The organism is Breznakia sp. PF5-3 (assembly GCF_029504745.1).
In the GTDB taxonomy this organism is placed as follows: Bacteria; Bacillota_I; Bacilli_A; order Erysipelotrichales; family Erysipelotrichaceae; genus Breznakia.
In genome coordinates this window covers 1-57,671 of the sequence record NZ_JAQFIQ010000002.1, presented here as the reverse complement: position 1 = coordinate 57,671, position 57,671 = coordinate 1, and the positions used below count along the sequence as shown (strand labels likewise).

Annotated in this window: 58 protein-coding genes (1 of these 58 running past the window's edge); 6 read left to right on the top strand and 52 right to left on the bottom strand. The window is 32.9% G+C overall.

Annotated features, from left to right (window positions below; all coding sequences use genetic code 11):
• On the top strand, positions 1 to 384 hold the 3' portion of the coding sequence (locus M2475_RS00885; protein ID WP_277489002.1) for a ribulose-phosphate 3-epimerase. Its footprint begins 303 nt before the window's first position; only the last 384 of its 687 coding nucleotides appear in the window; its start codon lies off the left edge, out of view; it ends in the stop codon at positions 382 to 384.
• Position 385: 1 nt separating this feature from the next.
• Positions 386 to 949: a 6-phospho-3-hexuloisomerase gene (gene hxlB / locus M2475_RS00880; RefSeq protein WP_277489000.1), complete on the top strand. Its 564-nt coding sequence runs from the start codon at positions 386 to 388 to the stop codon at positions 947 to 949.
• Positions 950 to 958: 9 nt separating this feature from the next.
• Here the strand turns inward: hxlB (M2475_RS00880) and M2475_RS00875 are convergent, their stop codons facing one another.
• The 34 genes from M2475_RS00875 to M2475_RS00710 form a co-directional block, all read right to left on the bottom strand.
• Positions 959 to 1,897 carry a hypothetical protein gene (locus M2475_RS00875; RefSeq protein WP_277488996.1) on the bottom strand — a complete coding sequence of 313 codons (939 nt, stop codon included), beginning with the start codon at positions 1,895 to 1,897 and terminating at the stop codon, positions 959 to 961.
• 72 nt (positions 1,898 to 1,969) lie between these two features.
• Positions 1,970 to 3,031 carry a transaldolase family protein gene (locus tag M2475_RS00870; RefSeq protein ID WP_277488989.1) on the bottom strand — a complete coding sequence of 354 codons (1,062 nt, stop codon included), beginning with the start codon at positions 3,029 to 3,031 and terminating at the stop codon, positions 1,970 to 1,972.
• 207 nt (positions 3,032 to 3,238) lie between these two features.
• Entirely contained in the window at positions 3,239 to 3,547 is a 309-nt protein-coding gene (locus M2475_RS00865) for a hypothetical protein (protein WP_277488987.1), read from the bottom strand.
• A gap of 69 nt (positions 3,548 to 3,616) precedes the next feature.
• A complete protein-coding gene (locus tag M2475_RS00860; protein ID WP_277488985.1) occupies positions 3,617 to 4,447 on the bottom strand; it encodes a PTS system mannose/fructose/sorbose family transporter subunit IID in 831 nt (276 codons plus the stop codon).
• A 2-nt stretch (positions 4,448 to 4,449) separates the two neighbouring features.
• Entirely contained in the window at positions 4,450 to 5,280 is an 831-nt protein-coding gene (locus M2475_RS00855) for a PTS sugar transporter subunit IIC (RefSeq protein WP_277488983.1), read from the bottom strand.
• 107 nt (positions 5,281 to 5,387) lie between these two features.
• On the bottom strand, positions 5,388 to 5,879 hold the full coding sequence (locus M2475_RS00850) for a PTS sugar transporter subunit IIB (RefSeq protein ID WP_277488981.1): 492 nt from the start codon (positions 5,877 to 5,879) through the stop codon (positions 5,388 to 5,390).
• A 23-nt stretch (positions 5,880 to 5,902) separates the two neighbouring features.
• On the bottom strand, positions 5,903 to 6,328 hold the full coding sequence (locus M2475_RS00845; protein ID WP_277488979.1) for a PTS fructose transporter subunit IIA: 426 nt from the start codon (positions 6,326 to 6,328) through the stop codon (positions 5,903 to 5,905).
• A 359-nt stretch (positions 6,329 to 6,687) separates the two neighbouring features.
• Positions 6,688 to 7,629, bottom strand: a complete 942-nt coding sequence (locus tag M2475_RS00840; RefSeq protein WP_277488976.1) for a type I phosphomannose isomerase catalytic subunit — start codon at positions 7,627 to 7,629, stop codon at positions 6,688 to 6,690.
• A gap of 80 nt (positions 7,630 to 7,709) precedes the next feature.
• Positions 7,710 to 8,036: a hypothetical protein gene (locus tag M2475_RS00835; protein WP_277488974.1), complete on the bottom strand. Its 327-nt coding sequence runs from the start codon at positions 8,034 to 8,036 to the stop codon at positions 7,710 to 7,712.
• Positions 8,037 to 8,051: 15 nt separating this feature from the next.
• Positions 8,052 to 8,786 carry an SIS domain-containing protein gene (locus tag M2475_RS00830; RefSeq protein ID WP_277488971.1) on the bottom strand — a complete coding sequence of 245 codons (735 nt, stop codon included), beginning with the start codon at positions 8,784 to 8,786 and terminating at the stop codon, positions 8,052 to 8,054.
• A gap of 14 nt (positions 8,787 to 8,800) precedes the next feature.
• Positions 8,801 to 9,592 (bottom strand): HAD family hydrolase, encoded by a 792-nt coding sequence (locus tag M2475_RS00825; RefSeq protein WP_277488969.1) that lies wholly within the window; start codon positions 9,590 to 9,592, stop codon positions 8,801 to 8,803.
• Entirely contained in the window at positions 9,589 to 10,407 is an 819-nt protein-coding gene (locus tag M2475_RS00820) for a Cof-type HAD-IIB family hydrolase (protein ID WP_277488967.1), read from the bottom strand. The genes M2475_RS00825 and M2475_RS00820 overlap by 4 nt, the downstream gene beginning before the upstream one ends.
• Entirely contained in the window at positions 10,404 to 10,931 is a 528-nt protein-coding gene (locus tag M2475_RS00815; protein ID WP_277488965.1) for a DUF986 family protein, read from the bottom strand. Before M2475_RS00815 ends, M2475_RS00820 begins: the two co-directional genes overlap by 4 nt.
• Before the next feature lie 60 nt (positions 10,932 to 10,991).
• Entirely contained in the window at positions 10,992 to 12,140 is a 1,149-nt protein-coding gene (locus tag M2475_RS00810) for an MFS transporter (protein WP_277488963.1), read from the bottom strand.
• Positions 12,141 to 12,238: 98 nt separating this feature from the next.
• Positions 12,239 to 13,120, bottom strand: a complete 882-nt coding sequence (locus M2475_RS00805) for a class I mannose-6-phosphate isomerase (protein ID WP_277488961.1) — start codon at positions 13,118 to 13,120, stop codon at positions 12,239 to 12,241.
• A 67-nt stretch (positions 13,121 to 13,187) separates the two neighbouring features.
• Positions 13,188 to 13,748: a 6-phospho-3-hexuloisomerase gene (gene hxlB, locus M2475_RS00800; RefSeq protein WP_277488959.1), complete on the bottom strand. Its 561-nt coding sequence runs from the start codon at positions 13,746 to 13,748 to the stop codon at positions 13,188 to 13,190.
• 11 nt (positions 13,749 to 13,759) lie between these two features.
• Positions 13,760 to 14,386, bottom strand: a complete 627-nt coding sequence (gene hxlA / locus M2475_RS00795) for a 3-hexulose-6-phosphate synthase (RefSeq protein ID WP_277488957.1) — start codon at positions 14,384 to 14,386, stop codon at positions 13,760 to 13,762.
• A gap of 1 nt (position 14,387) precedes the next feature.
• Positions 14,388 to 15,152: a DeoR/GlpR family DNA-binding transcription regulator gene (locus M2475_RS00790; RefSeq protein ID WP_277488953.1), complete on the bottom strand. Its 765-nt coding sequence runs from the start codon at positions 15,150 to 15,152 to the stop codon at positions 14,388 to 14,390.
• A 151-nt stretch (positions 15,153 to 15,303) separates the two neighbouring features.
• Complete coding sequence (locus tag M2475_RS00785) at positions 15,304 to 17,721, bottom strand: formate C-acetyltransferase/glycerol dehydratase family glycyl radical enzyme (protein ID WP_277488951.1); 2,418 nt, start codon at positions 17,719 to 17,721, stop codon at positions 15,304 to 15,306.
• A 95-nt stretch (positions 17,722 to 17,816) separates the two neighbouring features.
• Positions 17,817 to 18,557, bottom strand: coding sequence for a deoxyribose-phosphate aldolase (gene deoC / locus M2475_RS00780; protein WP_277488949.1), 741 nt, complete (start codon positions 18,555 to 18,557; stop codon positions 17,817 to 17,819).
• Between the two features lie 96 nt (positions 18,558 to 18,653).
• The gene (locus M2475_RS00775) at positions 18,654 to 19,409 is read right to left on the bottom strand and encodes a DeoR/GlpR family DNA-binding transcription regulator (RefSeq protein WP_277488947.1); all 756 of its coding nucleotides are present in this window, start codon (positions 19,407 to 19,409) and stop codon (positions 18,654 to 18,656) included.
• 118 nt (positions 19,410 to 19,527) lie between these two features.
• Entirely contained in the window at positions 19,528 to 22,410 is a 2,883-nt protein-coding gene (locus M2475_RS00770) for a DUF6138 family protein (RefSeq protein ID WP_277488944.1), read from the bottom strand.
• 16 nt (positions 22,411 to 22,426) lie between these two features.
• Positions 22,427 to 25,840, bottom strand: a complete 3,414-nt coding sequence (locus M2475_RS00765) for a DUF6138 family protein (RefSeq protein ID WP_277488942.1) — start codon at positions 25,838 to 25,840, stop codon at positions 22,427 to 22,429.
• A gap of 213 nt (positions 25,841 to 26,053) precedes the next feature.
• Positions 26,054 to 27,007 carry a transketolase C-terminal domain-containing protein gene (locus tag M2475_RS00760; RefSeq protein ID WP_277488940.1) on the bottom strand — a complete coding sequence of 318 codons (954 nt, stop codon included), beginning with the start codon at positions 27,005 to 27,007 and terminating at the stop codon, positions 26,054 to 26,056.
• A gap of 2 nt (positions 27,008 to 27,009) precedes the next feature.
• A complete protein-coding gene (locus M2475_RS00755) occupies positions 27,010 to 27,861 on the bottom strand; it encodes a transketolase (RefSeq protein ID WP_277488939.1) in 852 nt (283 codons plus the stop codon).
• 17 nt (positions 27,862 to 27,878) lie between these two features.
• The gene (locus M2475_RS00750) at positions 27,879 to 28,154 is read right to left on the bottom strand and encodes a PTS sugar transporter subunit IIB (protein WP_277488937.1); all 276 of its coding nucleotides are present in this window, start codon (positions 28,152 to 28,154) and stop codon (positions 27,879 to 27,881) included.
• Positions 28,155 to 28,417: 263 nt separating this feature from the next.
• Positions 28,418 to 29,818, bottom strand: coding sequence for a PTS ascorbate transporter subunit IIC (locus tag M2475_RS00745; protein ID WP_277488935.1), 1,401 nt, complete (start codon positions 29,816 to 29,818; stop codon positions 28,418 to 28,420).
• Between the two features lie 25 nt (positions 29,819 to 29,843).
• A complete protein-coding gene (locus M2475_RS00740) occupies positions 29,844 to 30,290 on the bottom strand; it encodes a PTS sugar transporter subunit IIA (protein ID WP_277488933.1) in 447 nt (148 codons plus the stop codon).
• Positions 30,291 to 30,537: 247 nt separating this feature from the next.
• A complete protein-coding gene (locus tag M2475_RS00735) occupies positions 30,538 to 31,014 on the bottom strand; it encodes an MGMT family protein (protein WP_277488931.1) in 477 nt (158 codons plus the stop codon).
• Positions 31,015 to 31,098: 84 nt separating this feature from the next.
• Entirely contained in the window at positions 31,099 to 32,415 is a 1,317-nt protein-coding gene (locus M2475_RS00730) for a deoxyguanosinetriphosphate triphosphohydrolase (protein WP_277488929.1), read from the bottom strand.
• A 70-nt stretch (positions 32,416 to 32,485) separates the two neighbouring features.
• A complete protein-coding gene (locus tag M2475_RS00725) occupies positions 32,486 to 32,902 on the bottom strand; it encodes a DUF3788 domain-containing protein (protein ID WP_277488928.1) in 417 nt (138 codons plus the stop codon).
• 4 nt (positions 32,903 to 32,906) lie between these two features.
• Positions 32,907 to 33,818, bottom strand: a complete 912-nt coding sequence (locus tag M2475_RS00720) for a helix-turn-helix domain-containing protein (protein WP_277488926.1) — start codon at positions 33,816 to 33,818, stop codon at positions 32,907 to 32,909.
• Positions 33,819 to 33,903: 85 nt separating this feature from the next.
• Positions 33,904 to 34,449 carry a chromate transporter gene (locus tag M2475_RS00715; protein ID WP_277488924.1) on the bottom strand — a complete coding sequence of 182 codons (546 nt, stop codon included), beginning with the start codon at positions 34,447 to 34,449 and terminating at the stop codon, positions 33,904 to 33,906.
• Positions 34,446 to 34,994: a chromate transporter gene (locus tag M2475_RS00710; RefSeq protein WP_277488922.1), complete on the bottom strand. Its 549-nt coding sequence runs from the start codon at positions 34,992 to 34,994 to the stop codon at positions 34,446 to 34,448. The genes M2475_RS00715 and M2475_RS00710 overlap by 4 nt, the downstream gene beginning before the upstream one ends.
• A gap of 97 nt (positions 34,995 to 35,091) precedes the next feature.
• On the opposite strand from M2475_RS00710, the gene M2475_RS00705 reads away from it, so the two are divergent.
• Both M2475_RS00705 and M2475_RS00700 read left to right on the top strand, forming a co-directional pair.
• A complete protein-coding gene (locus M2475_RS00705) occupies positions 35,092 to 35,454 on the top strand; it encodes a LysR family transcriptional regulator (protein WP_277488920.1) in 363 nt (120 codons plus the stop codon).
• A complete protein-coding gene (locus M2475_RS00700; protein WP_346780379.1) occupies positions 35,343 to 35,951 on the top strand; it encodes a LysR substrate-binding domain-containing protein in 609 nt (202 codons plus the stop codon). The genes M2475_RS00705 and M2475_RS00700 overlap by 112 nt, the downstream gene beginning before the upstream one ends.
• Before the next feature lie 22 nt (positions 35,952 to 35,973).
• Here M2475_RS00700 and deoC (M2475_RS00695) read toward each other — a convergent pair whose 3' ends face one another.
• From deoC (M2475_RS00695) to M2475_RS00625, 15 genes are all read right to left on the bottom strand, one after another.
• Complete coding sequence (deoC, locus tag M2475_RS00695) at positions 35,974 to 36,636, bottom strand: deoxyribose-phosphate aldolase (RefSeq protein WP_277489043.1); 663 nt, start codon at positions 36,634 to 36,636, stop codon at positions 35,974 to 35,976.
• 93 nt (positions 36,637 to 36,729) lie between these two features.
• Positions 36,730 to 38,751: a BglG family transcription antiterminator gene (locus M2475_RS00690; protein WP_277488918.1), complete on the bottom strand. Its 2,022-nt coding sequence runs from the start codon at positions 38,749 to 38,751 to the stop codon at positions 36,730 to 36,732.
• Between the two features lie 392 nt (positions 38,752 to 39,143).
• Positions 39,144 to 40,067, bottom strand: coding sequence for an IS3 family transposase (locus M2475_RS00685; protein WP_277489042.1), 924 nt, complete (start codon positions 40,065 to 40,067; stop codon positions 39,144 to 39,146).
• On the bottom strand, positions 40,022 to 40,315 hold the full coding sequence (locus M2475_RS00680) for a transposase (protein WP_277488916.1): 294 nt from the start codon (positions 40,313 to 40,315) through the stop codon (positions 40,022 to 40,024). Before M2475_RS00680 ends, M2475_RS00685 begins: the two co-directional genes overlap by 46 nt.
• A 30-nt stretch (positions 40,316 to 40,345) precedes the next feature.
• Positions 40,346 to 40,876 (bottom strand): helix-turn-helix domain-containing protein, encoded by a 531-nt coding sequence (locus M2475_RS00675; protein ID WP_277488914.1) that lies wholly within the window; start codon positions 40,874 to 40,876, stop codon positions 40,346 to 40,348.
• 59 nt (positions 40,877 to 40,935) lie between these two features.
• A complete protein-coding gene (locus M2475_RS00670) occupies positions 40,936 to 41,373 on the bottom strand; it encodes a DUF3284 domain-containing protein (protein WP_277488912.1) in 438 nt (145 codons plus the stop codon).
• 2 nt (positions 41,374 to 41,375) lie between these two features.
• On the bottom strand, positions 41,376 to 42,272 hold the full coding sequence (locus M2475_RS00665) for an ROK family protein (RefSeq protein WP_277488910.1): 897 nt from the start codon (positions 42,270 to 42,272) through the stop codon (positions 41,376 to 41,378).
• A 47-nt stretch (positions 42,273 to 42,319) separates the two neighbouring features.
• Positions 42,320 to 43,339 carry an SGNH/GDSL hydrolase family protein gene (locus M2475_RS00660; RefSeq protein WP_277488908.1) on the bottom strand — a complete coding sequence of 340 codons (1,020 nt, stop codon included), beginning with the start codon at positions 43,337 to 43,339 and terminating at the stop codon, positions 42,320 to 42,322.
• An 8-nt stretch (positions 43,340 to 43,347) separates the two neighbouring features.
• Positions 43,348 to 44,082: a DeoR/GlpR family DNA-binding transcription regulator gene (locus tag M2475_RS00655; RefSeq protein ID WP_277488906.1), complete on the bottom strand. Its 735-nt coding sequence runs from the start codon at positions 44,080 to 44,082 to the stop codon at positions 43,348 to 43,350.
• A gap of 14 nt (positions 44,083 to 44,096) precedes the next feature.
• Positions 44,097 to 45,497, bottom strand: coding sequence for a glycoside hydrolase family 1 protein (locus M2475_RS00650; RefSeq protein ID WP_277488905.1), 1,401 nt, complete (start codon positions 45,495 to 45,497; stop codon positions 44,097 to 44,099).
• A gap of 9 nt (positions 45,498 to 45,506) precedes the next feature.
• Entirely contained in the window at positions 45,507 to 46,934 is a 1,428-nt protein-coding gene (locus tag M2475_RS00645) for a glycoside hydrolase family 1 protein (RefSeq protein WP_277488902.1), read from the bottom strand.
• Complete coding sequence (locus tag M2475_RS00640) at positions 46,906 to 47,451, bottom strand: RDD family protein (RefSeq protein ID WP_277488900.1); 546 nt, start codon at positions 47,449 to 47,451, stop codon at positions 46,906 to 46,908. Before M2475_RS00640 ends, M2475_RS00645 begins: the two co-directional genes overlap by 29 nt.
• Positions 47,451 to 47,765, bottom strand: coding sequence for a PTS lactose/cellobiose transporter subunit IIA (locus M2475_RS00635; RefSeq protein ID WP_277488897.1), 315 nt, complete (start codon positions 47,763 to 47,765; stop codon positions 47,451 to 47,453). Before M2475_RS00635 ends, M2475_RS00640 begins: the two co-directional genes overlap by 1 nt.
• A 72-nt stretch (positions 47,766 to 47,837) precedes the next feature.
• Positions 47,838 to 49,187: a PTS transporter subunit EIIC gene (locus M2475_RS00630; protein ID WP_277488895.1), complete on the bottom strand. Its 1,350-nt coding sequence runs from the start codon at positions 49,185 to 49,187 to the stop codon at positions 47,838 to 47,840.
• 34 nt (positions 49,188 to 49,221) lie between these two features.
• Entirely contained in the window at positions 49,222 to 49,530 is a 309-nt protein-coding gene (locus M2475_RS00625) for a PTS sugar transporter subunit IIB (RefSeq protein WP_277488893.1), read from the bottom strand.
• A gap of 299 nt (positions 49,531 to 49,829) precedes the next feature.
• Between M2475_RS00625 and M2475_RS00620 the strand changes: the two genes are divergently transcribed.
• The gene (locus M2475_RS00620; protein WP_277488891.1) at positions 49,830 to 51,275 is read left to right on the top strand and encodes a glycoside hydrolase family 1 protein; all 1,446 of its coding nucleotides are present in this window, start codon (positions 49,830 to 49,832) and stop codon (positions 51,273 to 51,275) included.
• A gap of 18 nt (positions 51,276 to 51,293) precedes the next feature.
• Here M2475_RS00620 and M2475_RS00615 read toward each other — a convergent pair whose 3' ends face one another.
• Complete coding sequence (locus tag M2475_RS00615) at positions 51,294 to 52,232, bottom strand: type I phosphomannose isomerase catalytic subunit (protein ID WP_277488888.1); 939 nt, start codon at positions 52,230 to 52,232, stop codon at positions 51,294 to 51,296.
• Between the two features lies 1 nt (position 52,233).
• Positions 52,234 to 52,884, bottom strand: a complete 651-nt coding sequence (gene rpe, locus M2475_RS00610; protein WP_277488886.1) for a ribulose-phosphate 3-epimerase — start codon at positions 52,882 to 52,884, stop codon at positions 52,234 to 52,236.
• Between the two features lie 149 nt (positions 52,885 to 53,033).
• Between rpe and M2475_RS00605 the strand changes: the two genes are divergently transcribed.
• Positions 53,034 to 53,747: a GntR family transcriptional regulator gene (locus M2475_RS00605; RefSeq protein ID WP_277488884.1), complete on the top strand. Its 714-nt coding sequence runs from the start codon at positions 53,034 to 53,036 to the stop codon at positions 53,745 to 53,747.
• 32 nt (positions 53,748 to 53,779) lie between these two features.
• Here M2475_RS00605 and M2475_RS00600 read toward each other — a convergent pair.
• On the bottom strand, positions 53,780 to 57,671 hold a 3,892-nt coding region (locus M2475_RS00600; protein ID WP_277488882.1), incomplete at its 5' end, for an immunoglobulin-like domain-containing protein.

Genomic DNA, 57,671 nt, shown 5'->3' with positions numbered 1-57,671 from the left:
ATTAACTTAATTAAACAACGTGGAACAACCGTTGGTGTAGCACTAAATCCTGCTACATCATTATCAACACTTGATTATATTCTTCCACAGGTTGACCTTATCATGCTGATGTTAATCAATCCAGGGTTTGCGACAAATGCAAATGAGAAACAAGTACCATACGCAAAACAAAAAGTAGAAGATTTACATAACTTAATCAAACAAAGAGAACTAACTACCAAAATACAAGTTGATGGTCGTGTTTCTTTAGATACGGTTCCCATGCTCGTAAAAGCAGGAGCTGATAATCTAGTATTAGGGAGCACAAGTTTATTCATGAAAAATAATACATTATCAGAAAATAAAAAAATTCTAGATGAAGCTATTATGAAAGGATTAAAATAAAATGAAAGAATCTTATAAAGAGACACAAAAAATTATTATTGAAGAATTAAACAATACAATGAATTCTATTGATGAACAACAAGTACAAGAATTGATTAACTTAATTTGTTCTGCGGAGAAGGTATTCTTTGTTGGAGTAGGTAGAGTCTTATTATCTTTACAAGCAATTGCTAAGCGTTTGGCTCATCTAGGAATCCAAACCGTAGTTGTCGGACAAATTACCGAACCAGCAATTACTGATAAAGACTTATTAATTGTAGGGTCAGGAAGTGGTCAAACAGCATTTCCTCTAGCAATGGCAAAAAAAGCTAAACAATTTGAAGCCAATGTTGCACATATTGGGGCAAACCCAGATAGTCCAATGAAAGAATACTCAAACTTATTTGTCCGTATTCCAGTAAGAACAAAATTGTACTTACCTGATGAAATACCTTCAAAACAACCAATGACAAGCCTTTTCGAACAATCACTTCTATTATTAGGTGATACCATTGCGTTGATGTTGATTGAAGATCAAAACATTGATATGAAATCATTGTGGCAATACCATGCCAATTTAGAGTAATTAAAAAGCCTATTTAATAGGCTTTTTTTTGAAAAGTGTCAGAGCTAAAATACAATTCAAAAAAGCTCTTAATGAAAACATGCAATAAATTAAAACAGAAATTTCATATAATAGTAGTAGCGTTTGATTTTGTGGATACAAAGTAGATTCGCGAAAATAAGCAATATAAAGATATACTAAACTATATAGCAAGCCATGTGGTATGATAACATACATTATCATTTCTTTTTTCTTCATGGATATCACTTTATGAAATAAAAATTTCATCCCTTGATAGATACCAAAAGTTGGAACTGCCAATACACCTAATGCCATCACTATAACGAGTATCCATGAATCTGTATTTTGATTTCGCAAATAATCAATAATATTGGCAAATATTAAAAACCATAAAAAAATAGATAAAAAGAGTATTCCAAAAGCTGTTTTTTTAGAAAACGATTGAAAGACTTTCCAAAAAATTAATTTCACAACCCAAAATACAAATGCTAAACCAAAGAATGCGAATGGCAAAATCAAAGTAACGATTTTTAATTCTTGGGGAATTGAATCACCAAAGATAAAACCTAAAAGTAATACAATTGAATAAAAGACTAGAAGAAGTTTAATATCATTTTTTCCTTGCTTCCCTTTAAATTCCATAAATCCTAAAAAGCTCATATCTTCTTTTAATACTTTTGTATATTTTTGTTTTGGCTTTTCTTCCAATAATATAAGTTGTATTTTATATTTCAAAATATCTTTCCTTGTGAAATGATGAGGTATATCATAAAACACCAATTCTCCATAATACATATTATCTTTATAAAAACCACACATTAAAGTTTTTGAGTCTTGATGATATTCTACTTCTTTCATCGTAAAAGAATAGCCCTTATTTATCAATTCTTGGACTGTTGTTTGATTATAATAAACAGTAATATTCGCTAATTTTATATTTTCTTCCATTGCTCTTATTATAATATATATGATAATAAAAAAACAGTTGTTTATTTTAAATAGCGTCAACTGTTTTTGGGATTATTTTAATGGATCTGGCAACATGATATTCTTTACTTCTGTAAGTGCATCCTCATAGCATTGAGTAAAGTAACGAATTGTTAGAATCACTGGTGGAATGGAATCAAATAAATCCATAACAAAGCTATTCTCACTATAAGCTTTCACAAATGGTTCCAATTTAAATAATTCTTCCATAATCTTTGAATCTACTTTCTTCGACATTGTTTCTTCCACAACTACATCACTATTATCAAAACGTTTTTGCCATTTATACGGTATCGTCATAATGATATCTCCACCAAAGAATTCTGAATAGTGTAAATGATGACGATAATATGCAGTAAGGATACGTGTTTTAAATCCACGTTCTTTGTATACCTCAGCAACTTTCTTACAGATTGCAACCCCTGCCCAAGGAAGCGCACTTGGATGAACAACGATATTGTTTTTCTCTGCGTAGTCTTTTAACCAATCTTCCTGCATTCCTAATAACACAGCACACACAGGATTCAACATCGTATTGTCTTTGCCTTCTGCTTCTCTACGCTTCATCCCTCGCTCAATTGCTTCTGCAACAGCAACTGCTTGATCTACACTAAAGCAGATTGTTGCCATGACACTGATTCCTTTATACGTTGCTTCTTCCATTGCTTTGATACCGGCAGTTGTAGCTGGTATTTTCACTTGCATATTTGCACCTAAAGCATCAACTTCTTCAGCCATTTCAATCATACGTTCTGCATTACGATATTCTAAAATGGATGTTTGAATAGAGAAACGTCCTTTTTGAGGTTGTCCTGCTTCCCAAATTGGCAACATTACCTTACTACGTTCTTTTCCCATTGCCAATGTCCATTTCCACATAATTTCAAATTCATTATCATTAGGGTTATCAGCAATTATCTTTTCAACATTTGCTTGTTGATCTTCATTAAGCATCATCCTTGATACCCATGTTGGACTTGTAGTAACCCCTACACTGCCTAAAGCAATTGCTGCTTTATGGTCTTCTACATGAAATGAATCCACCCATATATCTGTCTTAGGAAACGTTTCAATCACTTGTTTTATTTTATTCATAAATAGCCTCCATGTCTCTTACAGTTCCAATATACAAAAATCCAAAATAATTGTCTACACATAATTATTTTTCCCAATATTTATTACTTTTTACAAGAAATAAACTATGATATCCAATTTATTATAGATATATCCCAACTTTATAAGAAATTGATTTCACCAAAATATATTAAATATTTTTATAAGATAAAAAAAAAGAGCTCACGCTCATTTACTATTTAATTTATCAATTAAACCAAGGACATGTTTTTTCGAATTTCGAAAACTCATAAAACTTAGAATTGCGAAAATACCCGATACAATCGCTAGAATTAAAGCAATCCATTTCACAATATCACGAACTATATCAGGGACTGATAGAAAACTATCCTCCATACCGCTAAAACCCCAATATGTAAGCATCGCCATAATAATGCATAGACCAAAACTTTTTCTTGACCATCCGCCAATTTTTTTCGTCATAACATTTTTCATTTGGATTTCATTCCTTAATATTTCTCGTTCTTTCTTATTCATAAAATAACCTCCTTGATGAAATAAAAATCATCCCCATTTGGGAGATAGGGATGATACATTCAGTTTTTATTAATAACTTAATTTTGGATCGAAGAATCCAAAGAATACTCCAATAAATGCCAAGATTACCATTAGCAACATTACTTTAATTGGACTAACTGCTTTCTTCGCCATTAGCCACCATGCTCCTAATACGAATAACATAGTTAAGATTCCTGGGAATGCTCCATCTAACTTATCTTGCAATAAGATTGGGTTTCCGTCTCCATCTTTTGTCAATTCGATTGCTGTTGTAATGTTTACCCATGATGCAGCCATTGCCCCTACAATTACTTGTCCTAGTACAATTACTGACTCACGGAATGCTGTCGCTTGTTCTCCTACGATTACTTCTACTGCTGATCCACCTAATTCATATCCTTTGAAGTAGATAAATCTCATGAACCATAAGATTGTTACGTTCCATACTACGATATAGAATAATGGTCCTAATACTGAACCACCTTCTGCAAATCCTAATGCGATCCCTAACAATACTGGAATGTATGTTCCTACGATCAGTGAATCCCCAATCCCTGCTAATGGTCCCATTAGTCCGGCACGAATACCATTGATCATTTCGTCATCAATTTCTTCTGCTCCGTTTGCTCTCGCTTCTTCTAACCCTGCTGTAATCCCTACTACGATTGCCCCAATTTGAGGTTCTGTATTAAAGAATGGGTAGTAAGTTTGTAATTTTTGTTGTTGTTCTTCTTTTGTTTCATATAATTCTTGGATGATTGGTAACATTGACCACATGTATCCAAATGTTTGCATATGCTCATGTGAGAAACATGTTAAGTTTCCATAATACCAGCGCCAGAAAGAACTATTTAATGATTTTTTACTTATCTTTTTCATAATTAAATGTCCTCCTCGTCATCGACTGCTACAGTACCAGCCTTTGCTTTTACCATTGTAATTTGGTAGTTGATAAGTGCGAACACTCCACCAACAGCTGTTGCTGCCAATAGTGTTAATCCCATTGACTTAGCAAGTGCAAATCCTGCTGCAAAGTATACTAAATCTGAAGTTTTTGTTACTACTGATTTCAATAGGATTGCAATTCCCACCGCTGGTAATAATGATCCCACTGTAAATAGTGATTTCATATACCAACTATCCATTGGCAATGCTTCCTTGAAATCTGCAATTGCATCTGCTCCATAATATACGATAAACATAACTGGTAAGAATGAAATAACGAAGTGAGAAATCAAAGGTAACACAACTTCTACTTTACCTAAAATTTTGAAATCTCCTTTATCCAATCTAGCCCATCCAATGTGTTGCCAAATAAGATTCATCATCGCTGTTCCATAGAATTGAACTGTACCGACAGTACCTACGGCAGCCCCAATTGCTCCCGCAAATGCTGATGCCTCTGATCCTCCCATGTCCCATCCTTGAGACTTAGCCATTGCCCAGGCTAACGGGATACCAATATACGATACGGCACGTAAGTCCGCTGCAACTGTTCCACCAGGTGTAACAAGTGCGATGTAGATAATTTGCATTGGAACTGCAATTTGAATACATCCTTCAACGTCTCCTAAGATTAATCCTACGAACAGTGATGCAATTAATGGTCTATTCAATGTATAGTTACCAATTGATGTACCTAATGCTGCAATAGTAGAAGCAGCTAGCACACCCATTAATGCTAATAGACCAGCTTGTACCCAACTAATCATAAACTCATCTCCTTTTCTTAAATTTTTAAATTTAATATATCCTTATTTGAACCTGATTTCCCAAATACCAGCAGTTCAAATATAGACCAATGTTGGTTTGATACTTTTTAGTATCCGAATTTAGATCTAAATTTTGGCCAAGATCCAATTGCCGTTTCTTCTAACAATGCGAAGTATACATCATACCCTGCATTTGTCATCTTTTCACATGCTTCTGCTTCTTCTTTTGTAATCGATTGGTTTTGTCCCAACTTAACCGCTCCTGGGCGATCGTTACATGGTCCAATTACCACTCTTTTCACATCACTTGGTTTGAATCCATCATCTACTAAGATTCTTGCCATATCTACTGGATTTTTCGTGATTAAGAAATATTTCTTATCACTATCCAACACTTTTTGATTTTTTTGCTTCCATTCTTCATATGTCCAAATAAATACTTTTTTATCTGTTGATGCTTGGAACGATTGTTTTAAAATTGGTGTACTAGCAGCTTTATCATTCACTGCAACAATTCCATCACAAGGAAATTCCTTTGACCAACGGGTTACGATTTGACCGTGGATGATACGGTCATCTACTCTCACAAAACTAATCATCTTTAAAGTCCTCCTATTGATAATTAAATATCATCATCTGAATCTTCAACAGGAGCTTCAAAAATACACAATCCTGTTTTACCTTCAGATAATAAACTTTCTTTAAGAATATCGCCATCCATGTTGTCTTTCATCAAAACTGCTGAAACTGCAAGTGGCATATTCATTCCTGCAAATACAGTTGTTTTCTCCATCATTCCTTTTTCATCAAGTACTCCTAAAGCACTAGTAAATGGAGATCCGCTCAAAATATCTGCAAGTAAAATAATTTCATCTTCTGCTTTGATTGGTTCTATCAAAGCTTTAAAATTTTCAATAAACTCTGGCGTACCCATACCATCTTTCAGGCTTGTACTCAATACATCTTCTCTCTCACCTGTCATCATGTTCACTGCCGTATGCAACCCTGGTGCAAACTCACCATGGCTTACCATTACTACATATTTCATCACTAAATAGCCTCATCTTTCTTCATTATATTTGTTCTTTTTTGTACCATCTATTTGTGGTCTCGATTATTAACTTAAGCCTACTATATTTACACATTTTTTTCAACCGGTTTACGACAATTATTCGTATTTATCACACAATCATCACATAATTAAGACATGAAAATATTCTTATAAATTGCATAATAACCCCATTAATAAAGGATTATTTCAATATCCTATAAAAACAATAGCATATTTCACTCAAAAAAACTTGTTACAAATGTAACCAAAAAAATTACATTTGTCATGGGTGAAATCGTACATAATGTAATCGCTTACATTGCGACTGTAAATATAAGGCTTTATAAAGCCCTATATCAATCTTTTACGTAGCTCCTTAAAACTCTACAATTTCCTTTCACTTTATAAGTATCACAAGCTGCTGGAATAAATAAACTATCTGTATAATCATTCTTTATACTTTGCTTATTATATTCAATTTCTCCACCACCATGTACAAAAGTAAGTGTGTTGAAGCTACCATTAGTTTGTAAATCTATCTCTCCAACAACATCAATTACTTCAACTATATAATCATCACAATCAATAAGCGTTTTCGTTTTAGTAGTTTCATTATTTTCAAGTGGTGTATGAATAACTGATGATTGAAGTTTTAAATCTACAACATCAAAACTTTTATCTAAATGCAATTCTCTTCCATTACCAGAAGCATCTTTACGACCATAATCATAAAAACGATATGTTGTATTTGAATTCGTCCCAACTTCAATCGCTAAAATTCCACCACCAAGTGCATGTAACATACCAGCATTGATATGAATAAAATCACCAGCTTTAATATCATGATACACTAAATACTCTTCTAAATTTTCATCATTGATCGCTTTCTTAATTACGTCTACATCCGTTGTTTTTGTACCTGCAACCAATGTTGCACCAGGTTGTGCATCTAAAACATACCAACTCTCTGTTTTACCATAATCGTTATCATGCTTTTTAGCATACTCTGTATAAGGGTGTACTTGAATTGATAAATCTCCTTGAGCATCTAAAAATGCACATCTTAAGATTTTTTCTTTGGATACATTACCAAGCATCGCTTTTGGATAATCCACTAGTAGGTCTTGTAATGTTTTTCCTTTATACTCTCCATTTAAAATTTCATTTTGACAATATGGATGAGCACTCACTTCCCAACTTGTTCCATAAGTTGTAGCATCAACACCACGAATTTTGGTAAGTTTATCACCAGCCCAAATCGTTTCATCATAAATAGGTTTTAATTTTAAAGGATACATAGAACTACCTCACTTTAATTTTATTATACTGAAAAACCTACCAAAGTCAATATAATGTTATAACATTATATTTATTTTTACTAAAGATTGAAAAAATAACGTAAACCTAACATCACTATAATGAATACAACGGGCACAGCTATTAAAATTAAATACCCACGATTTACTTTTTTTTCTAGCTTTTTCCATCCTGCTTCATTAAAATAATAACGATCATCACCAGTCTTGTTGACAACCCCATCATTTATTAAATTTCCAATTGTATATCCAATTACAGCTGTTGTTAATTTTAAATTTTTAAAATAGTCTATAGTGATTGCTGATTCTGGATCTAAAGCATCGTGTCTTTTTAACACATCCATGACCATCTTTGCTGCTGTTTTACGATTACTGTTCTTATTTGCCATATTAAGCACCTCTTCTTATTTATACATTCTACCGTATTTTTCCATAAATGCACTATTTTTTTCAAATCCACCATCTACATTGGCACTTACAAACACTTCTACTTCATCTCCATAAGTTGCCAAAGCATTTGCACAAATAACGCTAATGGCGCCACAAATAAATGCGTTTGCAATAGAAGAAGTAGGATACATAGGAAGATTAATTCCATCAAAATAAGTTGCTGAATCACCAATTTCACCACAATTATCAATAACAATATCTGCTACTTCCATTAATCTTTTATCATGTATATTTCTTGGCTTACTATTCAACGAATGTTTCGTATTTGTAATCGCAATTACTTTCGCTCCTAATTGTTTTGCTTCTACTGCTAATTCAACTGGATATGCATTACGACCCGAATTTGATGCAATTAACACTACATCACCTTTTCCAATTTTATATAACTCCACTAAGATATGAGCATACCCACTAAGATTTTCAATATATGTACTCTTAGTTGGATGTTCATTTAAAGTTAATTCTGTTGTCATAATTGGAACAACAAAAGCCAATCCTCCAGCACGTCCATAAAATTCTTCTGCAACACTATGTGAATGTCCACTACCAGTTACATAAAAAGTATTTCCATTATGATGTGCTTCTGCAATCATCTTTCCTGCTGCCTCTAATTGCTCTGCTTGTGTATTGTGAATTTCATTCACTACCCCTAAGCCAATATCAAAGGTTTGATCTACTAATTTACTCATCTTTTTTACTCCTCTCAAATTAAATCGAAATGTTTACATGCATGATATACACCATCATCTTCTGATGTTTCTGTTACATAATCGCTATTTGTTTTTACTTCTGGTTTAGCGTTCCCCATCGCAACCCCTGTACCAACAAATTCCAACATCTGCAAATCATTATAATTATCCCCAAAAGCAATAACTTCATCTGCGCTTAAACCAAGTTCTTCACAGATTTTTTTCACACCGTCTGCTTTGCTATAGTCTTTCGCATGAATATCGTAATGTTCTTCACTAAAAGAATCAAAGGCTAGGTGAGGATATTTTTTACGATACTCTTCTATATGATTAGGATTAATTTGACAAACCCCACCAAACGGTAAACTCTTCAAATGACGACTTTTGGTATTACGTTCATCAACCAATACATCCAAGCGTCCAATCCATTTACTTATCATACTAGTAATGCGTTTATTTCCATGATATCCATATGCTGCATCATCAAATTGAAACATCAACGCATCGTCATATGCCATAAAATCTTTAATTAAACTTTCAACATCCTTTAAATCCATTGGATTACGATATACTTCATGAAACTCACTATCCGCTACATAAGCTCCATTTACACAAACATAGTAGTCAAACTTTGCATAAGTATTCAAGTCACCATGAATAAAAAACGGTGGTCTACCACTTGCAATTGCTATTTTTATCCCATTTTTCTGTAAAGCATGTAACGTTTCTATAATTCTCTTGCTAGGCTCTCGCTTCCCTTCTGGAATCAAGGTACCATCAACATCAAAAACTGCTAATTTAATCATGATTTCTCCTCTTCTAATAATATATTAATCGCTTGTGAAACGCTATCTACAACACGTCCATAAGCTTTGATTTCAGGTTTTGCACTTGCCATGACAAACGCATGTTTAGGAAACATTTTAAACATTGGAATATCATTTTCTCCATCTCCAATTACGGCTACTTCATCAGCATTTAGTCGATGATGCTCCAATAGTTTCTGAATAGCTGTTCCTTTATGAATCCCTTTGGTTGTCATCTCTGCAAAATGATTTGCACTCATCGTAATTTCAAACTTATCACCATAACGCTCTCTTAGTATCTTACTCATGAAAGTAGGATCCTTTTCACGTGTATAAAAAGAGGCTTTGATAACTTTATCTTGTGGATTTTTCAAATATTCTAAAATATCAATCTCACTAACATGACCCACCTGTGCCATGAAGCTTTTCGTATCACACCAAAAATTGTCTTTTGGCACTTTCTTATGAAAGTAAAAATTACAATGATCATCCGCAATGAAAGGGTAGGTTTCTTCTAAATAGTAATCACCAACATATTTCATCATTTCATAAACATCTTCTGTATTCATATTCATTTCATATATCTTCTTACCAGTAGCCAAAATACTACCACCATTATTTCCAATATAATCCATATCAAACTCTAATACTGGATGGATGTAGTGATGATAGATCCCTACATCTCTACCGGTTACAATTCCAAAACGTACAGTTGTTTCATGCAAACGATGAATTGCTTCAATATCAGTATCTTTCATCTGCATCTTTTCATCCATCAACGTACCATCAAGATCACTTAAAAAAAGCTTTATCATCTGCGTGATTTCCTCTTCTTGCGATATGCATTAAAATGTTCCTTTACTAATTCTCCAAACTTATGGGGAATTTGCAACTTATCCGCACTCGTTGTCAAACGAATTTCATAACGTTTAATAATACCTTTGACTGGATCAACTCCATTGATACTACGATAACGATAATACGTTTCCTCATAAAAGAAACCATCATCATCAAAAACAATTATTCTTCTCGTAATAAACTCAATATAGAAAGAAAGTATATACATTATCAAAAATCCATAGGCTGCAATCATAAGCAAATCTTGTTTGTGATTCACTTCATATACGATACCAAAAATCGCAATTGCTACAACAATACCATATGCTAAAACCCAAATTGCATAATCACGAATCAATTCTGTGTTTTTCCTTTTTTCCAATAAATGTTGTTTCCGTGCTTTTGAACACACAATAAACTTGCGAATACTCCCATATACTAAATACACTCCATATACAACAATTGCAGCCAACGCAAGCATCCTAATGATTTCTGAATTCATACAATACCTCTTTTCTTTATTCAAACAATTTACTTATATTATACCGCAAATATTATAAAATTATATCCTTTTATAAACGATACCTAAAGCAATTGAAATAAAACCTGACAGCCCAATAATCATAAGCGTTGTATCCACACTAAATAGAGTTGTCAGTAACCCCGCTAAGATTGGTGTAATAAGTGCAGAAACACCAATATATATAGCACTTGCAATGGTTTGACCAGTAGCACGCATATGCGCTGGACTTGCATCATCAACAAGCGTTTTTGAGGTAATCATAATGAGTGGATATGTAACACATTGAAGCAGTGCTACGGCTATCATAAGTTCTGGTGTTTGAACAATTGCATACCCAATAAAGCGAACAATATACATAAAGGTACCAAACATCATAATTCGATAGTCACCAAATTTTTTCAGTAGATATCCACCAGCAAAAAACAATGGTAATTCTGTAAATGCCTGAATGGACCACCTAGCTCCAATCATTCCCTCACCAGCACCAAGGGCAAGCATTTTATCAACTACAGTATACATATCTGCTGTTGCGATAATATTGATTACCAAAAAAATCAAAACAATGAGTACATATTTCTTATCCGTTAATAACGTTTTTATATCACTCGCTGTAATACCTACACTTTTTTCATGTTTCTTAGCATCTTGCATAAAGAATGTAAGACCAATATTAAAAACCGTCATAACTGCAAAAATAATTCCTAAAGAACCATATCCCCACTTCTCAATCGCCATTGCGCCAAGAGGACTTCCAATCATCCATCCAATGGCTCCAAAAGCACGAATTGCTCCATAGTTTCGCATACAATGATTATCGGTTTCTAAACACCACGTATCCTGTACTGCCATTACAGTTCTAGCAATCCCTCCAACTAAGGAAATAAATATTAAATGCAAAAAGAAAATCTTATCTGTAACACTGTACATTACATAGGTCACAACAACAAAAATAATCAACAGAATATTATAAAACTTTTTATCACTTTGATACTTATCACAAAGGTAACCAATAAAAAACTGTGCTACAATTGCAACGATTGCTGTCCCAGATAAAATAATTCCTCTTTCGAGTACATCATATCCAACATAGGATAAGAAGGTTTGCATATACGCATATGGTATTGCAAACGAGATAAAAGAAATAAAATACAATACAAACATCATTCCCATATTTTTCGTGATTTTCATAAAGCTTGGCCTCCCTTACACACGAAAACCATATCTATTGATATGGTGTTTCTCATATTACTTATACTGCCTTCTTTCATTTTGATTCATAATTCCCTCTACTTGCTATTTTCGTAACTTGCCATAAACATATCTACATCACCTGTAATTTCAAGAAGCCCAAATTGATCTGGCACAAATATAGTTTCTCCTTTTCTTACTACTACATCATTAATTTTTGCTTCACCTTCTACAATCGTATAAAAAGCAAACCTTTGATGTTGATGATATCCATGTTCTTTGACACGAATACGTTTCAATGTATACAATCCTGGTTCATCCCAATACGATGTTACAAGACAACCATCTTGTTCTATTTCAGGATAATGAACAAACCCTTTTGACTTATCAGGAATGTTTACATTTTTAATAACTTCTTCTACTTGTAGATCTCTTGTCTTACCCGTTGCTGGGTCAAGACGATCATAATCATAAACCCGTAGTGTACAATCTGCATTACGAGAGATATTATACGTCAATACATCTTTTCCAATTGCATGAATCGTACCACAAGGAATATCAATATAATCATCTACAACTACATCAATATACTTAATCAACGAATCAAATTCTTTATTTCCAACTTTTTGTTCAAACTCATCTCGTGTCTTTGCTGTATGTCCAAACGCAATATATCCATCTTCTGGAGCATCCAAAATAACCCAAGCCTCTGGTTTTCCACGGCCTCCATTATAAGAGCGTGCAAAGGCATCATCTGGATGAAGCTGAATTGATAAATCTGCTTCTGGATCTAAAATATTAACTCGAATAGGTAACTCATTTGTATCACATTTAAACCATTCTGGATATGTAATATATAAATCTGAAAGCGTCATACACGTATCTTTTACTAAACAATCAGCATGATTTTTTAATGCTACAACATTGTATACTTCTCCAACTGGATAAATATCACTCTGATAATTGAAATTCTCTAACATCCTTTTCCCACCCCACATTCGAGGTTCAAAGAAAGGAAATATTTTCAATATTTTCTTTTCCATAACACTATTCCATATTGGCATGTCTGCCATACATCGTAACGGCATCCATCCCACGAAGGTCCATTAACATCATAATTGCAACATCCAAAAAGATACCTTCTGATTGTTCAAATAATGATGCCATAGGTTGACGTGAAATAATTTGATCTTCTTTCGCCACCTTTGGCGATGCTGTATTGATTTCAATTACCACATCAGCAATATTACCAATAGAAGAATCTACATTTGTGGTAATCAAAGCAATTTTTGCTCCCATCTCTTTTGCCTTTTGAGCATGATTTACCAATGATTTTGTTTCCCCAGAACCACTACAAATCACAAGCAATCCATCTGCTTTGATATTTGGGGTTACCGTTTCTCCAACAACATAACTTTTAAATCCCATGTGCATTAAACGCATTGCAAATCCTTTTACTTGAAAGCCACTTCTCCCTGCACCTGCACAAAACACTTCACCAGCTTCATTTATAAGTGAAACAAACTTTTCTGCTGCAGCAACAGAAATGCTACCAAGTGTTTGCGATAATTCGTCTACTACCAGCTTTCCATACTCTTGATTATTCATATAGCATCTCCTTATTTCATATGTTCTTTGATTGCTTTCGCCATTGCAATTCGATCTTTAGCATTTGAAATTGCACCACCAACAACAATAACGCCAGCTCCCTCAGCAACGATTTCATCAATTGTTTCCAATTTTACGCCACCAGCTACTGCTGATTTCGCATTGGTAATATTCTGATTAATAACCACCAATTCATCAAGTGGGTTCTTTCCTGTTTCTTGTATATCAAATGCTGTATGACAACAAATATAATCAACTCCCATAGCATCCATTTGTTGGGTTCTTTTTGCCATATCTGCCACACATATCATATCCATCATAACTTTTCCATTATACTTTTTCGCAGCCTTTAAAGCCCCTTCAATTGTCGCATCATTTGTTACTCCAAGTACGGTAACAATATCCGCTCCTGCTTTAAAAGCTCCCTCTGCTTCATATTCACCAGCATCCATAATCTTCGTATCTGCTAATACTTCCAATTGTGGATAACGTTCCTTGAATATTTTAACTGGTTTATTTCCTTCTTCTAATAAAAAGGGAGTTCCTACCTCAATAATATCTACATAGTCTTTTACTTCATCTAACAACATAATACATTCTTCAATTGTTAGTGTATCCAATGCAATTTGTAATTTCATCTTATTCGCTCCTTACACTAATAATTTTTTTAATACCACTTACTTGTTTTAATTTTTTGGCATCATCTTCATCTGTAACTAAATAATCATAATCTGAAAATTTACCAAAAATATACGTTGAAGTTTTATTAAATTTTGAAGCATCACACACTACGATATTCACATCACTAGAACTAACAATCGTCTTGCGTATTTCTGCTTCTTCCAAAGAAAATGTTGTAAACCCATTCATATCCTTAAATCCATCACTACCCATAATTGCTGTATCAATGTGAATCGTTTTAATAACATCAATTGCATAGATACCTACTAATGCTTTTCCACGTTTTTGAAGCATCCCACCACAAACAATCACATTATGAGAACTATCTGCCACAATATTGGCAATCGTTATAGAGTTTGTAAGAACCGTTAAATTTCGTTTTACACGTAAAAGCTTAGCAATTTGGATACATGTGCTTCCTGGATCCAAATAAATCAATGAATTATCTTCAATCAAATCCAAAGCCGCTCGAGCAATCTTTTTCTTTGCATCCAAATTTTCTTGTAATTTCACATCAATTGGTAATTGAAAATATTCATTAATGACTGAAGCTCCTCCATGAGACTTACTAATTACCCCCATCATATCTAGATAATGTAAGTCTTTACGAATCGTCTCCGTTGAAACATTTAACTGTTTCGCTAACTCCTTTACTTTTACCTGACCTTCACTAATCACAATTTTAGTTATTTCATCACGACGTTTTCTTGTTTTTTGTGACATACAACATTCCTTTCTCCCTTATCATAAGATTTTATTGGCTTTTTTCAACTTTATTCTACCATTTTTCCCAAACAAAAGCACAAAAAGTTGGTTTTTTAAGTTTATCCTTTTCTTTTCCCAACTTTTTTCAAATCTTTTATATTATTTCCCACTAAATACTATTTTCACTGCGATTAATAATTGCATCTTGTGTTTCACTCATCAATGAAACAAACTGTGCGCAATACCCTGCTACACGTACAATCAAATCTGTATACTTCTCAGGATTTTGTTGCGCTTTGCGTAACGTTGTTGAATCGATGATATTAAATTGATTATGATATATTTCTTTTTTCCTACTCACCTTTAAAAAGGCAATAAACTTTTCTAAATTAGCGCCTTCTAAAGATTCTGGTGTAAAACGCATATTCAATAGCTGACCTGCTGCAATTCTTTCATTTGGCAATTTAGCCACTGAATTAATAACCGCCGTAGGTCCTTTTATATCTGTTCCCTCCGTTGGTGAACATCCTTCATTCAATGGACTTCTAGCAAATCTGCCATCTGGTGTGGCACCGACATCTAAACCATTTGGTACATAAGATGTGATATTGGACGTTGACATAGTGTATCCACTAATATCTGGTCCCATATCTGAACAATTCGTCTTATAATCAGGTAAAAGTTCTAAATATGAATTGAAAACATCAATAACAATATCATCTACATAATCCTCATCATTACCAAATTTTGCTACTTGAGTAACCATTTGGTGAATACGTTTTGATTCTAACGATTCCCAATTATCTTTCATTGCATCTTTCAATGCTTGTAATGTTATTTTCTTTTCTTCAAAGACCAGCTTTTTAAGAACTGCTAAAGAATTTCCAACCACACTAGGTCCTATATTAGATTGTGATACAATATCATATTTCGCACCACCTAATTTAAGAATTTTTCCTTTTTCTAAGCAATCATCAATTAGGCTAGAGGCAAACGGATCAGCGTCATATTTTGCTAATGATTGATCACAAACATGATCACACGCAACTGCTAAATCGGTGTAATATTTTAATAATTTCTTCCAACCTGTCCATACATCATCATAGGTTTCAAAGCAAGACTCCATTGTCTCTTTCTCATTACCTAAGGTAATTAAACGCAACTTTGAATCAGGATCATAGCCATTGTTTAATAAAATTTCTAATACTTTTCCCCAGTTTACATAGGTCATACCCGTTGCTCGATGTCCGTATTTACCAGGAATTCCAGTCTCTACACAACCTATTGCTACATAATCTAAAGCATCTTCATGTGGTATACCAAGTCCTTCTTTGGCTTTAACAATCACTTCATCATTAAACATACTTGGCATTCCACACCCCGTACGAATCAATTTCGCTGCTAAACGAAGCAAGTCATCTGGTGTGTCATTATTGTAACGCATAGAGAAATTTGGTTCTGCTAAAGAAGTTAAATTCATAGCTTCTATTGCCAAATAAGATAATGCATTAGTTCCATCTTTTCCATCACGACGATATCCACCAATCATCAAATTCGAATATAATGGATACCCTTGTGAAAACTTTGTATGTCCATATGGACGAACTTTATTTAATGAACTATTCATTAAAAACATATGCGTAATAAGTTCCAATGCTTTATCATCATTTAACTTACCACTTGCTACGTCAGCTTCATAAAATGGATAAATATATTGGTCAAATCTACCATAACAAAAGGAATGCCCGTTGCTTTCAATCATTTGTAAGACATGTATCAAATATACAGATTCTACAGCTTCATAAAAACCATTAGCTTTTCGTTCCAACAAATGTTCACACATATCTGCAATCTTATAGAGTTCCGCTTTACGTTTCTCATCATTACATGTTTTCGCCATATCCACAGCTAACAATCCATAACGTTTAATCCAACGTAAAGAAGCGTTCAAAGTAATAATTACAGCATTATAAAATGCTATTTTCTCTTTATCTTTACAAACTTCAAGCTTTGTTTGAGCTTCTTCAATCAATCCCAAAAAGCCAACTTCTAAGACTTTTTCGTGCTTAGGCACAATATGCCCATCTCCACTCATCGAGATACCACCACGATGTAATACACCTTGCTTTTCAGCCAAGAAATTTTCTTCAGGCAAATTCTTCTTCACTTCGTCTTCATGAGTATGAGAATGCCAATAATCATGAATACTCCGTAAATCCTTTTTTGTTTGCTCATCAATGGTAAAGACATCACCTTTACGTAAAGCAAACGCATCCAATTCATCAATTACCCAATCAATAGAATATTCTGGAAAAATTGGTGCTGCAAAGTTTCGAGAAGCTTGATTCCCAAAAATCAAACTATCTTCTTCTATATAGATACTCATAAGGTCCAATGTATGTGCAAATGCTTTCGCCTTACGAATAATATAAGGTTCTGTTTCACTTTTTTGAAAACTTTCTGTATACAACAAAGCACGTTCACTACAAATAGACGCTTTTCGCTTTTCCATTTTATGTTGCAACCGAGCAATTCTTGCTTCATCAATACAATCACTTTTAACTTGGTACTCTAACATTTTTTTCATAAGTCAAATCTCCACTATCTCTCATCTTAATTCTATATAGTTATTCTAAAACTAGCAATCTATTTGCCTTGTTAAAAAAGTGCATACCTGCACTTTTAATAAACGTCTTTTGTCTCTTTACTCCCATCGACACCTAAAACAACTGGTGTTGAACGATAACCAATACCCATACGGTCAATCCCCATATCAATTAGTTGAAGGAAATGCTCTCTTGTACGAATACATCCACTTCCTTTTACTTTTGCTTTACCATCAACTGCATCAAACATTACTTTGATAACTTCAACACTTGCTCCTTGTGCATCATGTCCAGTCAAGAACCCTGTGCTTGTTTTCACAAAATCAGCCCCAGCTTCAACAGCACATTCACAAGCTTTTTTAACTTCATCCATTGTCAACGCATCTGTTTCGAAGATAACTTTCATTTCAACATTATATTTATGACAAACATCTGCTACCGCTTTAATGTCTGCTGTTACTTCATCCCACATTCCACTGCGAATCCAACCAAAGTTAGATACAATATCCAACTCTAAAATATCATCCGCAAACTTACTTAAAATAAGTTCTGCTTGTGCTACTTTAGATTCTGTAGTACTTGTTCCAAATGGGAAGTCACAAACTGGACAAACTTTTGTATCCGTTCCTTTACACATTTTCGCTGCCGTTTCAACATTTACAGGATTTACACATACTGTTGCACATCCATAATCAATTCCTTCTTGGATATATTTTTTCGCTTCTTCAACAGTAAATTCAGGTTTTAATACTGATTGATCAATATAGCGAGCCAATTCCTTTTGACTCATTTCAATTGCTTTTTTTGCAGGTTTCACAAATCGTACCTCCTCTTTCTAATTACAGTATAAGCAAACAAAAAAAGAATGTCAATAAAAACGTTCAAAAACTTTCATTAACATTCAAAAACTATCTTATTCAACAACTGTAATATATGTTGGTTTCTTGCGATTCGAATCATAATCATCCATAATCACACTATCAAATCGTTTAATATCACTAAACTTATAAAACCCTCTTAAATCCATCTTTGTGGAATCGACTAACAAATAAGACTTCAGTGCTTGGTTCATTGCAGCTTTTTTAATTTGCGCACTATCCATCTCGGCAGTATAAGCGATATTCTCGCTGATATCAATTCCAGCACAACCGATAAAAGCATAATCAAAATTAAACATCTCCAAGGTTTGCAAAGCTATAGATCCTACCGTCATATGCAAATTAGGTAAATAATGACCACCAATATTAATCAACTCGATTGTACTTCCTTGTTTGGTAACAACAAAGTGATTATTGGTCACGATTTTCACACGTTTCCCCTCAAGATAATCTATTAAATACATTAATGTCGTTCCACCATCAATAAAAATACACTCTCCATCTTGAACCATTTGTGCACAATAGCGACAAATCTTTTGTTTTCCTTCAATATTAATTTGACTCTTTTGTTGCATTGACATTTCTTTACTATCCGTAAGGGTTGTTCCCAAGCTAACCTTAACAGCCCCTCCATGAACTCGCTTTAACTTATTTTGTTTTTCCAATTCTTCAAAATCACGACGAATCGTTGATTCAGAAGCATTCAATTGTTCACAAACGGTTTTTAAAGTAACCACCCCTTCACGATCAAGTTGATCTAAAATAAATATAAATCTTTCACTAGCAAGCATAAAATACCTCTTTTCAATATATTGACAGTATAGCACAAATAAAAATAAATCTATCATTTTCATTCAAAAAAAGAGCACCATAGTTTTCACTATCGTACTCTTATCTAATTATAGGACTTTATTCCTCATCTTCTAAGTCTTCTAATATTTCCTCTAACATTTCTTTTGCATCATCTTCAACATGTGCTAATAATTTAGTCGCATTCTCTTTGGCAAATTTCGCATCTTTGTAACCCCAATCCTGAAGCATATCAATTAAAAACCATCCTGCTTTTTCTTCGTCGATAGATTCTGCCACATTCTTTACGTTATCATCATTAATTCCACATTGACGAAGGAATGTAGTCACCAATACATGACAACCATTATAACCTTGATCATAATATACTGAACCATTAAAGTCATCAAACGTTGTTAGAAAATCATATCCACTTGGATCACTCAACACTAGTATCGCCATAGCCAAGAAATCTGGCCTTCTTCCAATAATGGAATCATCATCTTCCATCTCGGATTCCTCTAAAACATTGATATTTTCAGCTGAAACCTTTACATACTCACGAACAAGATCACGCAATTCAGGATATTTTAATGCTGCTGTAAAGAAGCGATTACTATCAACTTTTAATATCGGATTTTCATCAGAAGGACGTTCATAAATAAGCGTATATTCATCAACACTAGAAGTTAGTTCAAAACTGAAACGAGCTGGGAATCCATCTTTGATAATTTGAATAAAATATTCAATTGCGGTTTTATAAGCTTGTTCTTCTTCTTTTAAAATAACACATTTAACATATCCTCGATTATTAAATCCTTCTTCAAAATAATCTTCACGACCATCTTCATTATATGCAGCCTTTAATTCTACAAATTCATCTTTGTATGTGCTGAATACATCTTCTTCATCCATCTCTTCTTCTTGATCAATTTCATACGTAGTTTCTTCGTATGTTTCCTCTTCTACAACTTCTATTTTCTCCAACAATTTTTCCAACATTGCGGCAAATTTCTGAGAGCTCTTTTGATAAGATGCAGTTAAATTATTTTTAATCATATCTGCCGCAAACGCAATATAATCTACATCTTCAGGTGTAAAAGAAGCTGTAATTTTTTTCCTTAAATTAGCTATTCCTTTACGCTCCAACAATCTTTTCATTTCTCTTTCTAAATGATGTGCCATACTGCCTAACATAGAATCACCAAAATGAACTCCATATTGGGTTGTAGCATATTGCTTCATAAACAACAACATACGTGCCCAATCATAATCAAAGATATTAATATAAATAGATTTGAACACCTCTAACATATTCGAATATGGTTGTACTCTTTCCCCCTCAGGTTCTATCATACTATCATGCATCTTTTGAAGCGTTTCTATCCACTCTTCACTGTTATCTCTAAGAATGTTTTGTGTGTATTTTGCTTTCTCCCAATAACTTTCAGATTCATCTTGCTCACCAACAAGTAGTGTAATATTTACAATCGGCAAATACAAATCTCCTTCATTCTCTTCAACCAAGGGTTGATAATATGTTACAAGCGAATGAAATAAGTTTGTTTTTTCTTCTTCACTTACCGCTTCAAGATCATATTCTTTTTCAAAGTCTGCAGAAAACTTAAATTGTTCTCCACGGTGACTTACATGATAAGACCAATTATATGCCCTTTCTTTCACGTATACCTTTTTCTCTGATACGCTAATCTCAATAAATGCTATCGCCTTACCATCCTTACTCCAATTTGGAAGTGGCTTATCTTTTGTTCGACGACTGGTTTTAAAGACATCTTCTCTTTCACGAACATATTCACTTGCATACATTTCATGATTTTCACTTATTATATTATAAACCGCTTCAGCAAAAGGAACATCTTTTATCTCTACTTCAGTAATAACATCTTTAGGATTAAAACCTAACTTTTTATAAAGCTTGGTAATAGGAATAAACTCTTCATCCTTTACCAATGGAAAATCCCAAGTAGCTCTTGATCCAAAAACAAACTTTTTTATTTCTTCATTAAAGAAATATAGCTTTTCACAATCTTCTAATGTTATTGTGGAATCATCTAATAATGATTCATAGAATTCTTCCAATTGCCATTTGTGACTAGGATATGAATAATATAACCCTGAACTACCGCCATCTGAGTTTTTAATACGTTCAAAATACACTTTAAGATTCTTTATGTCCATTTCTTTCCATAGCCATAAAAATTCCCAGTGTGCTGGATTATCTTTCATTCTTTTCCACTCACTATAATCTTTTGTTTCAATACATTTTCCAACATACTCTCTAACTTGCTTTCTTCTTGCTTCTGCTACTAAAGGAACTTCCCCTCCATAATATCCGCTTTCTTCACCAAACATACGTACAGTAACAATCAAATATGCACTATAGAAACCATTAAATTTCTCGTTATCAATCCGCTCTTGGAACCAAGCCATAATTTTAGGACCAATGACGTTTTTTAAATTCTCTTCTGTTAGAATATGCATATAAAATTCAGAGAAATCCTTCATTATAGAAGATGACCATTTTTCATCTGTACCAAATTCAAGATAGTTTCGTATTCGTTTTTTATCTTTACTGCTCTGAATCGTAATTGTCAGTCTATTAATAAATCCTGTCCATGTTACATCATGATATTGAAGATGATAATCGCTTTTTCCTGATTCTTCATAAAACTTCCAAAATTTCTCTTGTAATTCCACTTCCATTTCTTCAAGAAAAGGAATCAACTCATTCATAAAATCATCTATTGTTGTCGTTGGTGACTCTGTATTTAATTCTTTAGCATCTTCATATCCATTTTTACGTTTTGTTGCTACCATTTTTTCAGCTGCCTTTTGCGCTGCTTCTTCACTATCAAATGCCTTTGTCTTAGATGTACCTACACTACCTAACTTTCCATAAGTAACCGTATAGCTATCTCCTTTTAATTCTAACTTCCAAAACTTATTCGCTCCTTCTTCTCTAGATTCTAAATAATATTTCATCCTTCACTCGTCCTTTCTATAATATATTATTTTTTTGCAAAGTTTTTGCGATAGCTTTCTTGGCAAGCCAAAAATCACGCTTATCACTTTGCATTTTTGATAATTCATCACACAACGCTTCATAGCCTTCAATGCGTCCTCCACGTTGCAGCACTTGAATCTTAGCAACCTTCCTCACCATTTCAACATAACAATTATCATTCGCTTCTAACTGTTGTATCTTATAGTCTGCGGCAGGAAATGTCCCATAGATAATGCAATACATCAACTCATCTAAAAGCTCTTCCGCTTCTTTGTATTCGCTATCATATTTTCGAGGTGTTGCTTGCTTTTTCAGATGCCGTAATCGTAATGTTTCAATTTCCTCTTCACTTGTAGGTTTTGTTGTTTTATACTCTATAACCGCATCAACAAAATTCATATATCCATATAAAATAGTTGGCTTATTTTTTCCATTGAATATAATGGTTGCAGCATTAGCACCCATATGCGTAGTATCAACTACCCATTTACCATTTGATACAAAATCTGCTCCACAAGTCCACACTGTACGACAACGTTTTCCCATTCTTGTATGGTTTTCATATCCTATCTCAACTGCTGTTCTATTAAAGTAATCAAGAATTTCAATATCATCTTGAATTGAATTAATATAGAAAACAGCATCCAAATCTTTTCTTTCATACATATCATCAAAATTGACTTTTGCTTTTTTTGCTTCACTCATCGTCATAAGTACAACACCTTTTTCTTCAAACGTTAATTCCACTTGTTTCGAAGCATCTATATGGTTTTCTACCTCATCCAAATTATCATCTCTACGATATCCTTTAAGTTGAATAATTGGTTTTATATCTTCATAATCATCATACTGTTTAATACACTCCAAATAATAATTATAAAATTCAATTAATCCACCTCTAGTTTGAATATCATCACTATTATTGATATATTTTTTTATCTTGTTCAAAGCTTCCACTCCATCATCTGCATAACTACTGTTATATAGAATGGTTCTTACAGCTGTAGTAAAGTAAGATTGCTTTTCCCTATCATCAACCTCCCATTTGTGGATATCACGCATTATATATTTAGCAAACTCCTTATTAGCTAAAAGATCTGTTGGAATACTATAATCATAATCTTGCCCATTTGCCATACATAAAGCAAAAATAGCTGGAGCAATTTCTGGTATAAGTCCATAATGTTTAATAAGTGCATTAGGAAGCACTGCATGTAGGTTTGAATGATCACCATCTACCATATGTGCATAATGAATTACCACCGGCATATATTCTGCCCCACAAAAGGCTAATGCTGTGGCTGCAAAAGTACCTGGTACCGTGTTTTCTTCAGCATCAAGATCTGGATACCATTCATATTTTTTTAACGCCAAATAAGCATAACGTTCCACTTTTGAACGTAATTTAGGATATTGTGCTGCTCTTGCGAAAAAGGCATGTGTATCATTAAATGGATATGTTATACCATATGAAGTTTTAAGCGTTCCCACCTGTTTAATTGCCATTGGTTCATGAAGGAATCGTACACAAAAATATTGCCCAATCTTGCCATATCCTTTACTTAATAAATGATTTACAAAATCTAAAGTTTCACTATATGCTGCTTCTCCCTCATTCAAAAAGCGAACCATAATTCTTCCATCTTCATCTGCACGAACAACAACATTTTCTGTTTCTAAAAAGGTATCTTTGATTTGCGACCCTTTACCAAATAAAACATAATCGTTATCAATATCCTCTGTACTTACTGCATTGTTATTTGACGTAGACATCAATGCACGATTATTTTTCTCTCTAAAGCTAATAAGCTTACGAAGCTTGTTTGTAACTTCAGGTGACGTTCTTTTCCTTGCTTTATCGACATATCTTGATCTCGCCTCTTTGAAGTGTCCTCTATCACAATACGAAGTAACCATAGCTTCTACCCAAGCATCGCTTGCTGTACGCTTATGCGCTTCCATACTCATAATATTCTCAGCACTATCACTTACACTTGAATCTGGTGATTTCATATATCGAGATACTAAACTTACAATCCTGTCCTCATCATATTTCATATAAATACCAGCTTTACATTCTTCTACAACGTCAGAAAGCAATTCAATATTTTCTTCCCAATCATCACTAATTTCTAAATGTTCTAAGCGTTTTAATAATTCATCTCTTTCTTCTGACGGTATTTCTCTGTACAACAATTCGGTTTTTGTTTCACATTCTTCAATCGTACACGTATAGCGGAAAAGCCCTTCAAAAATGTTATCATCCCACAGTTTTTCAACTGCCTTTGTTAGTTCTTCTTTTATCATTTCAATAAAAAACTTCACTGAAACACCATGTAAGTTTAAAGTTGTATAAATACCTGAAAATCCAGATAAAGATGTCCCTAAAACGCCCACGTACAAATGATTCTTTTTAAATGCAATAGATATTCCATATGCTCCTTCAACAAATTTTTGTTCTTTTATTATTTGATCAAGTTTATTTATATCTTTCGCATTAAATGCAGTATGATTTTTAGCGTAATCACATACACCCTTAATCGTATTTTCAATGATTGAAACATTACTTTCACAAAGTTCTTTAACAACTGATAACATCTGTTCTTTTGCTTCACCAAAAGCTTTTGTATCTTTTAAACATGTATAATATTTTTCTAAAACATCCACATGAATATCTTTTTGAGAAATAAGTGCCAAAAATTGATCAAATGGCAGATTTAGTAAATCATACAACCATTCCACAAGCATAAAACTTCCTAATTGTAAGGTTGGTGTATAAGATGCTTTATTTTCAAATATCTGTTTTACTGCTGATTTTAAAACCTTATCTGAAAACCCTACAATTTCATAAACCAATTTCGCTTCTTCATATTCACCTTTTTGGCAAAGTGTTAAAAACAACCGTTCTCGATCTATTTTAGACTTTATAAAATTATGATTCATATGAGCAAGCATTAAATCTTCCAGCTTTTTCATCCCATCTTCAGTTTCTACTTTTTCTTTCTTTTCTTTTTGACTTGTTGAAGATTTGCTTGTTCCCATACGCATATTGGATAGTTTAAATTCTTCTTCCAACTCTTCATCATGCCAGGCTTTTATTTTGTCATCATCTTTTAAAGGCAAGGGAATCTTTTCAGGTTTCTCTATAATTACCTTTTTCGTTTCTTTAGGCTTCTTTTTTAATTCCATTGTCATTTCAGGTTCTGCATCCACATATCCCTTTTTGCGTTTTGCAGCCACTAATTTCATGGCATCTTTTTCAGCCTTTTCTGCACTTTCAAATGTCTTCACTTTCGAAGTACCCGCACTACCTATCTTTCCATAAGTAAGTGTATAACTATTCTCTTCTAACTCTAACTTCCAAAACTTATTTGATCCTTCTTCTTTGAATTCTAAATAATAATACATTTTTATTTTTCCTTTCTAGAGTATGTATAATCATATATAGGTCATCTATAAACTTAGACGCTGTGGACTTTCTTTTGGTTCCCATTTTTTCTTTGCTTATAGACATTACATACAAAATAGCATAGGTTGTTACATCACCTATGTAACAACCTATGTTTTTTATCACTTTTTCCACAAAAAAAACACTGTAGTTTTCACTACAATGCTTATCTCTTATAAAGCTTCTTTGATATCTTTTACTAAATCATCTGCGGTAAGTTTAAATTCTTTTTGTAGGAAATCTGGTGTTCCTACTTGTCCAAATAATTCATTTACACCTACACGTTTTAGTTTTACTCCAATTGCATTATCTGATAGTACTTCAGCTACAGCACTTCCTAAACCTCCCGTAATCGAATGGTTTTCAAATGTTACAACCGCTTTTTTACCAGTAACTTCTTTTAGAATCAAATCAGCATCAATAGGCTTGATAGTAAACATATCAACAACCTCTACAGAAATACCTTCTTTTTCAAGTGCTTCCGCTGCATCTAATGCATCTGACACTAATTGTCCAGCTGCAATTAATAATACATCTTTACCTTCTTTAAGAATATTTCCTTTTCCGATTTCAAAAGTAGAACCTTCTTTATATACGTTTCTTACACCTTTACGGTTTGCTCTAACATAATGGATTCCTTCCATTTTCACAAATTCACGAGTAATCCATTCCAATTGAACATAATCAGCAGCATCACAAACAACTGCATTAGGAATTGTACGCATAAGTGCTACATCTTCCCATGTTGTATGTGTTCCACCATTTGGCCCAACTGTAAATCCAGGATCTGATCCATAAATATTCATTGTTGTGTGTGCATAAGCACCTGATAAGAATACTTGATCAAATACACGTCTTGATGCAAATGGTCCGAAAGTATGCATAAATGGAACAAAGCCAGTTACGCTCAATCCAGCTGCAACACCAACCATATTAGCTTCCGCAATCCCAACATTTATAAAACGATCAGGATTTGTTTTTTGAATTTTTGAAAACCCACTAGCTCCACCTAAATCGGCTTCAAGAGCAACAACTTTATCATTTGTTTTCATCATATCTTGAAGGGTTTCAACAACTGCTAACTTTAATTCTTTAATCTCTTTATTTTCTCTATCTAATGTAAACATTATTATTCACCCTCCTTAACAAATGCTTCTAATTTTTCAATTGCTTCATGTGTAGCATTAAGGATTTCATCAGTGTTAAATTTTACAGAGTGGTTTGCATCCATCTCTTCAAAGAATGGTACTCCCTGTCCTTTAATTGAATCAAGAACGATACATACTGCACAATCTTTCTCACTTTTACACAAATCGATTGCATTGCTAATCGCTTCTTCATCATCACCTTTAACTTCATATGTTTTGAATCCAAAAGCACGCATCTTATCAGCAATATTAAATGGATTACAAATCTCACATGTTGGTCCATCTAATTGCTTTTTATTATCATCAATTAAAACGATACAATTATTTAATTTATTATGTGCAATATATTGGAATGCTTCCCAACATTGCCCTTCATTAAGTTCACCATCTCCAACAATCAAATACACATTTTGATCAGATTTTTTCATTCTAAAACCTGTTGCAATGCCTGCAGCTGCAGAAGTTCCTTGTCCTAAAGAACCAGTTGTCATATCGACACCAGGAGTTTTCGTTCTATCTGGGTGAGATGGAAGTTTTGTTCCACCATCATTTAATGTATATAACATCTCTTTTTCAATAAACCCTACATTAGCAAGGGTACTATACCATCCAGGTCCAGCATGACCTTTTGATAAAACTAACATATCACGATCTTCTGCATTTGGATTTTTTGGGTCATATTTCATTTGTTTTCCATACAATACACTTAGTACTTCAACAATTGATAAAGATCCACCTAAGTGTCCATACCCACGTTTTTCTAACATCTTTAATACATCTATACGAATCTTAGCTGATAATACTTTCAACTTTTTTAATTCTGTGTTGTCCATTTAATTTCCACCTCGTTTTATTTTAAAACTTCACTTAATTTTGTCTCTAATTCATTCATGTCCATGATATTATCCAAAATAATAACACTTGGTAATGAAGATACGAATTCTTCTAAATCCTTACCAACCACAAATAAATCTGCTGCGCCTTCTACTGCATCTGATACTGATGAATGTGATACATCAATGCCAGAATAACCTAATTTTCCTAACGCTTTTTCAACGTTCATACGAACAAGCATACTTGATCCTAATCCAGATCCACAGCAACACATAATTCTTTTAATTTCCATTGCTTACCTCCTTTGCCTCACTTTAGTATTGATTTGTCTCCTTCTCTCTTTTTGGTGTTTTTACACAAAATATACAGTATAGACAATCAACAATTAAAATAATATCACAAATATTATACTAAGTCTATGTGGTATACAGACGAACATTTCCTACATATTCACTATAAAACCAATCTCTTTTCTCATCTATTTTCTTTCAATATAAAGATATAGAGGAGATACAACTTCTATCTCCTCTGGTCTATAATTTAATGCATCTTATATTATTCAGCTTTTTGTTTTTTTGGTGCAATAAAATTGTAAATGATTGGTAGTAAGAACAATACAATACAAACACCCATCAATCCAAATCCTTGAACATATTGTGCTATATTACCGAAGAAGATTCCTGCAAGTGAGAAATCAGCATCTGAGAACGTACTATTTGCAAAGTTCAACGCACCCATAACTGGCATACAAATTGCTGGTAAGAAAGTAATTAATAATCCATGCAAGAATGATCCTGCTAGACAACCCTTTAATCCACCTTCTGCATTTGCGAATACACCTGCTGTTGCTCCACAGAAGAAATGTGGAATAACTCCTGGTAAAATCAACGCAACTGGCATAATTGAACTATTAATAAATCCTAAAACAAACAATCCAACAATACCACCAACAAATGAAACTAAGAATCCAATCAACACTGCATTTGGTGCATATGGGAATACAACTGGACAATCTAGTGCTGGTTTTGCATTTGGTACAAGTTTTTCTGCAATTCCTTTAAACGCTGGTACAATTTCACCAATAATTAAACGAACACCTGCCAAAATGATATATACCCCTCCAGCAAAGCTAAGTCCTGATGTAAATGCCCATACTGCCCAGTGCGTTTTTGTATCTCCACTGAATAGTGGTGCTAAGTTTGCACTTTCTGACATTACAGAATCAGTCAATAATCCTTTTCCTACAGCTACCGCAGTAACAACCATAAAGAAGATTACCATTGTTAATCCAATTGCTACTGTTGTATCTCTAAGGAATGATACACGTTGTGGGAAGTTTACCTCTTCTGTAGATTTACTTCCTTTAAATAATTTTCCAATTTGTGCTGCGAACCAATATCCGAATCCACCAAAGTGACCAAATGCCAAATCATCTGTTTTTACGATTTTACGCATTGTTGGTTGACAAATTGCTGGTGATATTACCATAATCAATCCTAATGCTAATCCACCAGAAATAACTAGCTCAGCACCATCTAATCCACCTACATTTAAAATAACGGCTAACATACATGCCATATATAATGTGTGGTGTCCTGTCAAGAAGATATAATTCATTCTTGAGAAACGTGCCATAACAATATTTGCAACCATTCCCACACACATAATATAAGCTGTTTGACTAGCAAACTTTTCTAACCCTAACGAAACAATTGCTTCATTGTTAGGCACTACTCCTTGCATATTAAATGCATAATTGAATAACTCACCAAATGCATTCAATGAACCTGATTGTAGAAATGCTGCCCCTGCACTCAACACAAGGAAACCTACAATCGTTTTAATCGTACCCTTTACTACATCTTCAACTTTCTTACCTTGTAAGATAAGTCCTAGCATTGCCATAAGACCAACTAAGATCGATGGTGTAGACAAAATATTAAGTATAAATTCCATACTGTTTTATTCCTCCCTTACACTATTATTCGTTTGCAGCAGCAATAAACTGGCGATATATTTCCATTTCCGTATCCGCATTCACAAGCATTGCAATTCGCTTCTCATCCGAAAAAATATTTGAGATCGCTTGCATAGCCTGCATATGTGATTCAGGATCACTAGCTGCAAGAGTAACTAACAAACGCACATCATAGCCATCTTCTTTAAATTTCACTGGTTCCTTCAGTACGGTGATTGCTACCTGTTTCTTTATTACTCCTTGTTCTGCACTCGCATGAAGCAAAGCTAAGTTTTCACACAAAACATAATAAGGTCCAAACTTTTCAGTGTTTTTAATGATTTCGTCAATGTAGCGCGCTTCTACATAACCTGTATCTACCAGTGGTTGTACACCCACATGAATAGCTTCAATCCAATCTTTCACACCATTTACAATTTGAACGTTTTCTAGTTTAAGCATGTCTTTCATAATTGTCCCCCTAACATTTACTTCGTACACCTATAGTGTAAATTTATTCATTCATTACTTGAAGTCCAACTTCTTTCATTTTTTTGTGCAATTGTTGTATAAATCTTTGAAAACCAACAAAATAACCTCATTATTTCAATAAAACCAAGCGCTAAAAGTACGTTTAAAAACTTTTTTATTTGACTTTATGTGTCCCCATAAAAATTAAACCAATATAAAAATAGACTGATAATTCAGTCTATCTTGCTTACAATATAAATAAAGCATTTTCATAATCCTTCACATAATAACGAATATTGGTACGCCCCCTCTTGATAATTGTATGCCCTTCTTTTTCCAATAATTCCTTTTGCTTTTCTATACCACCTGGATATTTAGGATGTAACTCTCCATGCGCTTTCAAGGTACGCCAATAAGGTGTTTTATCTTTACTTCTTTGATAACTTGCCCAAGCTACAATCGAAATGAAAATCCCTGCTGTAATTGGGTCTGTGAAGTCCGCATTATTTTGCTTAGCAAAATAATTTCTTATTTCACTTGTTGTTATAACTTTTCCTTCTGGTATTTTTTTCATTACAATATCGTAATCCATCGGTGGTGCAAAATACATCTTTTCTCCACCATATTTTTCAATCGTTTTTTCATCTGTAACGATTTGCACTTTCGGCATCCCATTATCTCTTTCCAACATCGCATTAAAGTCTTTTTTATCTTCATTTGCCATCTGTGATACCTCCTCTTTTCTTCAGTATTACACAGATAAAAATACTATGCAATGAGACAGTTTTAATTATTTATACAATTTTCATTATGTATTAAAGATATCTTTATAAACCTTCCTTGCAAATCCATCTGTCATTCCACAAATATAATCTACTGCTATTTTAATCTTATAATATGTCTTTTCATTTTCTTCTAATCCTTTTGTTTCTACATCATAACGTTGAAAAGCACTCTTGGGGATAAAATCCAAAAGTTTTTCTTCATATGCATTCATCTCTTTTCCATACTTTAGTACTACAGGAACAAATGTATCTAATAAAGAATTCAAGATATTGTATCCTACAATCTCTTGATTGATGATTTCCTTATCTTCAAAAATATATTCAAAACAGAATTTTTTCAATTTATTAAATACCTTGATTTCTGCTGCATCAGCAGCAAACAAATCCCCTTTTAGCGTTCCCTTCATGATTTCATCATAATGATTCACAAAATACATACTTACATATTTAAAAACTTTCTGTTGATACAAGCGGATAAACTCCTGCATCTTTTCTTCATCTGTCTTAGATGAAAGCAAGATTTCATCTACCTCTGGACAATCTTGTAAATACTCTTTTAGATCTGCAAGACTAAACATTTCAAACTTGAATCCATCTTCTAGATCCGAAAAAGTATAAGAGATATCATCTGATGCTTCTAGTAGATACACAAGTGGATGGCGATATTGTCTTGATCCAGTAACTTCTTTTATTTCCTTAAACACATCTTGTTCTGAATAAAAATATCCAACCTTTTTATATGTTAGTTCACTTTTGTCTACTTCATTTGAAGCAGCCATATATTTGATTACCGAATCTAGTACGGAAGCAGTTAATCGCATCCCCACACTAGAACTGCCATTATAATCATGCAACTTTGTTAGCACTCGAATTGTTTGTGCATTTCCTTCAAACTTCAAATAATCTAATTGCTGTTGTTCATTCAAGTCTTTCATCTCTGGATATTTATGGATATTATTTTCAAACCAGATACGAATGGCATCTTCACCAAAATGTCCAAATGGAGGATTTCCGATATCATGAATCAACGCTGCACATTCAAGTAAGCGATGGCACTTTGATAACGGTTCTGTATCAATATCCTTTTTATCTAAGTTGCGTATTACCTCATTTAAGATATCTCTTGAGATCATTGCAACTTCTAAACTATGTGTCAGTCTTGTCCTTACAAAGTCATTACGATCCAAAGGAAACACTTGTGTCTTATCCTGCAGTCGACGAAAAGAAGAACTCTTGATAATTCTTCGATAATCACTTTCAAAAGCATATATTTCATTACCTGATTTATCATTATTATATGCAGGTACACGTGTACTACTTACTAATTTTTTCCATTCCATCTGTTTTCCTCCAATGCATACAAACATTATACCATACAACAAATTGAAAAAAGAATGCCTTGCATTCTTTCTATATTTCTCTTAAAGCTATAAATTCAAGAGCATCTTTAACATCACCTTCTTTTTCAATATCAATGATCATCCATTTGCCACCATTGAAAAAATCATATTTCTTATATGCCTCTTTCGCATTGTCACCACAAAGATCAATAAGTAAATCAGCTTCTTCTTTCTCTTTTTCTGGAACCACCACCAATAATTTAAAATACTTTTCATAAGGATAGATGGTACATAGATTCTTACCCTTTTTCTTATATTTGATATTCCATCCTTTCAAAGAACATCCACTATATTCTATTTTCCGTTTTGCTTTCTTCTCACTCACCAATAATACATCCAAAGTATCCCATAAAGGATTGTTAATATAGTTGCTGATTTCCTTTATACTTGGTTCATTATTTGGTGGATATAATTCATGCCATTCCATATAATCACTCCTTTTCCTTAAAACATACCAAATGTTCTAAATATGCAGATTGTTCAGTGGGTGGATAATATAATTCAGCAGCAAAGCCACCAACGCCAACCAAATTGTGTTCTTCCATCCAACGTGCAGTAAATGCATCAGCTTTATTGATAGCACTATTTACTAACTCATCAAAGGTTTCTGCTTCAAATCCAGTTACCAGATATTCCTTTATTGGTAAGACAAAGGTTTTAAATCCTTTTACTTCTACATAACGATCAACTTCTACTCCTGCCATATACATACAATTTCCTTCTCTAGCATTCCCCATATATAGGACACCAAAGTCATTGCCATCTTTTCGTTTGTAAGGTATATCATTCACCCTTTTACCTAATTCCTCCCACAAATACGTGATTGTGGAAACACCTGTTGTTTGTGGACTCATTAATTCACTTACTTCAACTTCTTGCTCAATACCTACAAAATAACGCTCTTTATCAAATTTCTTTCGTGTTATCTCAATTACCATTTCATCACTAATCAATGGAATACCTTCATCCATCATTACATAATTCAACAATAATTCAGGCTTAACAAAATGATTTAATGGAAGCTGATGTTTTCGATATTCATCAGGGGTTACACCATACACTTCTTTGAAAGCTCTTGAATAATTAGCATGATTGGAAAATTGATACTTCACTGCAATATCAATAATACGTGCATCACTTTCACATAACGCTTTTGAAGATACTGCTAAACGACGATATTTCATATACTCTTGAAGTGAACATTTCACCAAACGTTTAAAAAGACGTTGATAATAAAATGTTGATAAGCAAGCAAGGCTTGCTAATTTATCAATCTTGATTTCATCACATAAATGATCTTCTATATAATTAATTGTTATTTGTATTGATTCCCATGCGTGCATAAGTCTATACCTCTCATCTATAAAATATCATATTCTTAAAATGATAGCTTATCTGACAGTGCTCTTTTTCATTGTAATATGTTTTTTAAAAAAAGCTATATAAAATACTCTCTATTAAACCAAAACAAAGAATAAAGATGACAGGATTGATAGAATACTTGCGATATACAAATAAACCAATACTCAATATAATCAAAATAAAAACTATACTAGTTCCTGTATTTTCAAGTGAAGAAAACAACGATACAACAGCAGCTAAGATCAACCCAAGTGTAAATGCTTGTAGAATTTCCAGCCCTCTTTTTACCCATATGCTATCCTTGTATTTATTTATATTTATATATAAACATACAGCAATTAACACCCCTGGTAAAATACAACCTATCGTTGCCACAACACCACCTAATATACCACTACTTTTAATCCCAACAAAGGTAGATATATTTATTGCTAAAGGTCCAGGAGTTAGTTGCGAAATCGTAATTATATCTATAAATTGTTGGTTTGATAACCAACCTAAATCATCAAGAATCAATTCTTGAATAAGAGGAATTACTGCATAGCCTCCACCAAAACTTAAAGTACCAATCTGTAAGAAACGAACGAATAATGTAACTAATAAAATCATCATAATCTTCGCTGCTTTCGTAAAACATCAAAAATAATAAATAGGATATACAAAGTTAAAATCCATAAAATATGAAGCTGCATATATACACTTAAAAACAACGTCACAATCACAAGAACCAATAACACTACATCTCCCTTTTTGCTAAGCGATTTCCATAAATCAATTACAAAATCCAGCATAATAATAACCACACCATACTGCATTCCCTGTAACAACATTACAATCATTGGTGTTGCTATAAGCAAATCATATATTGTATATATTGCAAAGATAATAAAGAATGGTGGCAATATTGCCGCAATACAACTTATAATCAAACCTATTACTCCAGCAACATGCAAACCTGTAAGAGCAACGATATTGATAGCAATTGCACCAGGAGATGAGTGTGCGATGGTTGAAAGATACAACAATTCTTCTTCATCAAAATAATGATGTTGCTCAACATAAAATTTACGAATCATTGGAATCACAATATACCCACCACCAAACGTAAAAGTACTAATCCACAAATTCACCAGAAACAACCATAAATACTTTTTCATTATTCACCTCTCACACTTAAGTATAGGGGTTGTTAATGGATAATTAAAATATTATAATTTTATCATATACATAATCATTTACTTATATGGAGGAACTATGAACATTCGTCATCTGAAAATATTTTATGAAGTATTAAAAAATGAAAATATAACTTTGAGTGCAAAACAATTATATATTTCCCAACCTGCAGTTTCCGCTGCTATTAAAGATTTAGAAAAAGAAACAGGATTAGTTTTATTTGATCGAATTGGTAAGAAAATAAAAATCACTGAAGCTGGAAAAGAATTTTTAAAAAAGGTAACACCTTTACTTTCGGCTTATGATGATCTAAAAAAAGTCCAACTACAATTGAGAAAGAAATACCACTTCGTATTGGATCTTGTATCACAATTGCTTGCACGCAATTACCAACCATTATCAAAACATTCAAACAAGAAAGTACGGCTCCCATTCATCTGAAAATAGCAAGTGCCAAAACCATTATGAATGCTTTAAATAATAATGAAATCGATATTGCTCTTTATGAAGGCATTCAACCAAATACCAATTTTATATCCATCCCTTTATCTTCCTATACACTTGCCCCAATCTGTTCTTTAGAACATCATTTCACCAAGCAAACAAACATTGCACTTGAAGACTTTCTAAACGAAACCCTTATTTTACGTGAACAAGGAAGTGCCATTCGTGATGTGTTTGACAATTCTTTAGGAACCCTTGAAAAGCGTGCAAACCCAATGATGGAAAGCACCAATTCCCAAGCCATTATAAAAGCTGTAGAAGCAAATTTAGGAGTTAGTTTATTACCTCACCACCTAATTGAAAATAACCCGCTTCTACATTCTTTCCAAATAAAAAATACAACCCTAGTAAACCATAATTGGATTGTATATCATAAAAACAAATATCAAAGTATTCCCTTTAAAACATTCTTATCGCTTATAGAGGACAAATAAAAAGCAACAAATTTGTTGCTTTTTAATATCCTTCTTTACTTTCTGTTCCTTCCATCAGCTTCACACCTGAGCTTGTCCCAATACGATTCGCTCCAGCTTCTACCATCTCATCTAAATCAGCTTTTGAGCGGACTCCACCAGCAGCTTTGATTTTAGCCTTTCCTTTTACTGTATCGCTCATTAGTTTCACAACCCGTGGATTTGCTCCTGCATTACTGAAGCCTGTACTCGTCTTAACAAAATGTGCTTTTGCTTCCACACAAAGCTCACTTGCCTTAATGATTTCTTCATCACTTAATAAACATGTTTCAATAATTACTTTTACGATATTGCCTTTTGCTGCTTCTACAACCCCTTCAATATCTTTTTTCACTGCATCATAGTGCTTGGCTTTTAACTCACCAATATTAATAACCATATCAATTTCCTTAGCTCCATCAGCAATCGCATTACTGCATTCAAAAGCTTTCGCCTTACTTGCCATAGCACCTAATGGAAAACCTACTACTGTACATACTTTCACATCACTTCCTGCCAACTGCTCAGCACAGAAAGATACCCAATAAGAGTTTACACATACACTTGCAAAATCATATTTTTTCGCTTCTTCACATAACACTTGAATTTGCTCTTGTGTTGCGTCTGCTTTTAATAATGTATGATCGATTAATTTGTTCATAGAAATGTCTCCTTTTCTCACAACTCTATTGTATATGTTTTAAAGAAATAAAAAAAGTCCAACTTTTGCATTCTCCTCGTGCAACGGTTGGACTTATCTTTATGCCATTAATAAAGCTTTAATCTCTTGCATGACTTCTTCATACGAATCTGTTGTAAACAACGTTTTTTTATAGTTATCATTTGAGAAAATTTTCATAATATCTTTTAATATTTTTAAATGTTTTACCTGATCTTCAGCAGCAAGCACTAATATAATCTTTGCACTTTTATCTTTTGGAAATAATATTTCTTTTTCAAACAAGCCCATCGATAAACTTAACTCATTAACACCATCTTCCGTTTTCGCATGTGCTAAAACAACATCCTTAGTAATAAACATATATGGTCCCAACAACCTTGTTTGATTAATCATTGCATCTATATAGCGAGACTCAATCTTATTCTTATCAAGTAATGGTTTACCAGAAAAATGAATTGCTTTTTTCCAATCAATATCTTCTGCACAAAAACAAACCGTATCCTCATTCAAGTAATCTACTAATCCCTTACTATTATCTTTTAGTGGATGATATTGAACCGTATTCAAACTATCGACATATCGTTTAATATCTTCCTTTAATACCATCTGTTTATCTTCATCCACATATTTTTTAACTACATCAAAAATATCTTCTGTACTCATCTGTGTTTTTATCGTCGTCCGCATACATTTCTTTAAAATTTGAATTCGATCTGCATCTGTCAAAATAGGATGCACGAGCATACTATTAGGATGATCATCCAACAATACCGTACTGATAACAACATCGTATTTATCTTTCAAATCTTCATACTCACTTAAAGACACAACATCTATACTATCTGCATGAGGTACTAAAGCACTAACTTCACCACGTAACATATTTCCTGTTGATAAACCATTCGGACAAACAATAAGGATATTCATTTGTTCCTCATTTTGATTTGGTGTTATATATGCTCCAAAATGTAATGTAAGATAGGCAATTTCATTATCATTGATTGGAACTCCTATCTGTTGGATTAAATACTCCACCGCTTTTTTAGTAAGATCAAATAATTCTGGATATTGAATCTTTATATCCTCAATCAAAGGATTTCCCAATTGAATCCCATACCGATAACGATATAGAGAAGATTTTAAATGCACAAATAAACTTCGCTCTATTTCCTCTACATTATCAAATTCTACACATGCAATCCTACTAAATTCACTTACAAGTGCTTTTGCCAATTCATAAGGTTCTTGATCCTCATCAACATTCATAACATCAAATGGTAAAGATTGTAATCTAGAGCCTAACAAATGCAGCGTAAGATATATCTTCTCATCAATCTTTAAATCTGAAAATTTCTTATTCACCAATTTATATTCATAAGAATTCGTAATCGTATTCTTATCTACATCACTAAAACTTAATTCATCTTCACTTTCTTCTAAAACAGGAATAAAATTCGCTAATGCCAATAGTGTCTCTTCCACAAACTTTGTATCCAACGTCTTTTCAATATAATCCAACTTTTGTAAATTACTATCTACCGAATCTGTATCAATTGGTAATAAACCATTACGATAAAACTCTGCTAATTCAGGAAAAAACAAAAAGAACAAAGCTCTACTACGAATTACATCTCCTTGAATCAAATAACCAATTTTATTTTCATAATGTAAAGTTAACCCATATTCATTCAATTTAGATGAAACAACCTTTAAATCATTAATAATTGTATTTCTTGAAACTTTACAATAATTCATAAAATCTTCAATAAACAATGGATGTTTACGAATTACGATTGTACAAATAATAATTTTAACTCTCTCCATCGGGGAAAAATACACACTTTCTTGCACTGGTAAAGCTTTTACTATTTTATGAATCTTATCCTTTTGATCATCAGATAAATATATCCCTTTGCTTCTTTCCAAATTCACTTCCGGAATCTTATACGCATTCAAAAAGTCGTTTATCTTACATAAATCATAATAAACACTTCGCTTTGAAATATTATTTTCTTTTGCAACATCCTGAATTTTAATATAATCCTCACTCATCAAAAGCTTATTTAGCAATTCTTGACACCGTGCCTCCAATTCCATCATTGCTCTCACCTCTTATTATCTCTTCATTTCTCTTGTTTTTTATTATCTATCTTGACCTCATTGTAACCCAAACGAATTTTGATTGTCAAACCGTCTTTTTATTTGTTAGTGTAAAATAAGTGTGGAATTGAAAAAAGTGATATATCCTTATAAAATTAAGTTCGACAAAAAACAATTTTAAATGAAAGGTATATATCACATGAACATTTTATCACATTTCTTTAACTCCAACATTATCAATTCTCATTTTTCTGATTTTTCTAATCTTCATGACTCTTTATCATTCCCACTAAATCTTTCTTCTGATATTCATAATTATTCTAACTACATCGCTGCTCTTGCCTCTGCTGGTACTATGTCAAGAAAGTGGACAACTTAAACGTAGACACTTTCTAATTTAACTTTCGATAATACATATTTATATATTCATTTGGTGATTTGTATTCACAATGCGAATGGATTCGTACAGTATTATAAAATGCTTCTATATATTCAAATATTAGTATATACGCATGATTATAATTTTCTATCTTATGCCGATTTAACCATTCTCGTTTGATTAGCGAATGAAATGATTCTATGCAAGCATTGTCATATGGCACACCTTTATCTGAATAACTTCTTGTCATGTTCCCACAAATCTTCTTATATATTTCACTCACAAACTGTGCTCCTCGATCGCTTTGAATTACTCTTGCTTCTACACTTGGATTTTCCTTTATTGCTCGTTGTAAACACTGTAATACGGTTTCTGCCTCCATGCTCTCACTTAATGTCCATGCTATGATTTTTCTTGAATATAAGTCCATTATACTTGTTAGATACACAAATCCCTCTTTTGTCCATATATAGGTTATGTCTGTACACCATACTGCATTTGGTTTGCTTGGATTAAATTGTCGATTCAAGATGTTCTCTAATTTACTTGAATAATCACCATTTACTGTCGTTTTTATCCATGGTTTTATATAATGCGCTTGAATTCCTAATTCTTTCATACACTGGTGCACTGTTCTTTGTGAAATAACTTCTCCTGTTTGCTTTAGTATTTCTGAAATTTTTGGTGATCCATATATGTTATATGAATTCTCATGAATTTCTTTGATTTTTTCTTTTAGTTCTTCTTTTCTTAATTGTTGTTTACTTGGGTTTCTTTTTAACCATTTATAATACCCAGATTTTGATACACCTAATTTTTTGAGCACACTGTTAACAGAAATTGATGTATCTTTACTTTTTGTTTGTTTAACTGCGATGTACTTTGCAACTGTTAGTCTTTGCTCAGTATGCCCATGGCTTTTTTTAAGATATTTAATGCATCTTGTGTATCTTTTAATTCTTTTCTCAATCGTGCGGTTTCTTTGACTTCATCACTTTGATAATTCCCACTACCTCTTGTGGCTATGCTGCCTTCATTTTTAAAGGTTGCTATCCATTTTGATAATGTACTTTTACCCACTCCTAGGTTGTTTGCACATTGTGCTGTTGTTAGTTCTTGATGAGTTAATCGATAATTCACTGCATCCAATTTAAATTCATTGGTATATTGTTTTCCTTTTGACATATTCATTTCCTTTCGTAATATATTGTCTTTTTACATTATACCATGTGATGTTTTTCTCTCTTTCATGTGTACACTTTTTATTCTAGCATCAATGTCTTCAATATACTTATATATCTCAGCCCATAATATTCCTTCTGCATAAAAATCAGGAACTATCCTTCTCAAAGAAAGAACATTCATTGCAGGTATTTGCTTAATCTTTACTGCGTAATGAAATTCATCATCAGACTCTTTAATATCGGAAATAGATTTTTGAATATCACGACTTCTCTTCTTTTCAATGGCAATATTTTTTTCTATTTCTTTTACCTTATCTTCCAAATGATTTATCAATGTATCCTTATCCCAATTATTCATAATATCCTTTATTTCATTTATTGAAAATCTTGCATCACGAAGCATTAAAATCTTTTGCAACTCAGGAACTTGATCAATTGCATACAATCGATACCCATTATTTTCATCAATCTTTGATGGTTTTAATAAATCTATCTCATCATAATACCGCAACATTCTTACCGTTACTTGGGTCAACTTTGAAAATTCTCCTATTTTAAACATATGGACTCCTTTTGATATTAGTATACGTTGCTGTTTTTTATAGTGCAACTAAAAAGAAGCTATTCAGCTTCTTCTTTTTTCCCAATAATATATTCTTCAATTGCTGCTAATCGTTGCAACATTTGTTTCTTATTCGACCTTGCTTTCATCTTATGAAACAAACTTGTTGAAGCTTTACTACTATCAAGTGATTCTTCATAACTAACTTCAATTTCATTATCAGATAATTTCTTTACACGATGTTCAATATATTGATAACCATCTGGAATATCCATCTGTAACTTATAAACCACTCCATATTCAAATTCTACAATTTCTTTTTTAGAAACAAAATCACCTTTTGCCAATTTATAAGTTTGACGATACTTCAAACCTTTTTTAATATCTTTTTTGGTAATCTTTTTTTGCATACTTTTTGGTAATTCTGCTAATAAGTGTTCCATAATAAATTCAAAATACGCTTCTGGGGTAATCTGCATTTTTTTCTTTACAATCATACTTACACCGTTTTATTAAATGCCAAACATGCAGCACCGATAAGTCCACTATCTTCACTTAAATCAGATTTTACCACTTTTACTAAATTACCAAGTCCCTTATATACTTTCGCTTGTGTGCGTTTTTCAACATCCTCCACAAAGCCATCTATTTTTAATGCTACACTTCCACCTAAAATGAAAATTTCAGGGTCAATTAAAGCAAAAATAGCTGCTAATGTATTCGCTAAGTAATCTTTAGCATCTTCCATAATTGCTTTTGCTTTTGAATTCCCTGCCTCTGCAAGATCATTTACTTCTCCTGCATGCTTTACATCCAAGCCTGCAGCTTTTGCACGAGCTGTAATTGCCGTACCACTTGAAATCGCTTCAATTCCACCTGGCATAATACTTCCATGACTTGGTCCATCTTTCCACATAATCATATTCGCAATCTCATTTGCATAACCATGTGCCCCTTGATAAATTTGCTTATCAATAACCAACCCAGAACCTAGTCCTGTTGAAACCGTCAAAAACTGTACATATCGTAAATCTTTTCCATGACCAACCATAGCCTCAGCCAAAGCCGCTAAATTTGCATCATTTTCTAAAAAGGAAGGTAATCCTGTTGCTTTCGTCATTTCTTCTACAATTCTATAATTACGCCATCCACCTTTTAAGTTTGGTGTATCTAAAACTACTCCATGTAGCAAATCCAAAGGTCCTGGACATGAAACTCCAATCCCAACAATTTCTTTATCAAATAATTGAATTGCATCATTAATTTTCTTTAACGTCACTTCAGGATTTTCAACATCCGTATCAAATTGTATTCTTTCCACCAATTTGTAATTTTCATCAATTAAAGCAACCCTTGTATTTGTTCCTCCAATGTCTATACCAACAGCATATTTCATAAACGTGTCTCCTTTAACCTATTATATATATTAAAACATATATTCCATCATTTTGAAAAACTATTTTTATCCTTTATACATCTATATATATTATCTGCTATCTCAATCATCCCATAATTGCTTGGATGAAGTAGGTCACTGGATAAATTTTCTACCCTTAATAAGTCCTGATCACCTATATAAAAAAGCCTAGGTGATGCAAATGATGTTACTAAATCTCGATAAGCCATCCGATATTCATCTGCTGTATTTAAAAGCTCTTCTCCCTCTTTCATAATTCCATAATCACCATAAAAAGGTAAAATACCAACACAGTAAATATTTGCTTCAGGTTGATTTAAAAGCGTCTGCTTTAAAAGATAAGTCACCCTCTCTTTAAATTCCTCTACACTATATCCATTAGTTAACATATTTACAGACAACTCATAAACTATTATCTGATAAGTATTTGATGATACTAAAAAATCACATACCTCTCGCTCACAAAAAGCATGTCCACTTAAAGCATAATTATATAAATCAAAGCCTAGCCTTCTAGATAATATCGATGCATATGATAAATCTGGTGAAGTTGCATTGCATCCTTGAGAAATACTACTTCCATATACTAACATTTTTTGAGTTGGTATTTCTTCTGGTAACGGCAGACGATATTTTCCAAATATATGTTTTACATATAAACCTTCACCCAAAAGAACAATTCTAATTACTTGATTATGAAACCTATGTGGTTTATGTAATACAGAAGGAATTTGTATTGTTTGTGTTCGAAATACTTTTTGTGGACCTACATGAATACTCACCTCTTTATTAAAAATAATTTCTTCAGGTGCTGCATAATCCCCATAAAAAACTAAACATTTCGCTTGTGTCCAACAAAATAAAGAACCTATTGTAATACAACAATCACTCAAAGGATAAAGACGTATTTCACCACCAATCATTTGGTATGCTACTTCATGATTAATAGATGTATTAATCCTTTGTGGATAGCGACTCATAATCATCCGTCCACGAATATCTACTAAATCATGAACTCCATGTAAGTCTAAATCTTTATATTCCATGAAATCTCCTATTCAATAATATGTATATTTTTTCTTTTTCTTACTTCCTTAGGCAAAATATCAGTATATATTTCACATTCATCAATATCAAAAGCTTTACCAGAGAAGACATTATAAAACTTACTCTCATCTGCTAATACAATATAACGTAGGGATTGTTTTTTTACTTGTCTTTCATAAATTGCTTGTTCTATTGTTGGAAAAGTAATTCCATATTTCGAATCAATCCCACCACATCCAACAAATGCAATATCAAAGTTCATTGTTTTTATCATTTCTTTTGCTAATGAATCAAAACAAGCTAATGATGTTTTTGTTATAGAACCACCAATTTTAATCACATTGTAGTCAAACTCTTGAAAAGGCGTAAAGTTTACAAAATTGGTAACTAAAGTTACTTCTTTATTGATAAACTGTAACATCTCCATCACCGTCGTAGATGAATCTAAATATACAACATCTCCATTCTTTATTAATGAAGCTGCATATTTCGCCAAACGTACCTTATTGTCCATATTTTGAATCTTCTTAGTCGCAAAGGCATCTTCATAACTACTTTTCTTTAATCGAACATCACCACCATGAAATAAAATAATCTTATTTTCTGATTCCAAAAATTTCAAATCACGACGAATTGTCGATGCACTTACTTTTGGAAACACTTTTAAAAATTGTTCTATTGTATAAACATCGTTCTTTAAAAGAATATCCAAAATCTTTGCTTGTCTCTCATATGCCAACATGGTATGTCCTCCATTTAAAATCCGTTCTTCTCTGTTACTTCTTTAAACCAATATCCTGATTTTTTAATTGATCGCTTTTGGGTTTTTAAATCAATACCAATAAAACCATAACGATTTTTATATGCATTGTTCCAAGACCAACAATCAAAGCCAGTCCAAGCATGATAACCAAAACAATCACTTCCTTCTGCAATTGCTTTGTGTAACCAAGTGAGATGTTCCTTATAAAAATCTATACGATAATCGTCTTCAATCTCACCTTGTTCATTTCTATAATTCTCTTCACCCTCAACACCCATTCCATTCTCTGACATAAACCATGGAGTATTGGGATATTTTTCCTTCATCATAATCGCTATATCGTATACTGCCTTAGGATATATCTCCCACCCTCGATATGGATTGATGCGTTTTTCAGGCCAATCATATTCTTCAAAGTATAAATCTGGCATCCACTGTGTTATTTCTTTTGGCAAAGCGTGTTTTCTTGCCATCACACGCTTTGGATGATAATAATTCACACCCAAAAAATTTACCGTATTTTCTTTGATAATATGTTCATCATCTGTTTCACTTTTCCACAAGACACCGTCTTTTCTTAATTTTTTTACTAACGCTTCAGGAAACTTTCCATTAATTGCAGTTTCCACAAATACATTATTAAAGAAATCATCAACAAATTGACTTGCTTCTTGATCTGCCTTATCATCGCTTGCTGGATATGCAGGGGTCAAATTTAAAATCGTACAAATCTTCCCGCCATTAGCCGCTGCTTTACTCTCTTTAAAAGCCTGAATAGTTTTTGCTGTCGCTAACACTTCATGATACATAATCTGTACCGCTTTTTTTCCTTCTCCTTTTTTATTTGGATAATGGAAACCATACATGTAGCCAGCTTCAGGAACTACCATTGGCTCATTAAACACAGCCCAATATTTTACCCGATCACCAAACAATGCAAATGCTTGTTTTGCATACAAAACAAATAAATCAATGGTTTCTCTACTTAGCCAACCATCATATTTTTGCTGCAACTCAATTGGCATATCAAAATGGTATAAATTAATCACTGGTTCTATACCAGCTGCAATAAAACTATCAATAACATTATCATAAAACTTTTTTGCTGTTTTATCAATCTCCCCAGTTTCCAAATCCTTAATCAGCCTTGACCATTGAATACTTGTACGGAAAGAATTCATTCCAATTTCTTTCATCAATTTAATATCATCTTGATATGTATGATAAAAATCACTTGCTATATCTGGTCCTACACCATTAAAGAAATCTTCCTTCTTGGTTTCATACCAATAATCCATTATATTTTTATGTGCTTTCCCATAAAATCCCTCTGTTTGCGGACCTGATGTAGCTGCACCCCACCAAAAATTATTTGGAAATTTATATTCTTTCATTATTTTCTCCTATTTTATTGTTATATCTTCGTCAATATCTTTATAATCAAACCTTTGTTCTTGCACCGTTTGGTTATAAAATAATGCTGATTTTTTTAATCTGCGCTTGCGATCGTGTTCTAAATCTACTTCAATCAAACCATAACGATTTTTAAAAGCATTTAAAGGTGAACAATTATCCATTCCTGCAAACAACCAATATCCTACACAATTACATCCTTCATCAATCGCTTTAAAAAGCCATGCTAAATGTTCTTTAATATATTCAATTCGATAATCGTCTTGAATAACACCATCTTCATCCTTATATAACTGTTCATTTTCAACACCCATTCCCGATTCAGCAACAATCCATTCGATATTGCCATACTCATTTTTAATTCGCATTGCTGCATCATAAAGAGCTTTCGGATAAATCTCCCATCCTCGGTATGGATTCATTCGCTTTCCTGGCATTTCCCATTCACTGTAATACTTCTTAAAATGAAAATTATTATCATTCCATGCATACTCTGCTTCTTTCACTCTTAATGGTTGATAATAGTTCAACCCTAAAATATCAATCGTATTATTTTTAATGATATTGAAATCTTCTTCCTCATAATCAAACATACAACCTTCTTTTTCTAAAATTGTTAACAATTGTTTTGGATACTCCCCTTTAATTGCTGTATCCATAAAAGCTCCCCAATAAAAAGAATCAGCAATATCTTTTGCCTTTTTATCTTCAGGATTATCAGAAGAACGCTCATAAATAAAAGCTGGATTTATAATAATTCCAATCTTTCCACCTAAGTTCATTTGGTGGTATAAAGAAACAACTTTTGCACTCGCTAAAATCTTTCCATGAATCCAATTCATAGCTCTTTTCACATTATTTCCATAAGGCCACCAAAACCCATCCATGAAACATAATTGCGGAATAACAATTGGTTCATTAAATGTGAAAAAGTGTTTTACTAAATGCCCGTATCGCTTAAATATTTCTTCTGCATATTTCACAAACATAGAAATAACTTTTCGTGATGCATACCCATCATAATGTTCATAATAATATGCTGGCAATTCCCAATGCTCCAAACAGAGGATGGGTTCAATATCATTATCTATATAACATTGAATTACCTTTTCATAATGTGCTGCTTCCTCCTCATTTACTTCTCCTGTTTCAAAATCTTTGATAAACCTTGACCAATCTGGATTAAATCGAACTTGTTGACAACCACTTGCCTTCAGCAATTTTATATCTTCTTCATAATGCGTATAATGCTCTGATGCCCGTGTTGGCCCATATCCTTGAAACCAACGTTCTGGGTGAGCACGATACATCAAATCTGGAAAATGTTCATGTCCCTCCAGTTTATTCATGCCACCTTCCACTTGCCAAGCTGGCATATTTGCGCCTAATTTAAACCCTTTTGGAATTGTATATCTCATTTCTAACTTCCCCCACTTTTTTATTGACTGTTGTTTTTGTTGCTATATCATGCAATGCCGATTTCCCCAATAGTATAAATACAATATCGATAAACAGAAGAATCCATAAACCATCTGATATCAAGCTACTATTTCCAGCAATTACTAGCGCAAGTAAATAAGAAACAACACCGCAAGGATTGATGATACATAACTTTATAAATCCTCTAATCACGATATTCTTTACTGTGAAAGGCACTATTTCTGTTTTTAAAATCCGTTTTGAAATCGTTTGCCCACCAAATAACAAAGGAATACATATTTCATACAGAATTAAAGATATACCATAAATTAATATAAATGATGGTTGCTTCATAATCTGTGCAAAAATATCCGCATACCCTTGTAAATTGCCACTAAAAGCTGTGTGTTTTTCAATTACAAAAAAGTAAAATAAAATCATGATATACATCAATAAATACCAAATGACATAATCTATCAAAAAACCTAAAGCTCGTGTTGTTTTCGTGTTTTCCATCATTGCTTCCTTTCTGCCATCTGTATCATAATATTTGCTAAATCACGAATTGTGATAGCATTCATAAAATGATCCTGTGCATGTACCATCAATATTCCTACCTTTGAATCTTTACCTTGCATTTCATCAAATAGAAGGCTTGTTTGAATTTCATGAGCTTTCCCCAATTCTTTTCCTGCTTCATCAATTTTATTCTTTACCATTTCGACATCATTATTTTCAACAAACGCATTCATTGCTTCAATAACGGTTGCTTTAGCATTACCTGCATGTAAAATAATCGTCATTGCTTGTTCTACTATTTCTTCATTCATAATTACTCTCCTATATTTTAAAAATAGGATCAGGATTACAAATCCTGAATCCTATTTAATCTTTATAATATACTAAGCTGTCTCGGCAGAAGGCTCTGCTTGCTGTTCGTTTTTATATTGTGCATTACCCGCAATAACAAACGGAATATAAATCACAACATTAATCGCAATACATAGCAACTGATATACTCCTCCCATAATTGATCCAGTACCAACTAAACCACCGAAGAATGCTGGCATTGTCCATGGAACAACATAGCGGAATACTGGCATTAATCCAATTTCAATTAAAAGCATTCCTAACACTGTATTAATCATTGGATTTAAAACATATGGAATTAACAATAATGGGTTTAGCACGATTGGAATACCGAATGCCAATGGTTCTTGTACATTAAAGATCATCGCTGGTAAACCAACTTTTGATATTGCACGCCAGTCATCTCTTTTTGATGCAATGAAGATTGCGATAGGTAGAGCAATAACATGACATAGTCCTGCTTCAAAAAATCCATTTGAGAAAATATAAGAAGCTTCCCCTGCTTGGTTTGCCAACTGTGCTGGCATATAAACTAAGTTTTGAATCACTGCTGTTACATTGTGTCCATGAATACCAAACCACCAGAAGAACCATACTAAGAATTGGTAAATCAATGAGAAACCTAATCCTTGTGAGAATCCCATTAAAGGCGCTTGTAATGCCGCATATAAGATATCATTTAATGCTGGTTCCCCAATCCAAGTTAATATCGATTGGAATAAAGTAACAACAAACAAAACGACAACAACTGGAATTAATACTGCAAACGAATTCGCTACTGCAGGAGGTACACTCTCTGGCATCTTAATCTTAATCTTTTCGTTTTTCGTCAATTTACAATAGAACCATACCACAAAGGTTGTAGCAATAATTGCCGTCAACACTGCTGAACTTCCAAAATAAGAAGTTGAGAAAGCATCAATGATATCTCCTGATTCACCAATTACTTTTGCTGGTGTAATTAATAAATATGATACTAATGCAAGTGCTGCAGCAATAAATGGTTCTTCATTTTTCCACATTTTTGCTAAACGATATCCAAATGTAAGAACCAATAACAATGAGAAGATTCCAAATGTTACTGTTACAACTGCACCACACATAGATTGAAGATTTCTACATATTTCCACAAATCCTGAATTCAAATACGCTTCTCCTTCAAGTCCTGTAAATACTTTTCCTAAGTTTAATCCTAATTCTCCTAAAATTGTTCCTTCTGGCTCAAATATTACCCAGTTGAAGATTCCAAAAAATGATCCTCCAACAATAAATGGGATAAGTGAACTAAAAGAATCACGCATTGCTAACAAATATTTATTACTTGATACAATGTTAGCCAATGGCATTAATAATTTTTCTAACTTGTTAATAAAACCTTGCATAATTTCATCCCCCTTGATTTTACTTACTTAATCTTTACTTATTAATCAGCTCTAATGCCTGATTTAATACTGCTTCACCATTGATTGTTCCATAATCACGCATATTGATTAAAGCTACTGGAGATATCCCAGCTGCCATTTTTTCAACATTTGGCATCATATGGCGAATTTGTGGTCCCACCAGAATACAGTCAACCTTTGAATTATTTAATGTTTCTTCCAGTACTTCGACTGAATATGCATCGATATCAGCGTCGATTCCTTTTGCTTCAGCACTCTTTAACATTTTTTGAACCAACACAGATGTTGACATACCTGCATTACATACCAAGACAATTTTCATAAGACCATGTCTCCTTTCTGATTTCATGATAGCACTTACATCAAAGATAAGTAAACATTATTTATGCAAATAATTTCATTTCTTTCCATGATTTTTAATAATTCGTATAAACCTTTTATTCAAGGGGTTTTTATTGATTTGAACAACTAAATTAACCGCTTTCAAAAGAAATTTTATTCATGAATATTGATTATATTTGAAAATAAATGAAAATTATATGTACACGAAAAAAGGATTTTATTGTCTTTTTTTCAAGCTGTGTTAATAATGATATTAAATCAATGAAAAGGAGAAGTATAATGCAAAAATTAAAATTTCCAGATGGCTTTCTGTGGGGAGGTGCATCTTGGGCAACCGGATTTGAAGGAGCAAGAGATATCGATGGAAAAGCTCCTGATGTATGGGATGATTGGTATTGTAGAGAACCTGAGCGATTTTACGATCAAATTGGACCTACTGACACTTTGGATATGTATCACCGCTACAAAGAATACGTACAACTACTGAAAAAGTTAAACATTAATTCTTTTCGTTTTAGTATCAGTTGGGCTCGTTTCATACCTGATGGGAAAGGAGAAGTAAATCCAAAAGCGGTAACTTTTTACCAAAACCTAATCAATGAATTAAAAGATAACGATATTGAACCTATTATTTGTTTATGGCATTTCGATCTACCTTTATGTATGCAAAATATAGGTGGATGGACAAGTCGTGAAGTAGTTAATTATTTTATTTCATATGCAAACCAAGTATTCTTTCACTTTGGAAAACAAATAAAATATTTTATGGTATTGAATGAGGTAGGAGTATTACCACAAGGAGGATACCTCTATGATTTTCAACCACCTAATGAAATCGACTTCAAAAAATCCATCCAAGCTGGTTACTATTTATTATTGGCACAAGCAAAAACAATCGAACTATATCATAAAAATAAATATCCAGGAGAAATAGGAACAATTCTTAATCCAAACCCTGTATATCCTAGAAGTGAAGATCCAAAGGATGTAGAAGCTGCTAAATTTGTCGATATGATTAGGGAAAGATTTTACCTTGATGTCTCTGTAAAAGGAATCATTCCAGATGATTTTATAGAATTCGTTCATAAATATGATTTAACACCTGACATTACAGAAGATGATATAAAAACTTTCAAACACAATACCGTTGATTTATTAGGTGTTAATTATTATCAACCTTGTCGTGTACAGGCACCAGATGATAATTGGGAAAAAGAAACAATTCAATTTTACCCCGAAAATGATCGACAAAAATTATCAGAAAAACGTCCTAAGAAGGGGCAATTAATGCCAGAAAAGTTTTATAAAATCTATGATAAACCTGATAAAAAAATGAATTTTTCTAGAGGTTGGGAAATATATCCTAAAGGCATTTACGATACTTTGATGCGTTTAAAAAATGAGTATGGTAACATCAAATGCTTCATCGGTGAAAATGGTATGGGAGTCGAAAACGAGGAACAATTCATGGATATTAATAATCAAGTGCAAGACAACTATCGTATAGATTTTTATAAGGAACATCTTACTTGGTTGCACAAAGCTATTGAAGAAGGTAGCAATTGTGTGGGATATCATGTATGGTCGATATTCGATAACTGGTCCCCTATTAATGCTTTTAAAAACCGTTATGGATTTTATCTCTATGATCTAAAAGATAAATCAATGAAAATTAAAAAGTCAGGATTATGGTTCCAAAAACTTTGTGATAGCAATTCATTATAAAAGGTAGATGTTAATCATCTACCTTTTTCCTTCCATTGTTACCATCCATTCCATCTTTCCACTTATCTTTATTGTTTGTATTCCTTTAGGAATTATAAAACTTTCTCCATAACGTAAAGAATGCATGTTAACTTCTCCTTCACCACGAATAATAGTTACCAACATATATTCATCGACAACCAATTCACCATCATCATGAAAAATATATTTTTGAATTTTAAAACTTTCATTATTGATATATGTTGTACATTCATATATGTTTCCCGTTTCAACAACTGGTAATTCTTGTTGGATTTCATCTTCTGCAAAATACCGTATACTTTCCATTGCATCCGTTAAATGCAACTCTCGTTTTATTCCTTCTTTATTCACTCGATCATAATCATAAAATCGATATGTTATATCTGTTGCCTCTTGAACTTCATAAGTAATAACACCCTTTTGCATTGCATGAAGCATACCTGCAGGTACATACACAAAGTCATCTTGTTTCACTGGAATTCGCCTTATCAACTGATTCCATTGTTTCTTATCAACCATCTCTTTTAACTGTGCTCTATCTTGTGCACAATTTCCAAATACCAAATCTGCACCTACCTCAGCCTCAATAAAATACCATGCTTCATTTTTACCAGATAACAACCCTTTCTTTTGTGCATAACCTTTATCCGGATGAACTTGAATACTTAAATTATCCTCTGGACCAACCAAGCCTATTATAAAAGGAAAGTATGTATAGCGGCTATGAAAATATTCAGGATAACGATTCCATACTTCTTGTAAATTCAACCCTTTATGCATTCCTCCAACAATTTCATTTGCATTATTTTCTTGACCACTAAAAGACCAAGATTGTCCAATACCATCTGGATATGTACAATAACGAAAATATCTTTTTAGTTTTGTATTACCCCAAATCGCTTTTCTAGGAATTGGTTTTGTAATCATAATATCCATCTTATAGCCCCCGCAATTCTTTCATTATCTCTTTGTAAGATGCTTCTTTATTAAACAATGAGCTTGTTCCTAAAATGAAACCATCTACTCCCAGATTACTTAATATTTTTATCTTTTCTGGAGACATAGCCCCATCGACAACTATTTTAAAATCCTTTTCTTTTTTTAAAGAAAGCAAATGTTTAATTTTAGATAACATAAAATCAATAAACTCTTGACCTACAAATCCTGGATTAACCGTCATCACCATTACATAATCCACTAAATTCAACATTTCATGAATTGTTTCAATACTAGTATCTGGATTAACTGCAATTCCTGTTAACTTTCCTTTTGCTTTAATATAGCCAAGCGTTTTTATAACATAACGTTCAGATTCTGGATGAATATAAATAAGATCTGCACCTGCATCAATAAATAAATCAATTTTCGATGATGGATTTTCAATCATCAGATGTACATCTATTAATTTATTTGTATATTTACGAATTGTTTTAATATCCATAAGTCCCATTGTCATATTAGGAACAAAACAACCATCCATTACATCGCAGTGAAATATATCAATCCCTGCTTCATCCAAACAAATAACCTCATCCTTTAATACTCCATAATCCGCACACATCATACTAGGACATAATAATTTTTCCATATATGTATCACCTCACAATCTCATATTATCATTTATGTTTATATTATTCAATATATAGATATATACCTTTTATTTAATTGATATATTTATTAACTCAAAATGATGTTTTACAGATATAAGTATGATATACTGTTTTCAGAGGTGAAAGTATGCCAAAATATATTGATATCGTTGATGATTTAAGAGATAAGATTATCCATGGGGATTATAAAAACCTAGAAAGAATTCCAGATGAAAAAACATTGTGCAAGTATTATGATGCCAGCAAATTAACAATAAAAAAAGCTGTTGATATTCTTGTGCGAGAAGGACTTTTAGCTAAAAAACAGGGTTCTGGAACATATATTAACCCTTTATCGTCCTTACATCCCTTATTAAATGTAGACGACCTCACAAAACCATCTTCGTTAACCCACTCACATGAAGGTCATAAAGCAACAGCAAAAATTTTGGAATTTGATATTATCAAAGCAAATGAAACAATAGCTAAATCTTTATTAATTAAAGTTGATGACTTCGTATATAAAGTATATCGCGTTCGTTATATTGATAATCTTCCTAACAGCATTGAAGAAGTTTATATGCCAATCTCCGTAATTCATGGACTTACCAAAGATAATATTACCAATTCTATTTATGATTACATTGTAAATGACCTAAAGTTAAAACCTAAAAGCTTTCACAAATATATATATTCCAGACCTTGTAACTCTATTGAAGAAACGGAACTAAAAATCAATAAAACAGACCCTGTTACCGTCGTAGAACAAATAGCATTTCTAGATAATGGTGTTCCTTACGAATATTCGTTAGTTTCACATAACTATAAAGATTTCAAATATAAAACCGTCGTTGTATTATAAAGGATCACTGTCCATTACAGTGACCCTTTATTTTATTTTTTACTACTTTTGTTTTTTGTCAGTAACTTCCATCCCTTTTTCGTAATGAACATAAAGGATAACACCATCGTTACAATCCATAACCATCCTGTTTGTGTATCTCCAGTCTCTATTACTTTGTCCATTCCTTTTGGTTCTTTTTTGGTTTTTTCATTTATGACATTTCCATATAAATCATCAGAACTTTTCGGAACAATCTTTACGTTCACACTAATTGGATTTACTGCTACCAATTGATCTAGAAGCCGATATTCTGCAAAGAATGTCAATTGATAATTACCACCAAGTTCTGGTACTTCACGAATGTTCTGTAACTCTCTTTTATTTATTCTTACGCTCAATGGTGCATTTGTTGCTGCCATACGCTTCACTATATTATTCTTCATTTCTGGTTGTAATAACATAGCTTTTACATTCGCTTTTTCACTCACCATCGTTTCATCAGCATTTTTAGCTTCATCATATGTTAATCTGAAGTCATTTGCTGTAATTACTAGGTAGTTACCATCTGGTGTAGGTTGTGGGATTGGCACTTCACTACCACTTACCACTACATTGATCACCCTTGTGACAATGTTACCATCATCTTCTACTCTTAACGCTAATTGATATATTTTTCCATTACTGTTTGTTTTTTGTATTTCAGCTAGTTTATCTTTGTCTACATAAACTTTATCTGTGATATCTTGTGAACCAATTACCTGTTGATTATCGTCATGCAGTACTTTAAAAGCTTTCACATCTGCATGGTTAGAGTCTAATATGGTAGCCTCATCCAATGACTCTACACTTGTATAATCAATGATAAATCCTTTCGCACTAATATAAGCTAAACTTGTTGGATCTGGAATATCTCCTTGATGAATAACTGCAACGGATGTAGTCTTTTTGGTTGTTCGGTTGTCTTCGTTTGTTGTTGCATATTTAACTATATATATCCCAATATTGTTGAATTGTAAGTCTCCATCTGGTCCATCAATTACTTCACTACTTATATCTAGCTCAATCCATACTGGCTCACCACCAATTTTTTCACTAGCTTTTTGATATCTCGCAAAAGCATTTACTTCTACCTTATTCATAATATCAGGGTCATTTAAAGCATACGTTTGTGGATTCGTATTCAATTCAGGTAAACCATTAACTCTGATTTTCTGTTTTGCCTCTCCTACATTTCCATATTTATCTTTTACTTCGTATACAACCTGATATGTTCCTACGATCTTAAACTTGCTATCTTCAAGTGGCATCTGGTGAGTTACTTTGGTGTTATCATCATCTAATACTAGTAATTGATTGTTTGCATCTTCCGCTGTAACCCCTTCAAACATATCATATACATCACCTACATATACCGCTTTATTTACAACCTTTACAATTGGTTTAACCAATGTGTGCTCTACACCTACCTGAATACTCATCTCTATCGTTGTTGTATCATAGGTTGAAGATAAGTTCAGAGGATAGCTCACTTTGTCATTTCCAACATTCTTAATTGCTTCCAATTGTATAGGATCGGCAGTAACATTAATTTGCTGATTTGTTTCTAATACATAAGCTTGTGCTCCTGCAAGGTTGAGCAACTTACTTTCTGTTATTTTCTTCGCATCTGCATTTGGTAAAGTTATATCATTCGCTTTCAATACGACACCATTTTCAAATTTAATACTTTTACCACTAACTACTACTTCTACTTCTTTCGTTTCAACCATTTTGTTATCACTCACGCTGAAACTTAATTTGTATACACCTCCTTCAGCTGACGCTTTCTTTATATCAACTAATGATCCAACAACTACCTTTGCTGTTATATCATCCAGTTTGATAACATTTCCTTTATCATCATTTTCAAAATACATTGCTTGTGCCTGTGCTTTTTCAAGCACAGCTGCTTCATCTAAGTCAACTAGTTCATCTTGACTTACATGGAAATTATACACATCCAACTTGATTCCTTTATCCACATCAGTAGGTAGAGGATCATTCTTTGTAATAATGACATTCACTTTCTTTGTAACATTTCTTCCATCAATAAGTTCTACTTCGTATGTAACCTCGTATGTTCCTACTTTACTGAAATCTTGACTAGGTCCATTACTTGTATAGTTAATTTCATCAATTTTTGTCTTGATTGATGGTTCTCCAGCAACATCTGCTGCTTTATAGTAATATGCACTTGCTGCTGCTTTAATTTGATCTGCAACATCCTTATCCTTCAGTGTATATACTTGTGGATTCACTTCAATTACTGGTACATCATGTACCTTTACAGTTCTTATCTTTTCACTTGTATTTCCATATTTATCCATAATTGCATAGGTAATTTTATAGGTTCCTGATGTATTAAACTTATCACTATCTAATGGTATTTGATGTGTTGTTTCTATATTCTTATCAGGATGCTCTGGATCTGTAATGAAATGAATTGTATCATCATTAGCATCTTTGGCACTTACATCATGTAGTACTTCAAACTTATCACCTACATAATGCTCACAATCATCTGCTGTGATATCTGGGCCTATCAATGTATGATTCACCCTTACATCTTTTTCGATACTTACTGTTTTATTATTATGAGTTGCAGTATATGTTAATTTAAATGTCTGTGCATCATTAGTAACATTATGAATGGCATCCAATTGATCGGTATCAATTGAAATATTATTTAACATTTGTCTTGTTTCTAATTCATAGGCTTTCGCATTTGCTAATTCTAAAGCTTTCTCTTTTACCAATATTCTAGCCAATACATTTGCAATTGAGAAATCATTTGCTTCAATCACTAAGCCATCTGTTACCACAATACTATTACCACTAACTACGACTTCTACTTCTTTCGTTTCAGTGATACCTTCACTTGTTACATGGAAACTCAATTTATATACATTACCCTCTCCTGGCGCTTGTTTTATCTCATCAAGAGATCCTGCCCTCACCATCTTGGTGATATCCTCCAGCTTCTTTACACCTTCGTCATCTTGTTCAAAGTACATTGCTTGTGCTTGCGCTTTTTTAAGTACGGTTGCTTCATCTAAGTTAGCTAATTCATCTTGACTCACATGGAAGTTATACACATCCAATTTGATTCCTTTATCCACATCAGTAGGTAAAGGCTCATTCTTCGTAATGATAACTTCTACTTTCTTACTTGCTTTACGCCCATCTACATTTTCCACTTTATAGGTAATCTCATAAGTTCCTACTTCACTGAAATCTTGACTAGGTCCGCTAATTTCATAGCTGATTTCATCAATTTTTGTTTTGATAGGAGCATCCCCAACAGCATCATCTGCTTTATTGTAGTATGCATTTGCTGCTGCTGTAATTTGTCCAGCAATATCTTCATCTTTTAATGAATATACTTGTGGATTTGTTTCAATCACTGGCATAGCATGTACTTTTACCAATCTTGTCTTTTCTGTTGTATTACCATATTTATCAGTAATTGCATATTTGATTTCATAAGTTCCTGCTGTTTTATACTCACCATTTTCTAATGGTATTTGATGTTCCACTTCAGTATTTTTATTTGGTGTTACCAAAATAAGATCAATAGCATCATTATTTACATCTTTAGCACTTACATCATGTAGTACTTCAAACTTATCACCCACATAATGTTCACAATCATTTGCTGTAATTACTGGTCCTACTAATGAATGATTTACATTTACATTCTTTTCAATACTTACTGTCTTTCCATCTTGTGTTGCAGTATAAGTTAACTTAAATGTTTGTGCATCATTAGCAACCGCATGAATGGCATCCAATTGATCTGTATCAACTGTAACATCTGAAATAGTTTGTTTTGTTTCTAACACATATGCCTTTACCTTTGCTAAGTCAATGGCTTCTGCACTACTCACCACTCTAGCTTCTGCA

Bases quoted from the DNA above. Each gene is read 5' to 3' on its own strand.
- hxlB (WP_277489000.1), top strand. From the start codon at position 386: ATGAAAGAATCTTATAAAGAGACACAAAAAATTATTATTGAAGAATTA.
- M2475_RS00875 (WP_277488996.1), bottom strand. From the start codon at position 1,897: ATGGAAGAAAATATAAAATTAGCGAATATTACTGTTTATTATAATCAA.
- M2475_RS00870 (WP_277488989.1), bottom strand. From the start codon at position 3,031: ATGAATAAAATAAAACAAGTGATTGAAACGTTTCCTAAGACAGATATA.
- M2475_RS00865 (WP_277488987.1), bottom strand. From the start codon at position 3,547: ATGAATAAGAAAGAACGAGAAATATTAAGGAATGAAATCCAAATGAAA.
- M2475_RS00860 (WP_277488985.1), bottom strand. From the start codon at position 4,447: ATGAAAAAGATAAGTAAAAAATCATTAAATAGTTCTTTCTGGCGCTGG.
- M2475_RS00855 (WP_277488983.1), bottom strand. From the start codon at position 5,280: ATGATTAGTTGGGTACAAGCTGGTCTATTAGCATTAATGGGTGTGCTA.
- M2475_RS00850 (WP_277488981.1), bottom strand. From the start codon at position 5,879: ATGATTAGTTTTGTGAGAGTAGATGACCGTATCATCCACGGTCAAATC.
- M2475_RS00845 (WP_277488979.1), bottom strand. From the start codon at position 6,328: ATGAAATATGTAGTAATGGTAAGCCATGGTGAGTTTGCACCAGGGTTG.
- M2475_RS00840 (WP_277488976.1), bottom strand. From the start codon at position 7,629: ATGTATCCTTTAAAATTAAAACCTATTTATGATGAAACGATTTGGGCT.
- M2475_RS00835 (WP_277488974.1), bottom strand. From the start codon at position 8,036: ATGGCAAATAAGAACAGTAATCGTAAAACAGCAGCAAAGATGGTCATG.
- M2475_RS00830 (WP_277488971.1), bottom strand. From the start codon at position 8,786: ATGAGTAAATTAGTAGATCAAACCTTTGATATTGGCTTAGGGGTAGTG.
- M2475_RS00825 (WP_277488969.1), bottom strand. From the start codon at position 9,592: ATGATTAAATTAGCAGTTTTTGATGTTGATGGTACCTTGATTCCAGAA.
- M2475_RS00820 (WP_277488967.1), bottom strand. From the start codon at position 10,407: ATGATAAAGCTTTTTTTAAGTGATCTTGATGGTACGTTGATGGATGAA.
- M2475_RS00815 (WP_277488965.1), bottom strand. From the start codon at position 10,931: ATGAATTCAGAAATCATTAGGATGCTTGCGTTGGCTGCAATTGTTGTA.
- M2475_RS00810 (WP_277488963.1), bottom strand. From the start codon at position 12,140: ATGAAAATCACGAAAAATATGGGAATGATGTTTGTATTGTATTTTATT.
- M2475_RS00805 (WP_277488961.1), bottom strand. From the start codon at position 13,120: ATGTTAGAGAATTTCAATTATCAGAGTGATATTTATCCAGTTGGAGAA.
- hxlB (WP_277488959.1), bottom strand. From the start codon at position 13,748: ATGAATAATCAAGAGTATGGAAAGCTGGTAGTAGACGAATTATCGCAA.
- hxlA (WP_277488957.1), bottom strand. From the start codon at position 14,386: ATGAAATTACAAATTGCATTGGATACACTAACAATTGAAGAATGTATT.
- M2475_RS00790 (WP_277488953.1), bottom strand. From the start codon at position 15,152: ATGTCACAAAAAACAAGAAAACGTCGTGATGAAATAACTAAAATTGTG.
- M2475_RS00785 (WP_277488951.1), bottom strand. From the start codon at position 17,721: ATGAAAAAAATGTTAGAGTACCAAGTTAAAAGTGATTGTATTGATGAA.
- M2475_RS00775 (WP_277488947.1), bottom strand. From the start codon at position 19,409: ATGCTTGCTAGTGAAAGATTTATATTTATTTTAGATCAACTTGATCGT.
- M2475_RS00770 (WP_277488944.1), bottom strand. From the start codon at position 22,410: ATGAAATATTATTTAGAATCTAGAGAAGAAGGAGCGAATAAGTTTTGG.
- M2475_RS00765 (WP_277488942.1), bottom strand. From the start codon at position 25,840: ATGTATTATTATTTAGAATTCAAAGAAGAAGGATCAAATAAGTTTTGG.
- M2475_RS00760 (WP_277488940.1), bottom strand. From the start codon at position 27,007: ATGTTTACATTAGATAGAGAAAATAAAGAGATTAAAGAATTAAAGTTA.
- M2475_RS00755 (WP_277488939.1), bottom strand. From the start codon at position 27,861: ATGGACAACACAGAATTAAAAAAGTTGAAAGTATTATCAGCTAAGATT.
- M2475_RS00750 (WP_277488937.1), bottom strand. From the start codon at position 28,154: ATGGAAATTAAAAGAATTATGTGTTGCTGTGGATCTGGATTAGGATCA.
- M2475_RS00745 (WP_277488935.1), bottom strand. From the start codon at position 29,818: ATGGAATTTATACTTAATATTTTGTCTACACCATCGATCTTAGTTGGT.
- M2475_RS00740 (WP_277488933.1), bottom strand. From the start codon at position 30,290: ATGAAAGACATGCTTAAACTAGAAAACGTTCAAATTGTAAATGGTGTG.
- M2475_RS00735 (WP_277488931.1), bottom strand. From the start codon at position 31,014: ATGGCAAATGAAGATAAAAAAGACTTTAATGCGATGTTGGAAAGAGAT.
- M2475_RS00730 (WP_277488929.1), bottom strand. From the start codon at position 32,415: ATGGAATGGAAAAAATTAGTAAGTAGTACACGTGTACCTGCATATAAT.
- M2475_RS00725 (WP_277488928.1), bottom strand. From the start codon at position 32,902: ATGGAATGGCATGAATTATATCCACCAAATAATGAACCAAGTATAAAG.
- M2475_RS00720 (WP_277488926.1), bottom strand. From the start codon at position 33,818: ATGCACGCATGGGAATCAATACAAATAACAATTAATTATATAGAAGAT.
- M2475_RS00715 (WP_277488924.1), bottom strand. From the start codon at position 34,449: ATGATGATTTTATTAGTTACATTATTCGTTCGTTTCTTACAGATTGGT.
- M2475_RS00710 (WP_277488922.1), bottom strand. From the start codon at position 34,994: ATGAAAAAGTATTTATGGTTGTTTCTGGTGAATTTGTGGATTAGTACT.
- M2475_RS00705 (WP_277488920.1), top strand. From the start codon at position 35,092: ATGAACATTCGTCATCTGAAAATATTTTATGAAGTATTAAAAAATGAA.
- M2475_RS00690 (WP_277488918.1), bottom strand. From the start codon at position 38,751: ATGATGGAATTGGAGGCACGGTGTCAAGAATTGCTAAATAAGCTTTTG.
- M2475_RS00680 (WP_277488916.1), bottom strand. From the start codon at position 40,315: ATGTCAAAAGGAAAACAATATACCAATGAATTTAAATTGGATGCAGTG.
- M2475_RS00675 (WP_277488914.1), bottom strand. From the start codon at position 40,876: ATGTTTAAAATAGGAGAATTTTCAAAGTTGACCCAAGTAACGGTAAGA.
- M2475_RS00670 (WP_277488912.1), bottom strand. From the start codon at position 41,373: ATGATTGTAAAGAAAAAAATGCAGATTACCCCAGAAGCGTATTTTGAA.
- M2475_RS00665 (WP_277488910.1), bottom strand. From the start codon at position 42,272: ATGAAATATGCTGTTGGTATAGACATTGGAGGAACAAATACAAGGGTT.
- M2475_RS00660 (WP_277488908.1), bottom strand. From the start codon at position 43,339: ATGGAATATAAAGATTTAGACTTACATGGAGTTCATGATTTAGTAGAT.
- M2475_RS00655 (WP_277488906.1), bottom strand. From the start codon at position 44,082: ATGTTGGCATATGAGAGACAAGCAAAGATTTTGGATATTCTTTTAAAG.
- M2475_RS00650 (WP_277488905.1), bottom strand. From the start codon at position 45,497: ATGAAAGAATATAAATTTCCAAATAATTTTTGGTGGGGTGCAGCTACA.
- M2475_RS00645 (WP_277488902.1), bottom strand. From the start codon at position 46,934: ATGAGATATACAATTCCAAAAGGGTTTAAATTAGGCGCAAATATGCCA.
- M2475_RS00640 (WP_277488900.1), bottom strand. From the start codon at position 47,451: ATGGAAAACACGAAAACAACACGAGCTTTAGGTTTTTTGATAGATTAT.
- M2475_RS00635 (WP_277488897.1), bottom strand. From the start codon at position 47,765: ATGAATGAAGAAATAGTAGAACAAGCAATGACGATTATTTTACATGCA.
- M2475_RS00630 (WP_277488895.1), bottom strand. From the start codon at position 49,187: ATGCAAGGTTTTATTAACAAGTTAGAAAAATTATTAATGCCATTGGCT.
- M2475_RS00625 (WP_277488893.1), bottom strand. From the start codon at position 49,530: ATGAAAATTGTCTTGGTATGTAATGCAGGTATGTCAACATCTGTGTTG.
- M2475_RS00620 (WP_277488891.1), top strand. From the start codon at position 49,830: ATGCAAAAATTAAAATTTCCAGATGGCTTTCTGTGGGGAGGTGCATCT.
- M2475_RS00615 (WP_277488888.1), bottom strand. From the start codon at position 52,232: ATGGATATTATGATTACAAAACCAATTCCTAGAAAAGCGATTTGGGGT.
- rpe (WP_277488886.1), bottom strand. From the start codon at position 52,884: ATGGAAAAATTATTATGTCCTAGTATGATGTGTGCGGATTATGGAGTA.
- M2475_RS00605 (WP_277488884.1), top strand. From the start codon at position 53,034: ATGCCAAAATATATTGATATCGTTGATGATTTAAGAGATAAGATTATC.